At 48.8% G+C, this 57,671-nt stretch carries 57 protein-coding genes (2 of these 57 cut by a window edge); 3 read left to right on the forward strand and 54 right to left on the reverse strand.

Annotated elements, in window-relative coordinates; translation table 11 throughout:
* On the reverse strand, nucleotides 1-944 hold the 5' portion of the coding sequence (glmS, locus tag ACN083_RS00260; RefSeq protein WP_419100835.1) for a glutamine--fructose-6-phosphate transaminase (isomerizing). The gene continues 940 nt to the left of window position 1, outside the view; only the first 944 of its 1,884 coding nucleotides appear in the window; the start codon lies at nucleotides 942-944; its stop codon lies beyond the left edge, outside the window.
* A 148-nt stretch (nucleotides 945-1,092) separates the two neighbouring features.
* Here glmS and coaA point away from each other — a divergent pair, with 148 nt between their 5' ends.
* The 3 genes from coaA to mscL all read left to right on the forward strand — a co-directional run bounded on the left by coaA (nucleotide 1,093) and on the right by mscL (nucleotide 3,357).
* Nucleotides 1,093-2,049, forward strand: a complete 957-nt coding sequence (gene coaA, locus ACN083_RS00265) for a type I pantothenate kinase (RefSeq protein ID WP_419100836.1) — start codon at nucleotides 1,093-1,095, stop codon at nucleotides 2,047-2,049.
* A 5-nt stretch (nucleotides 2,050-2,054) separates the two neighbouring features.
* Nucleotides 2,055-2,837: a M15 family metallopeptidase gene (locus ACN083_RS00270; protein ID WP_419100837.1), complete on the forward strand. Its 783-nt coding sequence runs from the start codon at nucleotides 2,055-2,057 to the stop codon at nucleotides 2,835-2,837.
* Nucleotides 2,838-2,979: 142 nt separating this feature from the next.
* On the forward strand, nucleotides 2,980-3,357 hold the full coding sequence (gene mscL / locus ACN083_RS00275; RefSeq protein WP_419100838.1) for a large conductance mechanosensitive channel protein MscL: 378 nt from the start codon (nucleotides 2,980-2,982) through the stop codon (nucleotides 3,355-3,357).
* 171 nt (nucleotides 3,358-3,528) lie between these two features.
* On the opposite strand, the gene glmM is transcribed toward mscL, so the two are convergent.
* The 53 genes from glmM to rpoB all read right to left on the reverse strand — a co-directional run.
* Nucleotides 3,529-4,887, reverse strand: coding sequence for a phosphoglucosamine mutase (gene glmM, locus ACN083_RS00280; RefSeq protein WP_419100839.1), 1,359 nt, complete (start codon nucleotides 4,885-4,887; stop codon nucleotides 3,529-3,531).
* Between the two features lie 25 nt (nucleotides 4,888-4,912).
* Nucleotides 4,913-5,950, reverse strand: a complete 1,038-nt coding sequence (gene ppk2 / locus ACN083_RS00285) for a polyphosphate kinase 2 (protein WP_419100840.1) — start codon at nucleotides 5,948-5,950, stop codon at nucleotides 4,913-4,915.
* 303 nt (nucleotides 5,951-6,253) lie between these two features.
* Complete coding sequence (gene rpsI, locus ACN083_RS00290) at nucleotides 6,254-6,751, reverse strand: 30S ribosomal protein S9 (RefSeq protein WP_419100841.1); 498 nt, start codon at nucleotides 6,749-6,751, stop codon at nucleotides 6,254-6,256.
* Between the two features lie 32 nt (nucleotides 6,752-6,783).
* On the reverse strand, nucleotides 6,784-7,227 hold the full coding sequence (gene rplM / locus ACN083_RS00295) for a 50S ribosomal protein L13 (protein WP_419100842.1): 444 nt from the start codon (nucleotides 7,225-7,227) through the stop codon (nucleotides 6,784-6,786).
* A 264-nt stretch (nucleotides 7,228-7,491) separates the two neighbouring features.
* Nucleotides 7,492-8,418 carry a tRNA pseudouridine(38-40) synthase TruA gene (gene truA / locus ACN083_RS00300; RefSeq protein WP_419100843.1) on the reverse strand — a complete coding sequence of 309 codons (927 nt, stop codon included), beginning with the start codon at nucleotides 8,416-8,418 and terminating at the stop codon, nucleotides 7,492-7,494.
* A gap of 83 nt (nucleotides 8,419-8,501) precedes the next feature.
* A complete protein-coding gene (gene rplQ, locus ACN083_RS00305) occupies nucleotides 8,502-9,200 on the reverse strand; it encodes a 50S ribosomal protein L17 (RefSeq protein WP_419100844.1) in 699 nt (232 codons plus the stop codon).
* Nucleotides 9,201-9,309: 109 nt separating this feature from the next.
* Nucleotides 9,310-10,302, reverse strand: coding sequence for a DNA-directed RNA polymerase subunit alpha (locus ACN083_RS00310; RefSeq protein WP_419100845.1), 993 nt, complete (start codon nucleotides 10,300-10,302; stop codon nucleotides 9,310-9,312).
* 165 nt (nucleotides 10,303-10,467) lie between these two features.
* Nucleotides 10,468-10,872, reverse strand: a complete 405-nt coding sequence (gene rpsK / locus ACN083_RS00315; RefSeq protein WP_419100846.1) for a 30S ribosomal protein S11 — start codon at nucleotides 10,870-10,872, stop codon at nucleotides 10,468-10,470.
* Nucleotides 10,873-10,944: 72 nt separating this feature from the next.
* Nucleotides 10,945-11,313, reverse strand: coding sequence for a 30S ribosomal protein S13 (gene rpsM / locus ACN083_RS00320; protein WP_419100847.1), 369 nt, complete (start codon nucleotides 11,311-11,313; stop codon nucleotides 10,945-10,947).
* 181 nt (nucleotides 11,314-11,494) lie between these two features.
* Entirely contained in the window at nucleotides 11,495-11,608 is a 114-nt protein-coding gene (gene rpmJ / locus ACN083_RS00325) for a 50S ribosomal protein L36 (protein ID WP_419100848.1), read from the reverse strand.
* A gap of 136 nt (nucleotides 11,609-11,744) precedes the next feature.
* Nucleotides 11,745-11,966 carry a translation initiation factor IF-1 gene (gene infA, locus ACN083_RS00330; protein ID WP_419100849.1) on the reverse strand — a complete coding sequence of 74 codons (222 nt, stop codon included), beginning with the start codon at nucleotides 11,964-11,966 and terminating at the stop codon, nucleotides 11,745-11,747.
* Nucleotides 11,967-12,160: 194 nt separating this feature from the next.
* Nucleotides 12,161-13,342 (reverse strand): 23S rRNA (adenine(2503)-C(2))-methyltransferase RlmN, encoded by a 1,182-nt coding sequence (gene rlmN, locus ACN083_RS00335; protein WP_419100850.1) that lies wholly within the window; start codon nucleotides 13,340-13,342, stop codon nucleotides 12,161-12,163.
* A 73-nt stretch (nucleotides 13,343-13,415) separates the two neighbouring features.
* The gene (gene map, locus ACN083_RS00340; RefSeq protein WP_419100851.1) at nucleotides 13,416-14,249 is read right to left on the reverse strand and encodes a type I methionyl aminopeptidase; all 834 of its coding nucleotides are present in this window, start codon (nucleotides 14,247-14,249) and stop codon (nucleotides 13,416-13,418) included.
* A gap of 110 nt (nucleotides 14,250-14,359) precedes the next feature.
* Entirely contained in the window at nucleotides 14,360-14,926 is a 567-nt protein-coding gene (locus tag ACN083_RS00345) for an adenylate kinase (RefSeq protein ID WP_419100852.1), read from the reverse strand.
* The gene (gene secY, locus ACN083_RS00350; protein ID WP_419100853.1) at nucleotides 14,923-16,233 is read right to left on the reverse strand and encodes a preprotein translocase subunit SecY; all 1,311 of its coding nucleotides are present in this window, start codon (nucleotides 16,231-16,233) and stop codon (nucleotides 14,923-14,925) included. Before secY ends, ACN083_RS00345 begins: the two co-directional genes overlap by 4 nt.
* Before the next feature lie 252 nt (nucleotides 16,234-16,485).
* The gene (gene rplO / locus ACN083_RS00355; RefSeq protein ID WP_419100854.1) at nucleotides 16,486-16,935 is read right to left on the reverse strand and encodes a 50S ribosomal protein L15; all 450 of its coding nucleotides are present in this window, start codon (nucleotides 16,933-16,935) and stop codon (nucleotides 16,486-16,488) included.
* A 2-nt stretch (nucleotides 16,936-16,937) separates the two neighbouring features.
* Complete coding sequence (gene rpmD / locus ACN083_RS00360) at nucleotides 16,938-17,147, reverse strand: 50S ribosomal protein L30 (RefSeq protein ID WP_419100855.1); 210 nt, start codon at nucleotides 17,145-17,147, stop codon at nucleotides 16,938-16,940.
* The gene (gene rpsE / locus ACN083_RS00365) at nucleotides 17,147-17,836 is read right to left on the reverse strand and encodes a 30S ribosomal protein S5 (RefSeq protein WP_419100856.1); all 690 of its coding nucleotides are present in this window, start codon (nucleotides 17,834-17,836) and stop codon (nucleotides 17,147-17,149) included. The genes rpmD and rpsE overlap by 1 nt, the downstream gene beginning before the upstream one ends.
* Nucleotides 17,836-18,195: a 50S ribosomal protein L18 gene (gene rplR, locus ACN083_RS00370; protein ID WP_419100857.1), complete on the reverse strand. Its 360-nt coding sequence runs from the start codon at nucleotides 18,193-18,195 to the stop codon at nucleotides 17,836-17,838. Before rplR ends, rpsE begins: the two co-directional genes overlap by 1 nt.
* Before the next feature lie 2 nt (nucleotides 18,196-18,197).
* On the reverse strand, nucleotides 18,198-18,734 hold the full coding sequence (gene rplF, locus ACN083_RS00375; protein WP_419100858.1) for a 50S ribosomal protein L6: 537 nt from the start codon (nucleotides 18,732-18,734) through the stop codon (nucleotides 18,198-18,200).
* 25 nt (nucleotides 18,735-18,759) lie between these two features.
* The gene (gene rpsH, locus ACN083_RS00380; RefSeq protein ID WP_419100859.1) at nucleotides 18,760-19,158 is read right to left on the reverse strand and encodes a 30S ribosomal protein S8; all 399 of its coding nucleotides are present in this window, start codon (nucleotides 19,156-19,158) and stop codon (nucleotides 18,760-18,762) included.
* A gap of 80 nt (nucleotides 19,159-19,238) precedes the next feature.
* Nucleotides 19,239-19,799 carry a 50S ribosomal protein L5 gene (gene rplE / locus ACN083_RS00385; protein WP_419100860.1) on the reverse strand — a complete coding sequence of 187 codons (561 nt, stop codon included), beginning with the start codon at nucleotides 19,797-19,799 and terminating at the stop codon, nucleotides 19,239-19,241.
* Nucleotides 19,799-20,134 (reverse strand): 50S ribosomal protein L24, encoded by a 336-nt coding sequence (gene rplX / locus ACN083_RS00390; protein ID WP_419100861.1) that lies wholly within the window; start codon nucleotides 20,132-20,134, stop codon nucleotides 19,799-19,801. The genes rplE and rplX overlap by 1 nt, the downstream gene beginning before the upstream one ends.
* A gap of 3 nt (nucleotides 20,135-20,137) precedes the next feature.
* Entirely contained in the window at nucleotides 20,138-20,509 is a 372-nt protein-coding gene (rplN, locus tag ACN083_RS00395; RefSeq protein WP_419100862.1) for a 50S ribosomal protein L14, read from the reverse strand.
* Nucleotides 20,510-20,950: 441 nt separating this feature from the next.
* Nucleotides 20,951-23,278 carry an S-layer homology domain-containing protein gene (locus tag ACN083_RS00400; RefSeq protein WP_419100863.1) on the reverse strand — a complete coding sequence of 776 codons (2,328 nt, stop codon included), beginning with the start codon at nucleotides 23,276-23,278 and terminating at the stop codon, nucleotides 20,951-20,953.
* A 342-nt stretch (nucleotides 23,279-23,620) separates the two neighbouring features.
* Entirely contained in the window at nucleotides 23,621-27,718 is a 4,098-nt protein-coding gene (locus ACN083_RS00405; protein WP_419100864.1) for an amino acid adenylation domain-containing protein, read from the reverse strand.
* An 84-nt stretch (nucleotides 27,719-27,802) separates the two neighbouring features.
* Nucleotides 27,803-28,024, reverse strand: coding sequence for a phosphopantetheine-binding protein (locus ACN083_RS00410; protein WP_419100865.1), 222 nt, complete (start codon nucleotides 28,022-28,024; stop codon nucleotides 27,803-27,805).
* 23 nt (nucleotides 28,025-28,047) lie between these two features.
* Nucleotides 28,048-29,748: a (2,3-dihydroxybenzoyl)adenylate synthase gene (locus tag ACN083_RS00415; protein WP_419100866.1), complete on the reverse strand. Its 1,701-nt coding sequence runs from the start codon at nucleotides 29,746-29,748 to the stop codon at nucleotides 28,048-28,050.
* Nucleotides 29,738-31,066, reverse strand: coding sequence for an alpha/beta hydrolase-fold protein (locus ACN083_RS00420; RefSeq protein WP_419100867.1), 1,329 nt, complete (start codon nucleotides 31,064-31,066; stop codon nucleotides 29,738-29,740). The genes ACN083_RS00415 and ACN083_RS00420 overlap by 11 nt, the downstream gene beginning before the upstream one ends.
* 14 nt (nucleotides 31,067-31,080) lie before the next feature.
* Nucleotides 31,081-31,887, reverse strand: coding sequence for an ABC transporter ATP-binding protein (locus ACN083_RS00425; RefSeq protein ID WP_419100868.1), 807 nt, complete (start codon nucleotides 31,885-31,887; stop codon nucleotides 31,081-31,083).
* 6 nt (nucleotides 31,888-31,893) lie between these two features.
* Nucleotides 31,894-32,955 carry a FecCD family ABC transporter permease gene (locus ACN083_RS00430; protein ID WP_419100869.1) on the reverse strand — a complete coding sequence of 354 codons (1,062 nt, stop codon included), beginning with the start codon at nucleotides 32,953-32,955 and terminating at the stop codon, nucleotides 31,894-31,896.
* On the reverse strand, nucleotides 32,952-33,965 hold the full coding sequence (locus ACN083_RS00435) for a FecCD family ABC transporter permease (protein ID WP_419100870.1): 1,014 nt from the start codon (nucleotides 33,963-33,965) through the stop codon (nucleotides 32,952-32,954). Before ACN083_RS00435 ends, ACN083_RS00430 begins: the two co-directional genes overlap by 4 nt.
* Nucleotides 33,966-33,991: 26 nt before the next feature.
* Nucleotides 33,992-35,032, reverse strand: coding sequence for a plasmid partitioning protein (locus ACN083_RS00440; protein ID WP_419100871.1), 1,041 nt, complete (start codon nucleotides 35,030-35,032; stop codon nucleotides 33,992-33,994).
* Between the two features lie 34 nt (nucleotides 35,033-35,066).
* Nucleotides 35,067-37,397 (reverse strand): hypothetical protein, encoded by a 2,331-nt coding sequence (locus ACN083_RS00445; RefSeq protein WP_419100872.1) that lies wholly within the window; start codon nucleotides 37,395-37,397, stop codon nucleotides 35,067-35,069.
* Nucleotides 37,398-37,460: 63 nt separating this feature from the next.
* Nucleotides 37,461-38,468, reverse strand: a complete 1,008-nt coding sequence (locus ACN083_RS00450; protein ID WP_419100873.1) for an ABC transporter substrate-binding protein — start codon at nucleotides 38,466-38,468, stop codon at nucleotides 37,461-37,463.
* Nucleotides 38,469-38,761: 293 nt separating this feature from the next.
* Complete coding sequence (rpsQ, locus tag ACN083_RS00455) at nucleotides 38,762-39,034, reverse strand: 30S ribosomal protein S17 (RefSeq protein WP_419100874.1); 273 nt, start codon at nucleotides 39,032-39,034, stop codon at nucleotides 38,762-38,764.
* Nucleotides 39,031-39,273, reverse strand: coding sequence for a 50S ribosomal protein L29 (rpmC, locus tag ACN083_RS00460; protein ID WP_419100875.1), 243 nt, complete (start codon nucleotides 39,271-39,273; stop codon nucleotides 39,031-39,033). The genes rpsQ and rpmC overlap by 4 nt, the downstream gene beginning before the upstream one ends.
* A gap of 5 nt (nucleotides 39,274-39,278) precedes the next feature.
* A complete protein-coding gene (rplP, locus tag ACN083_RS00465; protein WP_204877182.1) occupies nucleotides 39,279-39,695 on the reverse strand; it encodes a 50S ribosomal protein L16 in 417 nt (138 codons plus the stop codon).
* Entirely contained in the window at nucleotides 39,696-40,496 is an 801-nt protein-coding gene (rpsC, locus tag ACN083_RS00470) for a 30S ribosomal protein S3 (protein WP_419100876.1), read from the reverse strand.
* Nucleotides 40,497-40,862, reverse strand: coding sequence for a 50S ribosomal protein L22 (rplV, locus tag ACN083_RS00475; protein ID WP_419100877.1), 366 nt, complete (start codon nucleotides 40,860-40,862; stop codon nucleotides 40,497-40,499). It lies immediately after the preceding gene.
* Nucleotides 40,863-40,923: 61 nt separating this feature from the next.
* Nucleotides 40,924-41,205: a 30S ribosomal protein S19 gene (rpsS, locus tag ACN083_RS00480; RefSeq protein ID WP_419100878.1), complete on the reverse strand. Its 282-nt coding sequence runs from the start codon at nucleotides 41,203-41,205 to the stop codon at nucleotides 40,924-40,926.
* A 12-nt stretch (nucleotides 41,206-41,217) separates the two neighbouring features.
* Nucleotides 41,218-42,054, reverse strand: coding sequence for a 50S ribosomal protein L2 (rplB, locus tag ACN083_RS00485; RefSeq protein ID WP_419100879.1), 837 nt, complete (start codon nucleotides 42,052-42,054; stop codon nucleotides 41,218-41,220).
* Between the two features lie 39 nt (nucleotides 42,055-42,093).
* Nucleotides 42,094-42,399 carry a 50S ribosomal protein L23 gene (gene rplW, locus ACN083_RS00490; RefSeq protein ID WP_419100880.1) on the reverse strand — a complete coding sequence of 102 codons (306 nt, stop codon included), beginning with the start codon at nucleotides 42,397-42,399 and terminating at the stop codon, nucleotides 42,094-42,096.
* Nucleotides 42,399-43,022: a 50S ribosomal protein L4 gene (rplD, locus tag ACN083_RS00495; RefSeq protein ID WP_419100881.1), complete on the reverse strand. Its 624-nt coding sequence runs from the start codon at nucleotides 43,020-43,022 to the stop codon at nucleotides 42,399-42,401. Before rplD ends, rplW begins: the two co-directional genes overlap by 1 nt.
* Before the next feature lie 5 nt (nucleotides 43,023-43,027).
* Nucleotides 43,028-43,684, reverse strand: a complete 657-nt coding sequence (gene rplC / locus ACN083_RS00500; protein WP_419100882.1) for a 50S ribosomal protein L3 — start codon at nucleotides 43,682-43,684, stop codon at nucleotides 43,028-43,030.
* Nucleotides 43,685-43,700: 16 nt separating this feature from the next.
* Entirely contained in the window at nucleotides 43,701-44,009 is a 309-nt protein-coding gene (rpsJ, locus tag ACN083_RS00505; RefSeq protein WP_068169589.1) for a 30S ribosomal protein S10, read from the reverse strand.
* A gap of 511 nt (nucleotides 44,010-44,520) precedes the next feature.
* A complete protein-coding gene (tuf, locus tag ACN083_RS00510; RefSeq protein ID WP_419100883.1) occupies nucleotides 44,521-45,711 on the reverse strand; it encodes an elongation factor Tu in 1,191 nt (396 codons plus the stop codon).
* 189 nt (nucleotides 45,712-45,900) lie between these two features.
* Nucleotides 45,901-48,015: an elongation factor G gene (fusA, locus tag ACN083_RS00515; RefSeq protein WP_419100884.1), complete on the reverse strand. Its 2,115-nt coding sequence runs from the start codon at nucleotides 48,013-48,015 to the stop codon at nucleotides 45,901-45,903.
* A 75-nt stretch (nucleotides 48,016-48,090) separates the two neighbouring features.
* Nucleotides 48,091-48,561, reverse strand: a complete 471-nt coding sequence (rpsG, locus tag ACN083_RS00520; RefSeq protein ID WP_419100885.1) for a 30S ribosomal protein S7 — start codon at nucleotides 48,559-48,561, stop codon at nucleotides 48,091-48,093.
* Nucleotides 48,561-48,935, reverse strand: coding sequence for a 30S ribosomal protein S12 (rpsL, locus tag ACN083_RS00525; protein WP_005504939.1), 375 nt, complete (start codon nucleotides 48,933-48,935; stop codon nucleotides 48,561-48,563). Before rpsL ends, rpsG begins: the two co-directional genes overlap by 1 nt.
* Before the next feature lie 511 nt (nucleotides 48,936-49,446).
* Nucleotides 49,447-51,528 carry a neutral/alkaline non-lysosomal ceramidase N-terminal domain-containing protein gene (locus ACN083_RS00530; RefSeq protein ID WP_419100886.1) on the reverse strand — a complete coding sequence of 694 codons (2,082 nt, stop codon included), beginning with the start codon at nucleotides 51,526-51,528 and terminating at the stop codon, nucleotides 49,447-49,449.
* A gap of 292 nt (nucleotides 51,529-51,820) precedes the next feature.
* A complete protein-coding gene (locus ACN083_RS00535; RefSeq protein ID WP_419100887.1) occupies nucleotides 51,821-55,702 on the reverse strand; it encodes a DNA-directed RNA polymerase subunit beta' in 3,882 nt (1,293 codons plus the stop codon).
* An 81-nt stretch (nucleotides 55,703-55,783) separates the two neighbouring features.
* Nucleotides 55,784-57,671, reverse strand: the 3' portion of a protein-coding gene (gene rpoB / locus ACN083_RS00540) for a DNA-directed RNA polymerase subunit beta (RefSeq protein ID WP_419100888.1). 1,634 nt of this gene lie beyond the right edge of the window; 1,888 of the gene's 3,522 nt are visible here — the last part of the coding sequence; the start codon falls outside the window, past its right edge — the gene reads right to left on this strand; its stop codon occupies nucleotides 55,784-55,786.

Genomic DNA, 57,671 nt, shown 5'->3' on the forward strand with positions numbered 1-57,671 from the left:
CATGCTACAACGATAATTTTATCGATAGAGCGAAGGATACTGTCATCAATCTTTAGTTCGTCGAGAGTAAGGTTTCCGTTTTCGTCAAAACGCCCCATAAGGGTGTCTCGTACAGCAGCTGGCTGTTCATGGATTTCTTTTTCCATGAAGGATTCGTATCCGCCTTTTTCTGCTGCGGCAGCATCCCACTCAATATCGAAAGGTTTACCTTCTGCGGGGTTTCCTTCGAAGTCGATAATAGAGTAATCATTTCCCGTGATGGTTACGATTTGATCCTGTCCCATTTCGACGGCACGCTTGGTGTAGTCGATAAAACCAGAGACGTCAGAGCCGAGGAAGTTTTCGTTTTCGCCGAGTCCAATGACCAATGGTGAGTTACGACGAGTCGCTACTACGCGGTCAGGGAAGTCCGCGTGGATAGCAAGAATGGTGAAGGCACCTTCAAGCCTATTAGAGGCTTGGCGAATAGCTTCGGTGAGATCTTTTTCTTCGAGGTTGTTATAGATATCAGCAATGAGGTTTGCTGCGATTTCGGTGTCTGTTTCAGATAGGAACTGAACGCCTTTAGCGCTGAGTTCTCCACGAAGTTCTGCGAAGTTTTCGATAATGCCGTTGTGAACGATGGCTAAACGGTTGTTATCAACGACATGAGGGTGAGCGTTAGAGTCATTGGGTCCGCCGTGGGTTGCCCAACGAGTGTGTCCAATGCCGATATGAGAATCTGCAATGGGGTTTTCTTCGACCTCTTGGATGAGGTTAACTAGTTTTCCTGCTTTTTTACGGAACTCGATGCCTGCATCGCCGATGACAGCAATACCGGCGGAGTCGTATCCGCGGTATTCTTGGCGACGGAGCCCTTCAAGGACAACATCATATGAGTTGTGATCAAATTTTTTACCGTCTGGGGTAGAACCCAGACCAACATATCCTACAATTCCACACATACAGCTAATACTACCTGAGAACCGTGAAAATTTTAGGTGTGTGCCACGCGCAGTGTTGGACACTCATTGTTCTTTTATCTTCTGACACGTTCTTGCTAAAGCCCTTATATTGGAGTTTTTCTAGGTGAAGAGAACTAAAATATGTTCAATGAGCTCAGCCCCTTTATTATCGCGACACTCACCGTTTATGGAATTAGATCGTGCCACGTGGTCGCGTCTTTCCTCAGAAATTGAGGTTCCACTTAGCGAATCTGAAATTGAACAATTACGCGGGTTGGGAGAAACTCTCGATGTCGAAGAAGTGCGTAATGTGTATCTTCCGTTGTCTCGCTTATTGAATCTGTATGCCAATTCCACCGCATCTATTAATCGTATGACCAATGATTTTCTTGGGTTATCACAGCGTCGTGTTCCTTTTATTATCGGGGTTGCAGGTTCTGTAGCAGCTGGTAAGTCAACCACCGCACGCCTACTTCAAGCATTGCTTAGCCGTTGGCCTTCTACACCAGATGTTCAGCTTATTACAACAGATGGATTCCTCTATCCCAATGCTGAACTTGAACGCCGTGGAATTATGGCGCGTAAAGGTTTTCCAGAATCTTATGACCGTCGGGCACTTTTGCGTTTTATTGCTGATGTAAAGTCTGGTGTTCCTCAAGTGAGTGCACCAAAGTATTCACATCTGTTCTACGACATCATTCCTGATGAAAAAATTGAGGTAACCTCACCTGACGTTTTAATCGTGGAGGGGCTTAACGTCTTGGCTCCACCTAAATTACGAGGTCAAAGCCAAGCAGCATTGTCATTGAGCGATTTCTTTGATTTTTCTATTTATGTTGATGCTCGAACAAGCGACATTGAACGCTGGTATATTGATCGTTTTTTATCGTTGCGTGATCATGCTTTTCAAAATCCAGATTCATATTTTAATCGTTATGCAGACCTTTCAGATGATGAAGCAATAAAAATTGCAACATCAATTTGGAGGAGCATTAATGAACCTAACCTCTTAGAAAATGTTCGTCCGACAAGGGCACGTGCAAAGCTGATTCTTTCTAAAGGAGCAGATCATAGTATTTCTCGTGTGCTCTTGAGAAAGAATTAATGTTGATGACAGGCTCTCGTTCTTTTGACCGTCGATGGTTTTTATCGGCTGCGGCAGCTCTTCCTTTATGCTCATGTACCTCTCATATTGAACAGGCTCAAGAGTATAAAGAATCATCTCAACGGGGTCAATTGAGGCAAAAACCCACGGTAGGTTCAGACCCGGTAGAGTCGCCACAGGTGGAGGAGCCTTCGTTGAAGGCAGAGTCTTCAGACGATCATTTTCAGTCCGATTCTTTATCTGTTCTCGTGAACAAGCACCACCCGCTTGAACCGATTCACTATCATCCACAGGATTTGGTATCTTTTGGGCCAGTACTACTACGTGCAGAAGCTGCTGAACACGCTCAGGCGCTGTTTCTCGAGGCAACACGGCAGGGGCTATCCCCTACAGCGTTGAGTGGCTACCGATCATATGAAGACCAAGTTAACACCTACAAGCATTGGGTCAACACATACGGTAAGGAACAAGCTGATACTGCCTCTGCTCGTCCTGGGTATTCAGAACATCAAACAGGTTTGGCTCTTGATATTGGTTCAGCCTCAGGAGGCTGCAATCTTGCAGTGTGTTTTTCTCAAACTCCCGAAGCTCAATGGTTTGCTCGTCAAGCTCACCGTTTTGGCTTTATTCTGCGTTTTCCGTATTGGAAGCATGAGCTTACTGGCTATTTCTATGAGTCATGGCATTTTCGATATATCGGGGCTGCTGAGGCTCAACGATACTATCAATCTCACGCTGATTGTTTAGAAACATTTTGGGGTTTTGGTCCGGCTCCTACATACCTCTAAATGAACAAAACTAATATTTTTTTCAAAAAGTAGGATAGGTCAATATCCCATGTCACACCATGTGATGAAATACACCATTTTCAAGAGAAAATATCTTTTCTAAACGTTCAAATTAGTTCAGGACAAAGATACTCTTATATACATGCTTAATGGATTTAAAGATTTTATTACCCGTGGCAATGTCGTCGACCTCGCAGTAGGTCTTATCATCGGCACCGCCTTCACCGCAGTTATCACCGCACTAGTTGAATCTGTCATCATGCCTGCAATCGCAATGCTTGTTGGCTCCCCCAGCTTCGACGATTTCCTCGTATTCGGCGAAATCAAGATTGGTGTATTCCTCACCGCAGTCGTGAACTTCCTCCTCATCGCAGCAGCTGTTTACTTCGCAATCGTTACCCCCATCAACAAGATGAACGAACGTCGCGCAGCTAAAATTGCAGCTGGTGAAGAAGAAGCAGAAGAAGTTGATCCTCAGATCGTTCTTCTCAAGGAAATCCGCGACGCTCTTTCCAAGTAACCTTTATTGAACTAACACAATAAAATACTTAAAAGTTACTCCCCATATCTTGTACAAGATATGGGGAGTAACTTTTTCCCTTTTTCCTTTTGTGCATCAGAACCGTCTGAGGTTCTAATGCATATAGGGGATTCTTATCTATGATGTGTTAGAGAAGAATCCCCTTGCCACTTACAAACCCAGTTCTCGTTTGACGATATCAGCTAAATAGGCTGCTAAACGATCAGCAGTCTCTTGCTCCGAGGCTTCTACCATGACACGAACCAAAGGTTCCGTTCCCGATGCGCGGAGCAAGACACGGCCAGTTTCACCGAGCTCCGCTTCAACCTCTGCAATAGCTTGTTGAAGCTTCTCACAGGTTGCAACACCATCACGGTCGACTCCCGGAACATTAATCAGGCATTGAGGAGTTGCCTTCATGCGGCTAGCCAGTTCTGAGAGAGGAAGGCCTGTACGAACAATTTCTGCGGCAAGTTGCAGACCGGTGAGCACACCGTCACCGGTAGTTGCATAATCACTCATAATGACATGCCCAGATTGTTCGCCGCCAAGGTTGTATCCTTGAGCGTTCATCGTCTCAAGAACATATCGGTCACCTACAGAAGTACGCTCCAATTTGATACCTTGTTCTCGGAGATATAGTTCAAGTCCCAAAGAACTCATCACTGTTGCAACGAGGGTGCTATCTTTAAGCTTTCCAGCCTCATTCATCGCTACCGCAATGATTGACATGATTTTATCGCCGTCAACAAGGTTGCCTTGTTCGTCTACTGCGATGCAACGATCAGCGTCACCATCATGGGCAACACCAAGATCCGCTCCATGTTTAACGACCATCTCCTGAAGCTTTTCTGGGTGAGTAGAACCAACACCATTGTTGATGTTAGTTCCGTCAGGAGCGGCAGCAACAACCTCGATATCAGCACCTAATATGCGGAAAGCATCTGGCGAAACACCTGAGGCTGCACCGTTTGCGCAGTCGAGGACAACTTTCAGACCGTTGAGGCGTTGATGGCCAGGAATGGTCGAAAGCAAGTGCGTCACGTACCGGTCTTCACCATCAGTGAGAGGACGAATACGCCCCACTTCCCCACCGGTGGGGTACCTGAACTCTTTGGAGCGGTATAGCGCTTCAATCTCATCTTCGATGGCATCATCGAGCTTCTTACCGCCTCGAGCAAGGAATTTAATCCCATTATCTTCAGCAGGATTATGTGAAGCTGAAATCATCACACCAAAGTCTGAACCTGTAGCCCCAACCAAATATGCTGCTGCTGGCGTGGGAACTAAACCAGCATCCCACACATCAACACCAGAAGCAGCAAAACCAGCCATCATCGCAGATCCGATGAACTCACCGCTAATACGGGAATCATGGGCGATAAGTGCCTTGGGTCGGGTACCTTTTTCTACCGTATTGAACCCTAATACGATGGAGGCAGCCTGCGCGAGCTCTAGAGCCATACTTGGCGTAATGAGCTCATTCGCTAGACCGCGTACACCGTCGGTTCCAAATAATCTTTTCGACATCACTGGCTATTCTACGCCTTTTAGTCTAATTATCCTCGTCTTTGAGAATTGGAAATCCTTCTGGATTTTCAGGGTCTTCATCGTCAAAGACTGCAGAAGCAGGACCAATAATCAAAGAATCAACGTTACCAACAACATCTTTATCTTTATTGGGGTAATCAAATTGGCTCAAGACATGACGCATTGCCTCAAGTCGGGCACGTTTTTTATCATTAGATTTAATAACGGTCCATGGAGCATCACCAGTGTCTGTATAGAAGAACATTGCTTCTTTTGCTTCAGTGTAGGCATCCCATTTGTCCAAAGAGGCTAAATCTGTAGGTGAGAGTTTCCACTGACGGACCGGATCGGTACGACGAGAGTTGAAGCGAGCTAGCTGTTCTGCACGAGTCACTGAGAACCAGAATTTGATGAGTTTAATACCAGAGTTCACAAGCATACGCTCTAAATCTGGTACTTCACGCATAAATTCGTAGTACTGCTGCGAGCTACAGTAGCCCATAACACGCTCAACTCCTGCACGGTTGTACCAGGAGCGGTCCATCATCACGATTTCTCCACCGGCAGGAAGGTGGGCAATATAGCGTTGGAAATACCATTGGGTTTGTTCTATTTCGGTGGGTTTCTCTAGCGCCACAACCCGTGACCCGCGAGGGTTAAGATGTTCGGTAAAACGCTTAATGGATCCACCTTTACCGGCAGCATCTCGGCCTTCAAAGATGATGAGGATTTTTTGTCCGGTTTCTTTAACCCACAATTGTAATTTCAAAAGCTCAATTTGCAGGGCTCTCTTCTCACGCTCGTATTCTTTACGTGAAAGTTTTTTATCGTAAGGGTAACCCTTTTTCCATGCATCAGAGTCACTACTTTGACCTGAAAGTTTCTTCGTCAATGAAGCAATTTCATCTAGCTCAGCTGAATAGTCTTCAACGACAGAAACGCGACGTACCTCTTTTTTCAAAGCAGCTTTAATAGCTTCTTTCTGGTGAGTATCGCCTCCTGAAACTGAAGGTTTTTCAACCTTAGCTTCGGTATTCTCGTTGTTTCCATTGGTAGCTACCATAGCTGCCCTCTCCGTTGAGTTTCTTTTGGTTCCATTCATATTCTAAAGAGCTTTAGAACTGAGACACAGTGTTACTGGCACATACACCCTAATTAGCGGGTGTGTTGGATGAACCAGCACACCCTTTCCATCCTACTCTGCTATCTTGAGGCAGAGGATTTTTTGCTCATAGAATGAAATCAATGGTGAAGAACAATTCCGATACCAGAAAATATATGCTTTGAATACGCCAAAGGCAGGATCTCCTCTTTGGGAAATCCTGCCTTTGAACAGTGTAGAGCTCGAATGCTCTCGTTGCGAAGATTAACGCTTGGAGAACTGTGAAGCTTTACGTGCCTTCTTAAGACCTGCCTTCTTACGTTCGATAACGCGTGCGTCACGGGTAAGGAAGCCAGCCTTCTTCAAGGTAGGACGGTTGTTCTCAACATCGATTTCGTTCAATGCGCGTGAGATACCTAGGCGCAAAGCACCTGCCTGACCGGAAGGTCCACCACCGTGGATACGTGCGATGACGTCGTATGCGCCTTCAAGTTCAAGAATCTTGAAAGGTTCGTTAACCTCTTGCTGGTGCAATTTGTTAGGGAAGTAGTTCTCGAGTGCGCGACCGTTAATGGTCCACTGGCCAGTGCCAGGTACAACGCGAACACGAGCAACTGCTGCCTTACGGCGACCAACTGCTGCACCTGCAACGGTGAGCGCTGGGCGGGATGCTTTTGCCTCTTCTGCTACGGGAGCGGAAGATTCAGAAGTGTAGCTGGTTAGCTCTTCTTCTACTACGATCTGCTCTTCATTCTGAGCCACGATTTCTCCTAATGTTCTTTCGTTGGCCCGAATTACTGGGCGACCTGAGTGATTTCGAAGGTCTTAGGCTGCTGTGCAGCATGCGAGTGCTCTGCACCTGCATAAACCTTAAGATTTTTCAGCTGCTGTGCTGCAAGCTTATTTTTAGGAAGCATGCCTTTAACAGCTTTCTCTACAGCACGAACTGGATTTGATTCCAAAAGTTCTGCGTAAGAAACTGACTTCAGTCCACCCGGGTAACCGGAGTGACGGTAAGCACGCTTTTGTTCTAGTTTTGCACCGGTTAGTGCAACTTTGCTTGCGTTAACGATGATGACAGAATCGCCAGTATCAACGTGAGGAGCAAAAGTCGGCTTGTGCTTTCCGCGCAGCAGTGTTGCGGTCTGGCTGGCAAGACGACCCAGGATTACGTCAGTAGCGTCAATGACGTGCCACTGGCGTTCTACTTCACCGGGTTTCGGAGTGTAAGTGCGCAAAATTTCGCCTTTGTCTCGTTTGAACAGTTGGCGCTTAGTTGGGTATCGCGCCTAATTACTTATATGCGGTCAACAGGGTTTGGGTGAGGACCAAACGCATCTGCTGTTCTTATATCCTGTACGCTTCACAAATACTTGCTCTGCAACTGAGCTATTTCTGAAGGTATTTCAACCAGGACAGAACACGCACAATATATAAGACTATACATGAGCACAGCCAGTTAATCCACAGGAATCTCTTTTAATTTCGAGTTCCCCATCACATCAAAGCTCTCGACGAGCTCTAGCCTGACGAGCTTGCGTTTCAAAAGCTGCTTCTTCAGGATAGGTAATCTCAGATAAGGCCAGCCCCCATGGTGGCGCAAGACGTATCTGAGAGTCTCGCAACGGGTTTTTGACTCTATCCCCTAGCCACTCACCATCGTGAGCACCAGAACCGACCAAAACTGCTGCAGCAATCAAGGAACGAACCATATGATGACAAAAAGCATCAGCTCTAATATCAGCACGAATCAGGCCTTGTTCTGTGCGATGAAAGCTCAACTCACGTAGTTGCCGAATAGTTGTTGCCCCCTCACGAGGCTTACAAAATGACAAAAAATCATGAAGCCCCAATAACCTCTCACACGATTCATTCATCAAGGCAACGTCCAACGGAGTATCTACCTGCCACGCTAAACGACGATACAAAGCAGAATCCCCAAAACAACTACTCCCATCGTCAATTAGGTAACGATAAGAGCGCCCAGTAGCAGAAAAACGAGCATCAAACGTGTGGCAGATAGCAGAAACCGCAAGAATGCGGATACTTCCGTGCAAAAAACCGTTAAAACGAGTAGGCAGTCCCAGCTCTTTTTCAGCCTCAGTGAGTACCCTTGCCAGCACTCCCCTAAGACGACGATTCAACGCCTCAGCCGGCAAGCTTTGGCTCCGCCCAGGAAGACTCTCCCAGCGATTACGCTCAATATCACAATGAACAACCTGATGCGTAGCGTGAACGCCAGCATCTGTCCTACCGCCGACAACCAGACGAACAGGAGTGCGAATAATCATCTCAAGAGCTTGCTCAAGACAGCCCTCAACCGTCACAAGCCCAGGCTGCTTTGCCCAGCCTGCGAAGGGAGTGCCATCATATGCTAAATCGATACGAACACGCTGGTAGTTATCTTCTGCAATATCCACGTATGTCATGATTCTCCTGCACATAGAAAAACTCTGCCGTCCATAGTCTAGCTACGGACGGCAGAGTTTAGCTAAAAGCTATTTGAGGTGAATTATTCAGAAACCTTCTGAGCTGCTTCGCCACCTGCAGGTGCGTAACCTGCAGCTTTAGCGGACTCAGGGGAATCGAACCAGATTTCAGCCTTAGTGCTGGTGTACCAGCGTGAGCCAGGAACGTGATACTTCATGGAATCAGCGTTTCCTTTAACTTCAAAGCCTTCAGGAGCTTCGCCGTTTTCCAAAGGAGCATGTGCGCCAGCAGGAAGAGCGCCGTTATCTGTTGCCGCTTCAGGTGCAGCAGTTTCGGTCTCAACCGGTGCAGGTGCTTCTTCAGCAACAGCAGCAGAGTTCTTTGCAACTGTGGTTGCTTCGGCTACAGCAGAAGCAGCGGCTACGGGCTCCATTACCAATTCGATAACAGCCATAGGAGCGTTGTCGCCCTTACGGTTACCGATTTTGGTGATACGAGTGTATCCACCAGGACGCTCTGCCATAGCAGGAGCGATTACGGTGAATAGTTCGTGAACCACGGATTTGTCGCTGAGGGAACGTAGAACACGACGGCGTGCAGCCAAATCGCCTTTCTTCGCGAAAGTAATCAAACGTTCTGCAACAGGACGCATACGCTTTGCTTTAGTAACAGTGGTGGTAATGCGCTTGTGCTCAAAAAGCTGCTGAGACAGGTTGTTGAGCATGAGGCGCTCGTGTGTAGGGCTTCCGCCGAGGCGAGGACCCTTAGTGGGAGTAGGCATAATTATTTCTCCATGGAATTACTGTTCCATCGCTCCTTTGCGAAGAGTGTGGAACCAAGTTTGTGACCTGAGGTTCGTCTCACCGTAGTGAGGGGTATCCGAACCGGGATTAGAAATCGCCGTAAGCGTCGTCGTCGTGCAAACGTGAAGCGAGCTCGAAACCGGGAGGTGAGTCTTTCAACGCAAGACCAAGCTCAGTGAGCTTCGCCTTGACTTCATCGATAGACTTTGCACCGAAGTTACGAATGTCCATAAGGTCAGCTTCACTGCGAGCAACAAGTTCACCCACGGTGTGGATGCCCTCACGCTTGAGGCAGTTATATGAACGAACAGACATTTCCAAATCTTCAATCGGAAGAGCAAGATCAGCTGCCATTGATTCGTCTGCAGGAGACGGACCAACCTCAATACCTTCTGCAGCAGTATTAAGTTCGCGGGCTAGGCCGAAGAGCTCTACCAAAGTGCTACCTGCCGATGCCACAGCATCACGAGGAACGATAGCTTCCTTGGTTTCGACGTCCAAAATTAGGGAGTCGAAGTCGGTACGCTGCTCAACACGAGTTGCGTTAACGCGGAAAGTAACCTTCAACACAGGAGAGTAGATGGAATCGACCGGAATACGACCGATTTCGCCATCACCGGTTTTGTTCTGAGCTGCAGAAACATAGCCACGGCCACGTTCAATAATGAGCTCAGCATCAAAGTTTGCGCTGGAGTTTAAGGTTGCAATGTGCAACTGTGGGTTGTGAATTTCCACGCCGGCTGGAACCTCAATATCGCCTGCAGTGAGTTCGCCTTCACCTTGCTTACGCAAATAAGCGACGACAGGCTCGTCATTCTCAGAAGAGATTGAAAGCTTTTTGATGTTGAGGATAATCTCGGTGACATCTTCGGTAACACCAGGCACGGTGCTGAATTCATGCAAAACACCATCGATGCGGATGCTGGTTACAGCTGCACCTGGAATTGATGAAAGCAACGTCCGGCGAAGGGAGTTACCAAGGGTGTATCCGAAACCCGGTTCAAGGGGTTCGATGGTGAAGCGTGAGCGATTTTCCGCTACGACCTCTTCACTCAGAGTGGGGCGCTGTGCAATGAGCACGATGTTTCCTTTCAGTGAGCATCCGCTATATGAGCTCACAGGTTGGGGAAAACAGGGAATAAGGAAGCAGACGAAGCAGTCTGTCCGGTGATCGGTCTATATCTTTTAGGATGAGAAACCGACCGCCCGAGCACTAGAACTCGGGAGAACCGCATCTTCTAAAAATTAGACGCGACGACGCTTCGGCGGACGGCAGCCGTTGTGAGCGACAGGGGTAACGTCCTGAATCGAACCAACTTCAAGACCAGTTGCCTGAAGTGAACGAATTGCAGTTTCGCGACCGGATCCTGGACCCTTAACGAAAACGTCTACCTTACGAACGCCATGCTCTTGAGCTCGCTTTGCAGCAGTTTCAGCAGCCATCTGAGCTGCGTATGGGGTGGACTTACGTGAGCCCTTGAATCCCATTTCGCCAGCAGACGACCATGAAATGACTGCACCAGAGGGATCAGTAATAGAAACAATGGTGTTGTTAAAAGTGGATTTAATATGTGCCTGACCGGCAACAATATTCTTGCTTACCTTGCGGCGGCTAGTTTTACGTGCCGCTGCACGAGTCTTGGGAGGCATTTTTGATTCTCCTACAAAGGTTTGGTGAATACGTTGGTCCAACAAGATGTGATGGACTGAAACAACGTGTTATTACTTCTTCTTACCAGCAACGGTACGCTTAGGACCCTTACGGGTACGAGCGTTAGTTTTGGTGCGCTGACCATGTACGGGCAGACCGCGGCGGTGACGCAGACCCTGGTAGCTACCAATCTCAACCTTGCGGCGAATATCTGCAGCAACCTCACGGCGGAGGTCACCTTCAACCTTGTAGTTACCTTCGATGAAGTCACGAAGCGAAACGAGCTGAGCGTCGCTCAGGTCCTTAACGCGCACGTCAGGGCTAATTCCAGTAGCCTCGAGTGTTTCGTGTGCACGGGTTTTACCCACGCCGTAAATGTATGTAAGAGCTACTTCCACGCGCTTTTCGCGGGGAAGATCGACTCCAGCGAGACGTGCCATATTGGCTGTTCTCCTTATTGATATCAGAGGTCTATGGCATCACTGCCTGGAGGTTATCTCCAGTCCCCGGCCTCTGTGTCCGGAGGTATTCTAAAAACCGATATCTTCAGTTTTCAGAAGCGGTGCCTATTTCATGAACCCGTTTTGAAACGGATGAGCATTCCTCAGAGCTATTAAGTGATTAGCCCTGACGCTGCTTGTGGCGCGGATTTTCGCAGATCACCATGACTTTGCCATTACGGCGAATCACTTTGCACTTATCGCAGATCGGCTTAACGCTCGGCTTGACCTTCATCGCATTCCTTTGCGTTGATTGCAATTATTTGCAGTTACAGTTGGGCGGAATAAGAGGTTTCCCTACATACGTAGAGAACGTTATCCCCTATTTAACGCACGTTAAACGCCGCACGAAGCGACGTTTACTATGCTGTTTATTTATAGCGGTAGACAATACGACCGCGTGAGAGGTCGTAAGGGGACAATTCCACAATAACTCGATCCTCAGGCAGGATTCGAATGTAGTGCTGACGCATCTTGCCTGAGATGTGAGCTAGTACTTTGTGTCCGTTGTCCAACTCAACACGAAACATCGCGTTGGGTAGAGCTTCGACCACAGAACCTTCAATCTCAATGACGCCGTCTTTCTTGGCCATATCCTCCGCTAACGTCGGTGTCTGATGAATCCACATCAGACATTGAACTTATCTTGTGATTTATCTCCACACAGAACACGAGGAACGGTAGAGACAACCAACAATCCAGTGTACGGGATATCTGCTCAAAAGTTAACCCATTTGAGCAATCTTCACGTGATATTGCACTCATTGAGTATATTGCATGGCACAAACTATTCCTGAGCAGCTAGCTGTCCGCATGCTCCGTCAATATCCGACCCGCGAGTATCACGAATCGTCGTTGGAATACCATGAGCACGTAAACGCTCCACAAAATTCTGCTCCACACCTTTACGAGAGGCTGTCCACTTTGAGCCCGGAGTCGGATTCAGCGGAATAGGATTCACATGAACCCAGCCACGTCCTCGCTGGGCGAGCTTCTTCCCCAATAAATCAGCACGCCATCCTTGATCATTAATATCTCGAATTAACGCATACTCAATAGAGATTCGGCGCCCGGTAGTCCGATAATAGCTGTACGCGGCGTCCAACGCCTCATCAACCTTCCAATGAGTGTTAATAGGAATCAGCTCATCGCGTAGTTCATCATCAGGAGCGTGCAAAGATAATGCAAGAGTAATCGGAAGCTTCTCCATCTCAAATTTACGCATACCTGGCACAAGCCCCACGGTAGACATTGTAATACCGCGAGCAGAAATACCAAGACCTTCTGGAGGAGGATCGATTAAACGATGCACCGCACCCATCGTACGTTTATAGTTTGCAAGAGCTTCGCCCATACCCATAAACACGATATTCGACACTCGTAAGGGGCGAGTATCCTCAGCACCATCACCAGCTTGTTCAAGGCCTTTCATCTCTTTGAGGTAACGAGCACCAGCAACCACCTGTTCAACAATTTCTGCAGTTGAAAGATTGCGAGTTAGCCCTTGCTGCCCTGTAGCACAGAATGGACAGTTCATACCGCAACCAGCCTGCGAAGAAATACACATCGTCACACGATTCTCGTATCGCATAATGACAGATTCGACCATCGCCCCGTCGAAAAGACGATGAACCACTTTAAGCGTATTACCCCGATCGGCTTCAAGAGTGCGTACCGGAGTTAGAAGCTGTGGCATTGCTTCCGAAACCATTTTTTCACGATTAGCAGCAGGTAAATCCGTCATCAAAGCAGGATCGCTCACCAAACGTTCAAAATAATGTTTTGACAATTGTGCTGCACGAAATGGTTGATAACCAAGTTCCTCTAAAAAAGCGCGACGGCCTTTCATATCAAAATCAGCAATATGACGAGGAGGTTGCTCACGACGTGGGGCACGTAAAGCAATGGTTCCAGGAGCAGGGCGGACATTTGAAATCTCCACCAGAGTTTTTGTGTGAGTTGTACTCATAATATCTTTCTTCATATCTCACCGTATATGGCAGATGAGATTCAATGTGTGATGCGTTCTTCTCTCAAGCAAGCTAAGCGGGGATAGGTTTGACGGTAACACCAAGTTTGGAAAGTTCTTCAGCACCGCCGTCTTCTGCAGTCAAAACCCAAATGCCTTCAGAGTGAAGAGCTACGCTGTGCTCCCATTGACAAGCATCGCCGCCATCAGCGGTAACAATGGTCCACTCATCAGCAAGAGTTCGGGTACCAATTCCACCGGTGACAAGCATCGGTTCAATAGCCAATGCCATCCCCTTCTTCAAGCGGGGGCCTAAATCTCGTGCAGCATAGTTCAGTACTTCGGGAGCCATATGCATTTGGGTTCCGATGCCATGTCCAACAAAGTCTTCAATAATTCCGTATTTGTCGCCTGTCTCTGAACGAACAAAATTTTCGATGGCTAAACCGATTTCTCCCACTTTGCGTGCTGTTGCCATCGCAGCGATACCGTGCCACATTGCGGTACGAGTTACTTCAGATAGTTCCCGACGTTCTTGGCTAACTTCTCCGATTAGAGAAGTTCGAGCAGAATCACCATTCCATTTTTTACCGTACGGATCAACGACGATAGCGCCGCCGTCAATAGAAATCATGTCACCAGAAGCTAAGACCCTATCTCCTGGGATACCGTGAACAACCTCATCGTTGACTGAAGTACAAATAGTTGCAGGGTAATCGTAATACCCTAAAAAGTTTGACGTAGCGTTATGTTCTTTCAACACATTCCGAAAAACGACGTCAAGTTCAGCAGTACTTACTCCAGCTTTTGCAGCCTGAACAGCAGCATCTAGTGCACGAGAGGTAACCACTCCAGCTTGCGCCATCCAATGAAGTTGTTGGTCTGTTTTATATTCAATGCGTCCCATCAGAACATCCTTTCCTCAACACTGTGTCAGCACACAACACAGGTACTTATGATTCTTTTAAGCTGTTGTGCCCCCGGAACATGTCGGGGGCACAACAACGTATCAGAATGTTATTTCTTCAAGGCCTCAAGAATACGAGTCGTTACATCGTCAATTTCGCCAAGACCATCTACTTCTTGAATCAAGGAACGCTCACGGTAGACAGAAAGCAAGGGTGCAGTCTGTTCCTCATATACCTTAAGACGGTGACGAATGACTTCTTCCGTATCGTCGGTGCGTCCTTGTTCAGCAGCGCGCCCAAGAAGACGTTCTACGAGTTCATCGTTATCAGCAATGAGCAAAAGTACCTGGTCAATTTCTTGCCCAAGTTCTTTGAGAATCTCATCGAGTTCAGTCACCTGAGCAGTATTGCGAGGGTATCCGTCGAGAAGGAAACCATCTCGAGCATCTTCTTCAGCTAGACGAGCACGCACCATGTTGTTGGTGACGGAGTCTGGTACGAGGTTTCCAGCGTCGATATAGCTTTTTGCTTCTTTTCCAAGAGGAGTTTCTTCCTTAATGTTTTTACGGAAGATGTCACCGGTTGAGATAGCAGGAATATTGAGCTTTTCTGCAATGCGAGCAGCTTGGGTTCCTTTACCTGCACCGGGAGGTCCAATGATGAGCAAACGATTCATCGTAGCAATCCTTTGTAATTGTGTTGTTGTAGCTGAGCGTCAATCTGTTTCACGGTATCCAAACCAACGCCAATAACGATGAGCAATGAGGTACCGCCAAATGGGAAGTTCTGGTTTGCGTTAAACAGTACCAACGCAATAAGCGGAATCATCGCGATAGTTGCCAAGTACAAGGCACCTGGCAAAGTAATACGGTTTAGAACATATGAAAGATATTCTTGGGTGTCTCGTCCTGCACGAACTCCGGGGATAAAGCCACCGTATTTCTTCATATTTCCGGCAACTTCTTCGGTGTTGAAGGTGATAGAAACATAGAAATATGCGAAGCCTAGAATCATGAAGAAGTAGAGAATCATGTAAAGAGGGTGATCTCCTCGAACAAGATAGGTGTTAATCCAGTTGACCCATTCTGGAGGAGCAGTACCGTCACGAGGAGTGTTGAAATTCGCAATCAAACCAGGAACAAGAAGCATAGACGAAGCGAAAATCAGCGGGATAACGCCGGCCATATTCACTTTCAAGGGGATATACGTTGAACGAGTTTGTACCGTCCGACGACCAACCATGCGCTTTGCATATTGGACGGGGATACGGCGCTGTGATTGTTCAACGAAAACAACGGCGATAATGACGACGAATCCTATAGCACAGATGGCGGCAAAGACCCCCCACCCTTGAGATTTAGCGATGCTACCCAAGGAAGTCGGAAATTGCGCTGCAATAGAGGTGAAAATCAGCAAGGACATGCCGTTACCGACGCCTTTTTCGGTGATTTGCTCACCCAGCCACATGATAACGCCTGTTCCTGCGGTAAGAACGATGATAATCAGAAGGATATGCGCCAGGCTCTCATCAGGAATAATAGGAAGTGGGCACTCCCCTAGCAAAGTTCCAGTACGAGCCAAAGTAACAATTGTGGTTGCGTTCAATAGGGCAAGACCAATTGTCAGATAACGGGTGTACTGGGTCAGTTTGGTTTGTCCCTGTGGCCCTTCTTGATGGAGTTGTTCAAAGCGTGGAATAACGACCCTCAACAACTGCACAATAATAGAAGCAGTAATATAAGGCATCACGCCAAGAGCAAAAATTGACAGCTGTAGCAATGCGCCACCGCTAAAGAGGTTCACCACATCATAAACGCCTCCGGTAGTATTACCGAGCGCTAGACATTGCTGAACGTTGCCGTAAGAGATACCTGGTGCTGGAATGAAAACACCAAAACGGTACACTACGATAATGCCCAGGGTGAACAGCAGCTTACGCCGCAAATCGCGGGTTTTAAAAGCCCGACCGAACGCGCTAAGCACATGTCCTCCTGTAAATATAAGTTGGGTCAATGCACCGTTTTATTCTGAGCTTTAAACTCAGCATGGCACGATGCTGTACACAGTCTCATTTAGTCTAGCTTGTTTAGAGGGTGAACGACATAATCTCAAGACTTAACTTGCCCTAATATCAGCGAAAATGTGGCGAAGAATAACTTTAAAGAGCGAACGGCCTCGCATGCTGTAGCGCGTGCTACATCATGCGAGGCCGTTCGTGTTTTGAGCTAAGCTATATTACTTAACAGTAACGGTGCCGCCAGCTGCTTCAATCTTTTCGATAGCAGACTTGGAAGCTTTATCAACGGTGATGTTGATTTTAACGTTAAGTTCGCCGTCGCCGAGAACCTTAACCAATTCGTTTTTACGAACTGCTCCCTTAGCTACGAGTGCGTCAACGGTAACGTCGCCACCCTCGGGGAAGAGTTCCGCAAGACGATCCAAGTTAACAACCTGGTATTCAGTGCGGAAAGGGTTCTTGAAGCCACGAAGCTTTGGAAGGCGCATATGCAATGGAAGCTGTCCACCTTCAAAGCCAGGACGAACCTGGTAACGTGCCTTAGTACCTTTGGTACCGCGACCTGCAGTTTTACCCTTTGAGCCTTCACCGCGGCCTACGCGGGTCTTTGCTTTGTGGGCACCCGGTGCGGGGCGCAGATCGTGAATTTTAATAGCGTCTTGTGCCATCTTTATTTGACCTCCTGAACCTTCACCAAGTGAGCAACGGTGTTAACCATGCCGCAGGTGACGGGGTCTGCAGTGCGAACAACTTTGTTGCCTGGGCGCTTAAGACCTAGGGAACGAAGGGTATCGCGCATGTTCTGCTTCTGTCCGACGTAAGACTTAATCTGAGTAATCTCAAGTTTAGCGTCGCTGGGCTGAATTCGCTTACCGGCCATTACGCACCTGCCTTATCAGACTTGGACTTGAGCAAGAAGTTAGGAATAACTTCATCCTGAGCAAGACCACGGCGTGCAGCAACAGCTGCAGGCTCTTCAAGCTGCTTGAGCGCTGCGACAGTTGCGTGAACAATGTTAATCTGGTTTGAGGAGCCCAAAGACTTGGAAAGCACATCGTGAACGCCAGCTGCTTCAAGAACGAGGCGTACAGGACCACCAGCGATGATACCGGTACCTGCTGTTGCAGGGCGAAGCATAACAACGCCAGCTGCTGCCTCACCTTGAACACGGTGAGGGATGGTGCGACCATCAACGCGAGGAATGCGGAAGAAATTCTTCTTTGCTTCCTCAACGGCTTTAATAATCGCTGCAGGAACTTCTTTAGCCTTACCGTAACCGATACCGACCATGCCGTTACCGTCACCGACGACCATCAAAGCGGTGAAGCTAAAGCGACGACCACCCTTGACGACCTTAGAAACACGGTTAAGGGTTACGAGACGCTCGATGTATTTCTCGCGTTCCTCTTCACGACCACGGTTTCCGCGGCGTTCGCCACGGTTGCCACGACGCTCGCCACGGTTACCGCGGCGCTCTTCACGTGCAGAGGAGTTCTCGGTGGTTTCAACTGCTTCAGCGGTTGTTTCAGTCACCTGAGTTTCCTTTTCATTTACTGTCTGTTCGCTCATTAGAGTGCCAGACCTCCTTCGCGTGCGCCTTCAGCCACTGCTGCTACACGACCGTGGTATTTGTTACCACCGCGGTCGAAGACAACGGCTTCGATGCCAGCTGCTTTCGCACGTTCGGCAACGAGTTCGCCAACGCGCTTAGCTTTTGCAGTTTTATCCATTTCAGCGTTACGCAATTCAGTTTCCATGGTGGAAGCTGATGCAAGAGTGTGACCCTTAACATCGTCAATGATCTGCACGAACATGTGACGGGTGGAACGGGTGACGCTCAGACGAGGACGTACAGCGGTGCCAGATACGTACTTGCGAACGCGTACGTGACGACGCTTGCGCGCAGCTGCCTTTGACTTGATAGCCATTATTACTTACCAGCCTTTCCGACCTTGCGGCGGATTTGCTCGCCTTCGTAGCGAACACCTTTGCCTTTGTAAGGATCAGGCTTACGGAGACCGCGGATGTTAGCGGCGACCTGACCAACCTGTTGCTTGTTAATACCAGAAACGGTCAGCTTGTTCGCGCCCTCAACGGTGAAAGTAATTCCTTCAGGAGCTTTCACAGAAATCGGGTGGGAGTATCCCAAAGCGAATTCTAGGTCGGAGCCCTTTGCCATTACGCGGTAACCGGTACCAACGATTTCGAGCTTCTTTGCATAGCCTTCAGTTACACCGACAATCATGTTATTGATGAGGGTGCGGGAAAGACCATGGAGAGCGCGAGAAGTGCGCTCGTCATTCGGACGGGAAACAGTGATTACACCGTCTTCCAAAGCAACAGTGATAGGTGCAGAGATCTCGCGGGACAATTCGCCCTTAGAGCCCTTTACGGTAACCAAGTTGCCATCAATCTTTACCTCAACGCCGGCAGGAACCGAGATGGGGAGACGTCCAATACGTGACATTCTTCTTCCTTTCTCTTCTTACCGACTACCAGATGTAAGCGACGACTTCGCCGCCAACACCCTTCTTCGCTGCCTGCTTGTCAGTAAGCAGACCTGAAGAGGTGGACAGGATTGCGATACCGAGTCCACCGTGAACCTGAGGAAGGTTGGTGGATTTTGCGTATACACGCAAACCCGGCTTGGAAATACGGCGAACGCCTACGATGGAACGTTCACGCGAGGGGCCAAATTTGAGGTTAAGAGTAAGGGTCTTACCGACCTTTGCATCTTCTACCTGAAATTCAGCGATGTAGCCTTCAGCTTTAAGAATTTCCGCAATGCGGCCTTTGAGCTTGGAGTAAGGCATAGATACGGTGTCGTGGTATGCCGAGTTTGCGTTACGCAAACGGGTCAGCATATCTGCGACAGGATCTGTCATAGTCATGGTGGGCTCTTGCCCTTCCTCGTTATGGTTTCCTCTCCCCTACAAGTTTGTAGTTTTAGGAGGGACCTACAACGTAGTCGTTACTTGGTCTTAAAAGGGAAGCCAAGCGCTTTAAGCAATGCGCGGCCTTCGTCGTCAGTTTTTGCGGAGGTCACAATGGTGATATCCATACCGCGGACGCGATCGATGGTGTCCTGATCAATTTCGTGGAACATGGACTGTTCGGTCAAACCGAAAGTGTAGTTACCATTACCGTCGAACTGCTGATCGGATAGACCGCGGAAGTCGCGGATACGAGGCAGTGCGAGAGTAATCAAACGATCGAGGAATTCCCACATACGGTCGCCACGTAGAGTGACGTGAGCGCCGATAGGCTGACCTTCACGCAGTTTGAACTGTGCGATGGATTTCTTCGCGCGGGTTACGAGAGGTTTCTGACCGGTAATTGCGGTGAGGTCGCGAATAGCGCCGTCCATGAGTTTTGCGTCGCGAGCAGCTTCGCCAACACCCATGTTTACAACAACCTTAAGAACCTTGGGAGCCTGCATCACGTTGGAGTAGTTGAACTGCTCCTGCAGAGCTGGGGTAACCTCTTCGTTGAACTTAGTCTTGAAGCGAGGGGTAATCTTGGTTTCGGTCATTAGATGTCCTTACCTGAGCTCTTGGCGTAACGTACGCGAACGGTACGAGTTTTGCCATTACGCTCTTCTGTCTCGAGGCGGAAACCAACGCGAGTCGGCTTTTTGGTCTCGGGATCAACGATTGCTACGTTAGATACGTGAATCGGTGCCTCGACCTTTTCGATTCCACCGGCTGCACCGGTCATCGGGTTTGCCTTGTTGTGCTTGGTGACGATTTTTACGCCCTCAACGAGCACACGGTTGGTCTTCGGGAAGACGCGCAGAACTTTACCCTGCTTACCGCGATCTGCACCTGAGATGACCTGTACGAGGTCACCGGACTTGATCTTAGCCATGAGTTAGAGCACCTCCGGAGCAAGCGAGATAATTTTCATGAACTTCTTATCGCGCAACTCACGCCCAACTGGCCCGAAGATACGGGTACCACGGGGGTCGCCATCAGTATTCTTGATGATGACTGCGGAGTTCTCATCGAATTTAATGTAGGAGCCGTCTGGGCGACGGGTTTCCTTCTTGGTACGGACGACAACTGCTTTAACAACGTCGCCCTTCTTAACGGTACCGCCAGGGATTGCGTCCTTAACGGTTGCGACAATGATGTCGCCAATGCCTGCGTAACGACGGGAAGAACCACCGAGAACACGGATGGTCAGGATTTCCTTCGCACCGGTGTTGTCAGCGACCTTCAGTCGTGACTCCTGCTGAATCATATTTCTCCTGTCGTCTCGCCGGTTCCAGCCGCACGGTATGTTGTGGACTAGCCTTGCGGAACATTTTTACGGGATGTTTGACGCACCGGTCCCTCATCGTTGCGATGTGGGTTGGCGGATACGCCTGGGATTAATCCATGCCAGGAACATTTGGGCCCGCTAGTAAAGCGGGCGAACCCCGCTAGTAAAGCGGCATTATGCTTTGGCACGAAAAAATCCGTGGTTAAACGTCTGGGTATAAAAACCCATACAAACGAATACTCTAGCACAGTTTTTCTCACCTAAGACAGCCCTTAACCAGAAGATATTCCTGTAATTAACGACACTTAGAATAAACCTTAAAAAGAAGTAGGGCACTCAAAATATTTTTTGAGTGCCCTACCCCTTCAGGATAAGAGTCTTAGCTACAACAAGACTCCTAGTTTCTCAACGAAACACTACTTACTTTTTTGCGCTAGCTTCAAAAGTAGCGTTCTGAGCAAAACGGTAAACGAATGCTGCCATAGCGTCACGCTTGTTGTTTTCATAAGGACGGTAGGTGTTATCTTCCCAGCCCTTGCTGATGCCGTTTTCTTTCATCCATGCGATTTCCTTGTGGAAGATGTCTGCATTAGAAACATCTTTGAAGGAGTGAGCAGGCTCAGTGAATTCAGGAGAACCAGCCGCACGGTAGAAGAATGCTGCCATAGCGTCACGCTTGATAGGCTCAGAGGGGCGGTAAGTACCATCAGCCCAACCGGTGGTGATACCGGCCTGGTGCAACCATGCAATTTCCTTATAGAACACGTGATCGGTAGGAACGTCCTTGAAAGGAGATTCTTCAGGAGCATGGTAGCGAGGTGAACCAGCTAGACGGTACATGTACGCAGCCATTGCACCACGATCAATGTTTTCGAAAGGACGGTAAGTTCCATCAGACCATCCCTTAGCAACACCGTGCTCGCCAACCCACTGAATTTCGTTGTGGAAGATGACGCTGTCATTGTTGTCCTTGAAGGAAACAACAGTGAAGTCTTTATCGGTAGTCTTGGTTAGCTCAGGGTATCCCTGGAAATCAACCTTAGTGGGCTCAACAACTTTAGCTTCGGAATCCATTGCAGCAGCTGGAGCACCAACGGTGAAATCAAAGGTCACTGAACGACCGTTATCGTTCTGAGCCAGAGAACCACTCAAGAAGGTTACAGAATGTTCAGTTCCAGCAGCCCACTCGTCAGCAGTAGCAGTGGAGTTCTCGGGGGTAGGGAACGGCAAGGTTGCAGTCCAAGAACCGTCAGCGCCAGCTTGAACGACACCGTAGACAGTCTTATTTGGAATAGCTTTTCCGTTGACAGGGTTGGTTACAGGTTCAAGAACGCTTACTCCACCCATGTCAAACTTCGCAGCGAGTACAGAACCTACGCCATCTTTAGTGGTCCAACCGGTACCACTAAAGACAAGATCCTTACCGTTTTCTGCGGTCTTAACTCCGGTTACAGTAGCACCATCAGAGTTGGTGACGGTGTCTTTCTCTGCATGAGAAGCATCAGCTGCGTCATCGGTTTTGACGTCAACAGTGAAACGAGTGAAGGAGTTAGCATCAATGCTGATGTCTTCACCTAGAATCATAGTCTTGTTGCCAGGAGCAGGCTTACCTGTCGCAAAATCAAGTGCGAACGGAACATTAACACCTTCAGCGTAAGTTCCTTTATCGACAGCGAAAACAGAACCGTCGTTTGCAAGAGCGAGGTCGTTTGTCTTCTCTTCACCGGTGTTGACATCAGCAACAAGTTTTCCTGCAGCTGCGTCAATAACACCTACAGAGCCTTGGCCGAAGTCTGCGACGTATACGAGGTCACGCTCTTCATCGTTGACAATACCCAATGCACGAGTACCGAAGGGAATGCTCTTCTTGAACGCGTGGCTATCAAGATCATAGACGGTAACGCCAGAGTTCTTACCATCTTTACCCTGCGAAGAAATGTAAATTTCACGCAAGGAATGATCGATAGCCACACCAGAGGGGTAAACATCTGCATCAGGATCATCAGCATGGACAGTAAATTCACCAGCAAGAGTGAAAGTATCCAAGTTAATCAGCTGAACAGTTCCGCTAGAACGCTCTGGAACGTAAAGTAAACCAGCGTTCTCGTCGATAGTGGGGTTCATGGTGAGAACACGGACATCGCTTTCAGGTTTGATAGCGAGGTTCTTAATCTCGTGGCTTGTAAGGTCTACAGACCAAACGTTGTAACGTCCGGTGATGTATGCCTTGTTGTGCTTGTTGTCAATAATGACAGAACGTGGGTGTTCGATGTCTGGCTCGCTGGCAAGAACGTCATAGTTCGTCCAGAGGAGTTCCATCGTGTCCTGATCATAGACAGAGATTGAATCGGTACGAGTATTAGTAACCCATACGGTGTTGTTAACGTCATCTACGGCGATACCAAAAGCACCCATGTATGAGAAACCAGCTTTAACTCCGGTGCCGGAGCGAGCAGCAGGAAGTTCTGCCACTGCTTCAATTTTCATGGTCTCAGGATTAACTCGAGCAATAGTAGATACGGTGTTGGTACGAAGGAACGAACCAGTAACCCACATCTTGTTATGAGTCTTGGAGTATGCGGCCTGATATTGACCAGGAATACCCTGGGTCTGTTGTGCATCAACACTGATGGAGCGTGCTGACTCATGCGCCTGAGCTGGAACGACAAAAGAAGATCCAAGCAAAGAGAGCGCGCTCATACCAACTAAAGCAGAAGTAGTGAAGCGATTGCGCTTGTTGAGATTCATAATATTCCCATCGGAGGACTAGGTGTAAAAACCTGAAGGTTTAATCGGTTTGTCCTTCTGAATAAGATCCCTCTACGGGGTTCATGAAGAACCGTAATTAAGGATGTCCTATTTAGCTGTTGAGTGCAAGCTAATTTAATAAATAGGTGATATTTTTTATTCCTAATTGACCATTGCTTCAAAAGCCCGTAAACTCAACAACTTTCACGAACTTCACCTCTCACCCTCGATGGCATCGCTGACAACTTTTCATGAAAAGCACTCTCACTACAAAATCTGAGAATATCCTCAATATTCAGCAATAAATACATGACGTTTTATGAACAAAAACCTGACAGATAGTTAAGAAAAATCACTCCTGCATAAGGTCAGAATCTCTTGAACCCGAGACGGTTGAACCAACGACGGATGAATACCCTTAATATGATGAACTCGCACGCGAGGAGCCTGCTTCACCCACGCAGAAGCATCCAAGAAAGGCTGATCATCATGAGCAACAGCAATCACAACGGTATCGCCCTCAAACACACGTTGAGTAGAAGAACGCATCAACCGAGTGTGATACCTCATCGTACGAATACACGTCTGAAGGTCTCGCTCCCCCAAATGCCCTAGCGCAGAGCCAGAGCCTTTCAAAAGCTCAACAGCCCGCCCCAAAGACAACGGAGACTCTTCCGTATCAACACCTCCCATACGTAATAACGCACGGTAGGTGTCCTCTTTACTCGGTTCATCCACAGAAGCCCATTGTTGGGCAGGATAACCATCAAGAATCACACACTGTTTAACCTTCATCCCACGAGCGCTTGCCAAAGATGCAACATCCACTGAAACAGTTCCGCCAACAGACCAGCCCACCAGATAAAACGTCGATAGCTCCAAGCTCTCAAGCAAACCAACATAATATAGGGCTAATTCTTCGATGCTCTGAGGCTCAGGATATTCGGGGTCCTCATAATGTGGAGTCTGCAAAAGAATAACTGAAGCATCTTCTGGTAAATGCGCCACATACGAAGAATAGCTCCATCCTAACCCGCCAGCAGGCGCTAAAAAGACCCACGGTATTTGCTCGCGAGCGCCTTCCCTGAGTATTAACACGTGAGAGAACTCTCGACGTTCATCATGGCCTATAGCAGCTAAAAGCTCTCGTGGCGTAGGAGCAGCAAAAATCATTCCTAACGTACAGCTCATACCCAAACGACGCTCTAATACAGCAACCAGCTCTAAAGCTTTCAGAGAATTACCCCCAGCAAGAAGGAAATTCTCTTGAGGTCCGTATTGTTCTACTCCAAGGACTTCTGCAAACAAATCACAGAGTTGCTCTTCTTGGAAAGATTCGGGGGCATCTGAAATTGTTCGAGACAAACCATAATCAACATTTATGAGAGATTTTCTATCAATTTTTCCACTGGCGCTAACCGGCAATTCAGGAAGCACCGCCCAAAGAGTAGGAACCATATATGGAGCAAGATGTTCAGCACAATCATGGCGAACTTGACCAATAGAATCCTCAACGAGGTTTTCGTCATATGGTTCAGACATCTCATAAATTGCAGCTAATACAGGTTCAGATCCACGATATTCAATACGAGCAATACCCGAACGAACCGCAGCAGAAGCGTTTAAAACACTCTCTACCTCACCTAGTTCAAGACGTTGCCCACCAATTTTGACTTGAGCGTCGTTACGACCGCGATAGGTAATCGTCCCATCTTTATTCCACTGTGCAATGTCTCCCGTCCGATAGCAACGTTCACCGGTAGAAGGCATCGTCAAAAAGCTACGTTTGTTGGCTTCATCGTTACCGCAATACCCTTGAGAGAGTTGAACTCCGGCAAGTACAAGTTCGCCGGTCACACCGGCAGGTACGATAGCGCCCGTAGGATCAACGATATAGCAATGAGTGTTCCACACCGGCTTGCCGATAGGAATAGGTTGACGTTGAGGTTCTTCTGCCGTATCAAAATAGGTCACATCCACGGCAGCTTCGGTAGGGCCATAAAGGTTAAGAGGATAAACACCTAATAGTTGATAAGTGCCCACCACATGTTCTGTTAACAGGGCTTCACCACTGCATACTACATACCGTAGTTTTTTAGAATCATACGTTTGAAGAACACGTGAAGCAGCCGGCGAGTTAAGGAAAAGAGTCAGCATAGCTGGCACAAAATGAACGCAGGTAACGTCTTGTTCACAGATAACCCGTGCAAGGTATACGGGGTCTTTATGCCCTTCCGGAGCAGCAATCAGCACGGTGGCACCTTCTTGTAACGGCCAGTACAGCTCCCACACATGAACATCAAAAGAAATAGGGGTCTTGTGTAGCACCACATCACCGTAAAAAAGCGGAATCTGATGTTGTTGCCAACGAAGACGGTTATCAATCGCACGATGAGAAATAGCAGCACCTTTAGGACGCCCTGTAGACCCAGACGTGAACAAAATATAGGCAGTATCTTCCAAAGATAAGTATTCACCAGGATAGCGCTCAGACAATATACTTTGTTCCGAAGCTATCTCCACCAAACAATCCCAGTGGACATCAGGGATTGGCGGTGTCAAGGAACTATCCCAAGAGGGTGTATGAGGCCCCTGGATGATTAAACGGATGTTAGCATCTTGCCCCATAGAGCTGACGCGTTCTGCTGGTAGCTCCGGTAAAAGAGGTACGTATACAGCACCAGCATAGAGCAAACCATATACCGCAATATACTGTTCAATACCACGGTGAAAACGAAGCCCTACAGCATCACCGGCTAAAACCCCATGGGCTTTGAGCGCACACGCAAAAAGCCGTGCCTGAGTATCTAGCTCCGCATAGGTCAGCTCTTTATCACAGTTTAAAGCTTCCGGTTCATCACAATGTATTGCCCCACTTGCTCGTACCGCAATAGCCTCCGGTGTTTTTCTCACCTGATGTTGAAAACGCTCTAAAAGGCTGCAGTACTTTATGGTATGATTCGTGCTATTAAACTTTTCCAGTTCAAGAAGTTCTTCTGCGGTGCATACGCTCAATATTTTTTCATCATCTTCAGCAACAATAGCCTGAGCCCATTCTTTGAGCCAAGACATAAGGCGCCTAAGGTGTTGTTGAACCTCATCTACGCTATAAAGAGCAGAGTTAGCATCAATTTCGCAGCTGATACCTTGCCCCCGTCCAGGCATACCGCGAAAACAGAACGTCATATCATCAACAGGTCCGGCGTTGAGGTTATGTAAGATAACACTTCCTTCTGGAACCCGAAAAGACGCATCAAAAGGAACAACATTAATTTGTGCACCAAAAAGACGCCCCTGATGACGTTGAGCTAAACGTTCAAGTTCTTCTTGACGAACGAACGCATAACGCTGGTTGCGTTGCTGTTGCTGCTGAACCTGACGTATTTGTTCTGTCCCCGATAAGCCGGCAGAGACAAGCACCGGTAACACGTTGACTGCGGTACAGCCTATTTGTGCACACGCAGCAGCTAATGGTTGTTGCTGGTCAGGAAGCATCCGGTTCATTTGAGGAACACCCACCGAAACATGCTGGTTATAGCTCACTCGTGTTAGGTATGCCCCAATACCAGCAATGACCACAGTAGGCCACGCAACACGACATTTCTGGCTCACCTCCAGCAAGAGTTTTTCGGTGCATTGTTCCAACTCAGCACGTGCCCTCCACGGATACGGTGAAGCAGACTCACGATAACCGGCAATCGTAGTATCAGGCTGGCAAAGGACTCCTTGCAACGCTTGAGCATTCTCGTCGTATGGTTCTTGGGTATTCCACGGAGGATTTGATGCCCAGAAGTTATATTGCAACTGCTGGATACTATGTGCCTGTTCATCAGCATCAAGGAGAGATTTTAAAGAACCTCGTCTTATCGTAGGTATCGGTTGCCCTTGCCTCAACGTACGATAAATGCTCAATACACGGCTTAAAGCGTTAAAAACAGCAAAACCATCAGCAACACTATGATGAAAGATATGAACCAACCATAAACGTCCCTGCCATAAGATTCCTTGGCTACGAACAGTCTGCCCAGCCGCGAGATCTAGAGGCAAACGCATCAGCTGAAGAGCCCAGCGAGCAACCGGAGCCGGCAAGGATGAATGCCCGTGAACGTATTCCTCGTCTAGGTCTTGACCAGATTCTTGAGAGAGCTCAACGATAGGAAATAGTGGGTTGATCTCAACAAAATCGTCAAGAGATATAAGACGTTGTTGAGGTTTCCCGTCAAAGACTCTTAGCTGTACACGAAAACTTTCATTTTCTTGATACACCTGTTGCAATCCTTGACGTAGCAACTGTATATCTATCTCTTCTGGGCATTCTAGAACCTCGGCAGTGTTATAGCAGGGGTTTTCGGGATCTAGTTCTTGGGCAAAGAAAATACCACGAGCAGAAGAAATCAGCGGTAGCCACTGGTCTTGTGGGGAGGAAGATACACAATCCATCGTTGAGGTGTCTTTTCTCTAAATCCTAATTTTTATGGTGAGCGTTCAGCTGACTGCTGAGAAAGCTATAGAAAAATATAGAAATTAACGGGAACTTAAAAAGGCTGTTGTGGGGTCTGCAACCAATTCGGTAAATTCCACATGAATACCAGCTTGAGCAAGGTCATCTAAGAGAGCAAAAGCACCCATCGAATCCAACCCTAAAGTAAATAAATCTGTTTGGGGTTCATCAAAAGCACGTGCTAGAGAGTCAGCATCGTGAAGGTATTTCTGAAGAATAGAACGTAACGTGTTCTCAGAAGTCATGAGATATTCCTTTCAAAGATTTTTTATGAGTATGACAATGTTTCGAGTAGCTGAGCTCGCACATCTTTTCGAGAAATTTTTCCAACTTTTGTTGTCGGTAAAGAGCGCATCACCTCTACACGTTCAGGAATCTTATATGAGGCAAGTCCCTGCTCTGTGAAAAAGTGTTGAAGCTCTTCACGTGCATTCGCCTCAAAATGTTCTCCGGGATAAGGAACAACTACCAAACAGACGCGTTCGCCAACAGTCTTATCCGGGATTCCTAACGCAATAGCGTCATAGATTTTAGGGTGAGATAACGCCAAATCTTCGATCTCATCAACCGCAATTTTTTCGCCGTTACGGTTAATTTGGTCTTTGGCACGTCCTGTCACTTCTAGGCTTCCATCGGGATGTAATTTCACAATATCCCCAGAACGGTAAAACCCATCTTCAGTGAAACTTTTCTCGTTAATGGCAGGCTCATCATAATAACCACGAATCGTATAAGGTCCTCGAGTCAGTAAATGCCCAGAGACCCCCACCGAAACAGGGTTATCGTGGTCATCCACGATTAGTATTTCGTCAAAGGCGCTGATGGGCTTGCCTTGAGTGTTATATCGTAGTTCATCGCTATCCTCTGCACGCGTGTAGTTAACAAGGCCTTCAGCCATACCGAAGACTTGTTGTAAGGTTGCCCCCAGCACAGGTTTAATATTTTGAGCAACAGACCGTGATAGCTTGGCTCCACCCACTTGAAGAAGCTCTAAAGAGCTCAAATCAGGGGTACGTCGTTGTGCAGAAGCAATCCACGCTTGCACTAACGGAGGGACTAAAGCCGCAACTTTAACATTCTCTTGAGCAATAAGAGAAAACGCAGTCTGCGGGCTCGGATCTGCAGCAAAGACGATGGTTGCGCCAACATACATTGCCCCAAGGATTCCCGCAGAACTCATCGTAAAATTATGTGAAGCAGGAAGCACCACCAAAAAAGTACTATCACTTCGTAGCTGACAAATCTTTGCAGATTCTCGTACCGAATATAAATAATCAGCATGAGTGCGCGGAATCAGTTTAGAAACACCAGTGGTTCCTCCAGACAGTTGTAAGAACGCAACTTGTTCGCTCTTCCTCTGCGCAGAAGTATTCATCACAGTTGTTAACTCTTGCAGATGTTCTTGCTCTTCAAGCTCCCACGGATGACAAACATCATATCCAAGTGGGGGAATTCTCCCCTCATCACGAAGTATCTGAGAGTAAGAAGAATAGACTGCTGATAGGTCCATTCCAGGTACACGAGAAGAAAAGATATGCGCTGCAGCATCAGTCTTACGAGCAAAATGAGATAGCTCTCGCTCCCGATGTGAAGGCATACAAAAGACGGGTAAAGCCCCCGCGTAAAAGATACCGAGCAACGCACTCATATATTCAGCGATATTCGGTAATTGTAAAAGCACCCTATCTCCGGGACGAACGCCTCCAGCACGCAAACGAGAGGCAATATCCCACCCGTGCTGAGAAAGTTCGGCATACGTCCATCGAATAGTCGGAGGAGTTTTCTCTTCCCATAAAGTATGTGAGTGCCCAACTACAGCAAGAGATTCAGCATGACGCTGGCATTGCTCCACGAAAAATTCGGGGAGTGTCTGATCAATCCATAGGCCTTCTTCTCGATAACGTTGAGCGTACTGCTCTGGTATAGCTGGAGGAGGAATTAAAGCAGAACGAAAAATATTATGAGTCATGATGGTCTTTCCTTCGCGCCATATATTTTTGAGCTCGAATTATTGCCGGAATGAGGTCTCCACGCCAACACGCGTAGTCATGTCCACCGTTAAAAATAGTGAAGTTCACGGTAGCTGGAGTTTTTTGAAGCTGACGAACAAAAACATGGTGAGGAGGCTCTAAAACCCATTCTTGGGCTCCTACCTGAATCTCAAAATACACGTGAGATAAACGTTCTTGGTTGTTTTCAGCCAGAATACGTTGCAAGGAATCAGCAACAACTGGTTGCCATAAAGAAGCAGACTGGGAAATCACAGCACCAACTTCTTGAGGATAATCTAGGGCAAGTAACAAGGAAGAAAGCCCTCCCAAAGACTGTCCCATCACCATCAAAGAGCCACGAGATATACCGATACCATATTGTTCTTCAAGCCACGGAATCAAAGACGATATCAGATACTGTCCCATAGGTGCTGTACCGTCTAACTCAGCCCAACGCCGTTCTCTACCTCCCGAATGCACAAACACTACGTGCATAGGGTCTAATGCGCCTTCAGCAAAAGCACTTTCAAGCATCAGTTGAAGACCCATCGACAGCCATACCTCACCGTCGAAGACAAGAGCTATCGGCGAATCTTTTGTCGCGTGAGGTAAAGAGTGTACGAGTATCTGGCGGTCTTCGGGAGCCTGCACCCACTTGGGTTTAGCTAAAGAACGGAGCTGTTCCATCTCCGGTAAATACCGTTGTTCGGGGGCTTCAGATAAAGATACGACGCTTAGTTCTTTACCTGCACGGTTGAGACACCGGTGCTGATTGTATATATCAGCATAACCAGAGTCTAAGGCTGCGCGTAAACGAACCTGCTGTCCTTGTGTAACCCAAGCCGGAGTCTGACCTGCATAAGCGGGAATATAACAATAGGATGCCCGCCAGTTGGTCTTCATCAAGAAGCTTTTACTAAACCAACCGGTCTTTCCGATAGGTTTCATTAAAGAATCGTCAATATTTTTCTCATCCGTTAGACGATTCACAAAAATCAGCACCTGTTCAGCTTGCCGATCATGGTAGAGGAAGGTCACGATACGCTCATCGTCAGACGAAGCTGATTCTATGAGAGGACTCCCCTGCTGAGCAATAGCTAAAAGGCTCTCTGCTGCTTCATCAGTTGTTATTTTTGCGTGGTGAAGATTCTTATGTATCGTATCGATAACAGCAGAAGAAACTTGCGCTAGAGGTGTTGGGCGCGCAATTTTAGGGGGCGTTCGGCGAGCGCTTGCTAAGGCTTGCTCTGATGTATCTGCGGCATTGTTTTGGGTAGTCTTCGAGATATTCTTCACGGGTATTTTTGCTTCTATACGTGGTCTTCTTGTTCTGCGGCAGGAACAACCATGGGTGTACCGGTGTAGGGGTCTTGCATAATCATGCAATCTAGGTCAAAGACTTTGCGGATGAGCTCTGAAGTAACAATCTTTTGTGGTTGCCCTTGAGCAATAATTGCTCCGTCTTTCATGAGTACAACATGCGTTGCATAGCGGAAGGCGAGGTTTAAATCATGTAGGACAACAGCGATAGTTCGTCCGCTCCGGTGCAGGCGTTGGGTAAGGTTAAGAACCTCGATTTGATGAGTAATATCTAAGTATGTGGTTGGTTCGTCGAGTAGGATGAGCGGTGTTTGCTGAGCTAAAGTCATCGCAATCCAGACGCGTTGTCGTTGTCCTCCTGAAAGTGCTTCGATAGGGCGATCAGCAAGTTCAAAAACATTTGCAGCTTTCATCGCATCAATGACGATTTGTTCGTCTTCTTCACTCCATGAGCTGAGCAGACTCTGGTGGGGGTATCGTCCTCGAGAAACGACGTCAAAAACACTCACCCCAGAAGGTGCTTGAGGTGTTTGAGGAAGCATGGCAAGAATCTGTGCAATGTTCTTTGATTTCAGACCCGACATCTTTTGTCCGTCAAGATATACTTCACCTTTTTGGTGAGGAATAACCCGCGCAAGAGTTTTGAGGAGCGTGGACTTTCCACAGGCGTTAGGGCCGAGAATAACGGTAAGTTCACCTTCTAAAACCTTGAAGTCTACCCCCTCAATGACGCGATGTTCACCGTAACCGACGGATACATCATGGGCTTCAAGACGTGATGCTACGTGCTGTTCCATAGATTCTTATTTCTTCCGTTCCGTTGCAATGAGGTAGATGAGGTAGAGTCCGCCAAGAGCTCCTGTCACAACGCCTACTTGTAGCGTCATATTGAAGGCGTATTGTCCGATAAGGTCAGAGCCAAGAACTAGAGTAGAACCGGTCAGTCCTGCCGCGAAGAGCGTTCGCTTCTTAGCAATTTTTTGTGCAATATGCGGTGCACTTAGAGCCACAAAAGCTAGCGGACCGGTCACAGAGGTAGCTAAGGATACGAGAATCACTCCAACGAAAAGGGCAAGAACTCGAATGGTAGAAACGTTCACCCCTAATCCGGATGCCACGTTATCACCGTAGTTCAAAATATCTAAAGGGCGAGCAAGTAGGAGCAAGAATGGTACGAGTACGGTAAAGAACACTGCAAGAAAAATGATTTTATTCCAGTTCATAGTGTTCAATGATCCGGCAAGCCATGATGCTGCAGTTTGAGCTTGAGTGAGAGAGGCTCGTACCACCAGCAAAGAATTCACCGCCGAAAGAGTTGCCCCAAGGCCCAAACCGATAAGCACGAGGCGGAACCCTCTTAAACCCGTATGGCGTGTTAAGAACCAGACAGCCAGTGATGTTCCAAAACCTCCTAGAACAGCGCCCACCGCAATTTCTAGTGGTGTGGCGTTACCTAGGATAATGGTGATAAGGGCACCCGTAGCTGCCCCGTTGGTGAAACCGATGATGTCTGGAGAGCCGAGAGAATTTCCTGATATGCCTTGAAAGATTGCTCCAGAAATTCCTAGTGCAGCGCCGACGATGAGGGCAGCGATAATACGTGGAGCACGTACTTCAGTCACAAAATATATGCCGAGCCTGTTACCTTCACCGTAAAAAGCTTGAAGAACTTGTAACGGGCTCAGATGATAATCTCCTTGAAGCATGGCCCAAAAGCTCATGGCAATGATCAGTAATGACAGTGTTAGACAGTAGACCAATACGCGACAGGTTATTTGCCAAGAAACTAAACCAACAGAAACACTGAGAACTTTTTGACCAGCAAGGTTGTCGTGAATTCGCAAGGGTTTTGACACATTTTTCATAGTGCGTCGACCTTCCTGCGTGACATCAACACAATAAATAGTGGGGCGCCCACAAGTGTGGCGATAATTCCTACTTGGGTTTCTTGAGGAGCAATAATGATGCGTGCAATAACATCTGCTAGTAAGAGCCAGAGTGGGCCAACAAGAGCTGAACCGCTAGTCACCCATCGGACGTCATTACCTAACACATAACGAACGATAAAGGGAACGGCTAAACCGACAAAAGAAATCGGCCCGATAGCGGCTGTTGCAGATCCAGCCAGTAAGGTTACCGCCAGAAGCGATAAAAACTGTGTTCTTCTCACATGAACACCCAATGCTATAGCGGCTTCTTCTCCAAGTGATAGAGCATGTATGGCGGGAGTAACGACGAAGGCAAGTATGAGGCCTACCCCAATAACGGGGGCAACAGCATACACAATAGACATATCTCTAGCTTCTAAAGATCCGGCTACCCAGAAACGAAACTCGTTAAATGCGTCTTGATTGCTAAGAATAAGTGCTTGGTTTAAGGCGCTTAATGCAGCAGAGATAGCAACACCGGCTAAAGCTAAACGCACAATAGAACGGCTCGTCCCTTGACCTAGAAAGTACACGGCTACAGCTGCGATGCTAGCACCGATAAAAGAGGCAATGAGGTAGTGACCGATACTGAGCACTCCCCAAAAAATCACCGATAATACAACGGTTACCGACGCACCAGCATTGATTCCCAATAGGCCAGGCTCGGCAAGGGGGTTACGGGTGAGAGATTGCATGAGTGACCCCGAGACCGCTAAAGCTGCGCCACAAAGAATTGCTAGAAGAGTGCGAGGGATACGCTGTTCCCAAATAATTTTTTCTTCAATGCCAGAAGAGTGGCCGGTCAAGGCTGACCAGATGTCGTGCAAGGTGAGTGAATGCGAGCCGAAGAGAATAGAGAGCACTATTCCGATACAGCTTAATACTACGAATAGTATGATCCAACGGATACGTTGCGTATACCGTACGGTCTGGGCAGGAGAACTCACCGGCCACCCTTTCAGCAAGAGATATTTTATGCTTCGTTACGACGTTTGAAGACAATAACTCCAGCAGCAATCAACGCTGCAAGGAATGCTCCAATACCAATCCAAGGGACACTATTTCCAGATTCTTCAGTTACTTTAGAAGAGTTCTCTTGTGCTACCGCATCAGTAGTTGCAGAAGGTGTTGCCGAAGATGCTGAGGGCTTTGCTGAAGAAGAAGCAGATGAACTAGCAGAAGGACTAGATGATGCAGGTTTCTTGTCCTTGTTTTCAGAAGCAGCCATGAGTTTGTCATATTCTTCGCGAGAAATAACGTTTCCGTCTGCGTCGGTGTAGACAATTTCTTCTTCAACATTTTCGTTGCTATCAGAGGAGGCATTATTGTGCTGATGGCCAGAATGTTCTCCAGAAGAGTTCTTCTCGTCAGAATGGTGCTCGGAACTTCCGTTATTGGATGAATCAGAAGTATTGTTACCAGAGTTTTTCTGTTGAGTATTCTGGTCATTCTGGTTCTGTGTGGAGTGATCTCCAGAGCTGTTGTTCTGGTGGTCACGCTGGTTTACTTGGTCAGGAGTCAAGCTGATGACGGTGCCTCCTGCAGAGTTTTCATTCACCCCAACAACGGTGAAGACCGGAGACTGATTAGAGTATCCTTTGGTTCCTTGCTGTTCTCCTGAGGCATTACGAATTACTTCGGTTGCCAAGAAGCGTAAGGTGTGTTCTCCTTCTTCGAGGTCACGAGGAAGTAAGAAGGAACCACGAACATTTCCGTTTCCGTCGCTCTTTTGCTGATGAACAACACACGCACCTTGAGCGGCGTCACGAGGGCAAGCCGCGCCGTCATCAACTTTTACACGTACTTGCTCATGTGCGGGGAATCCGCTCACGGTAAAAGATACGGTGTCGCCAGCTCGTACTGTTGTAGGAGATACGGTAGAGCTTGTTCCCGGTGTGTTTGGTGATGCTCCACCGGGAGGAAGAGCATACGCCACACTCATACCCGTCATGAGGGCGAGAACGCTTAGCAGTGCTAAGAAGAATGTTTTTAATGGGGAGAAAAGTTTCATCATTAGATGCCATCTACTTTCACAGTATTATGCGGAGTTAGCGTAAGGGCTTTTTACGAGGAATAGCGACTGCGCCAAGAAGCACAATGCCAGCACCAATTAGGAGCAAGTTATTGACAGAAGCCGTGTTATCCCAGAAGGATTTTTCTACCCCAGTGGCTTCAGTTGAGGCGATAGCAGGTGACGAGTGAGGAGCTGGTGAGGCCGAAGCAGATGCTTTTTTCGTGGGTGAGGGAGCTGCCACGGTCTTCTTGTGAGCCTCTTCCCGCTGATTTTTTTGCGCTTGTGCAGTTTTTTCTGATTGTGCAGCTTGTGCCAGTGAAGCGGCACGAACAATACGCGTCACTTTCTTCGGTGGTGCCACAGCAATTGTTTCGTAGGAATTCGGTACGGGAGAATAAACAGGCGCTGATGCGTTATTGTACGTAGCTCGAGATAAAGAGGACGTTGTGGCACCAGTATTATGCTGGGTGGAAGAACCTTCGGTAGCTGGCGCAGTACCGTTTTTAGTGTTCTCGCCGCCAATAGCAGAATCATGATGTTCTGGGTTCATCGGCGTGTGTGGTTGTTCTGTGACAGGCGTTTGAACAGAATTCTTTTGCTCGTTTGTGGTGTGCTCCAGTTCTGCCCAGCCAAGAAGCTGACCAAAGGTAGCTTGTTCGCCGTCTTGAACCACCATTTTGTAGTGTCCCGCAGGTAGGCCTTCTTCTAAGGTGTATTCCATGGTTCGGTTGTCGTCTAGTTGAACCCATCCACTAGACCATGTTGCGCGAGAAGAACCGTCAATATAGGGGGTAATGTGCACCCACTGTCGTGGTTGTGCATGAGGAACATGAACGGTCACTTTCCTTTGAGATTCTTTGACGGTAACCTCATTCTGCGTTTGAGCGGTTAGCTCACTATCAGAGAGCACATCTGGCATGGTCGTTGGTGAATATGCACCAACAATGAAGTCAAGGACGCCAGGACCACCGTAGGAAACATGGATGTCTCCTGCTTTAAGAGAGCCTGACAGTAGACGCAATGAGTGTGCGCCTTCAGTAAGTGCCGGTGAGCTATCTGAACCGTCTGCTTGCGGAAGTTGAATGTGCGCGTCAATCTCTCCGGTTGTGGGGTTTGCATCCACGATAGTCCAAATAGTTTTGTTGGAATGTACGGAGGTATCTAGACGTGAGATAGCGGCATCGTCAATTTTGATAGCTAGTCGTGCTGCTCCTGCACCATTTTCGTTACACCATCCTTTTCCTAGGAGGTGTAATGTTCCTCCTGGTGCGACAGTGTCCTTTTCAAAATGTGCGCTTGGCTTAGTTTCGGAAGAAACACATTTTTCGGTAGGTTCTTCTTTTTGGGGTGGTTGTGCAGCTACACCGTTGACAGGAATTGGTTGAGATTTTGCTGAACGACGAGTATCGCCAGGGGCAAAACGACCTGAGAGCGCTTGAACGGCGAGGTATTGACCGGTAGAACCATTTTTTAAGGCTTCAGGTACGTCAAAGGTAATGTCGAAAGAGCCGTCTGGTTTGACAAGAGAGATACCTTTTTCTTCGTTGACCTGTTGTGCATCTGGCATTACTAGCATCCATGCGGTGTGGTCATTACCGAGGTCAAATAACCCTAAGGATCCTAAGTATTGTGCTTGTGCAGAGTTATCGGGGCGTTCGTAGAAAGTTCCGTCGCTGCTGGACTCCAGTTTTAGAACGACGACGGACCCTTCAGTTCCATTTTCTTTAAGCCAGCCTGTTCCTGTGATGCGCATTTTTTCGCCAGTTGTATAGGGGCGAATATTAAGTTGAGCGTCCCCGACCTGAAGGTGTGTCCATGAGGACTGGTCTTCGGTGTCTTGAGGCGCATAAGCAACAGTGAAATCTACCATCGCGTTGCCTGGGACGTCTTGCGGTCCGAGAGAGCCGACGAGTGCGGTGAGATTATGTGTAGTTCCTTCTGCCCAGTCGGCTTCTTTTACTGTGCTATTTGAGGGTGATGGGAGAGGAACTTTAGCTTCAAAGCTTCCATCTTCTTGAGCTACTACGACAAAGTTAACTGTTTTGTTAGGGATTTTTTTGCCGGTGAGGGGGTGTTCAATAGATTCAAGATTAGTGACACCTCCAGCATCGAATTTTAGGGCGACAACAGCGCCGCGGCCTTCTGCTGCTGAGGTGAATCCACGACCAATAACGGTAATTTTACCCTCAGCGTCTGCAGTGGAACTCACGGAGAGTGTTTTTGTTGCTGGTGTTTCTTGGGCGATAGCGGTATTTCCGGAGAGGGAGTATGTTGGGGCAATCGCGGGAGCGCCAACTAACGCAGCGGCCAAGGCGGCTACTGCTGTATAACGAGTGACCTTAGTCAATGAAGAGTTAGTTTGCATGGGGTACGTCCATCAAGGTAGTGGGTTTGAAAATTGTTGCTAGAGGATGGTGTTGTGGGAGTTTTATAAGAGAGATTTTTTGACGTCTTCGACGATGCCTCGCATCAGTAGCGGGCCTCCAGTAGATGTCCATTGTGATCCGTCAACCAGAATGATGTGGTTTTCTCGGTAAGCTCGTAAATCGGTAAAGCCTGAGGTTTGTTCTGCTCTTTTGAGGGCTTCTTGTGCGCCTTCAAGGTCTGCGGTGGAGTCTGAGTGTGGGTTCTCTTGGCTAGCTCCACCGAGAGTTCCAAGGAACATGTAGTCAGCATCGATGCGTGCCATGTTCTCTAGGGAGACTGGTTCTGAGTGCCCGCGTCCTAGCATGTCTTGGTCGTGAGGGCGTTTGAGCCCTAAAGATTCGAGGGCTTGTCCTGCCGGAAGTTCTTTGAGGATGAGGGAGGGCCCGCTCCCCTGCCATCGGACGATAGAGAAAGTTTTATCAGCGTAACGGTCTTTAAGTTCTGCGGCAGTCTGCGCTACGTAAGTATCGTAGTCTTCGATATATTTCTTTCCTTCGGGAACTTTGTTGACAGCGTTGCAGACATTTTCAAAGTTAGTTTTCCAGGGGCCTCCGGCATAACCGCAGAAGACTACCGGTGCGATTTGTCGCAGAATCTCGAGAATGTCTGGTCTGTTGTTGATGCTGGTTCCGTCGGCAAGGATGAGGTCGGGTGATGTTTTGCCGATGGCCTCATAGTTGAGTTCGGAGACTGAACCTAGTAGCTCAATGTCGGAGGCTTTTTCGTAGAGGTAATGAGGGACGGTGGATTGTCCGCGGCCGGCGACGGTTCCGATAGGTTTTAGTCCAAGCGCTAAGGTTGCGTCTAATGTAGGTTCTGAAAGGGTGATGATGCGTTGTGGGTTGATAGGGACCTCAACTTCGAGCCCTTCAACGTCGGTGACAGTGCGTGTTTCTGAGGAGTTGTGGGTTGTGGTGGGGTCTTCTTTAGAGGAAGATCCGCAGGCGCTCAACAATAGTGCTGAGACTCCTGCTGTTCCTAAGAAAAAACGCCGGTTAATTGAAGTCATTGTTCCGCCCCATAGTTGACCATAACCAATATATAAACAAAGCCTAACCTTATCTTTAAATAAGGCTAAGACACAAAGGTTTTTAACCTATTTCGTAATATTTTTCTGGCCTTATTGGGTAATTCTGCGGGTGCGGGCTATTCTCCTCAGCGTTCCTTATATATACGTTCAGATATATCTCAGCTCAATGTGGTGTAGAGCTTTTTGCAGGTGCTTAAACGAAAGAGTCCTCTCTTCCGGTTTCCCGGAAGAGAGGACTCTTTCGTATGTTCGCAGAGAACTATCTGAAAAGACTATTTAGCTTTTTCGATAATCTCGACAACGCGCCAACGCTTGGTAGCGGAGAGCGGACGAGTCTCTGCCAAAAGAACGAGGTCACCAATACCAGCAGAGTTCTGCTCGTCGTGTGCCTTGATCTTTGAGTTACGGCTCATAACTTTGCCATATAGCGCGTGCTTTACACGATCCTGGACTTCTACAACTACGGTCTTGTCCATTTTGTCGGACACTACGTAGCCGCGGCGAGTCTTGCGGTAGCCGCGCTCTTCGTTCATTACTTCACTCACTTGGCTTCACCTTCGGTTGCGGGACGAATACCGAGTTCACGCTCACGCAACACGGTGTAAATACGTGCAATATCGCGTTTTACGGAACGGATACGACCGGGATTTTCAAGCTGACCGGTGGCTGCCTGGAAACGGAGGTTGAACAGTTCCTCCTTCGACTTGCGTAGCTCTTCTACGAGAGCCTCATCTGAGAGCTCAACGAGCTTGTCGATGCTGAGATCTTTTGATCCAACTGCCATTTCGCTTACTCACCACCTTCACGACGCACGACACGTGCCTTCATCGGGAGCTTGTGGATTGCGAGGCGCATAGCTTCGCGAGCCACTTCTTCGGACACACCGGAGAGTTCAAACATGACTCGACCGGGTTTTACGTTTGCGACCCACCACTCGGGTGAACCTTTACCGGAACCCATACGGGTTTCAGCAGGTTTCTTGGTCAAGGGACGGTCAGGATAGATGTTAATCCATACTTTACCGCCACGCTTGATGTGACGAGTCATTGCGATACGTGCAGCTTCAATCTGACGGTTGGTTACGTATGCAGGAGTTAGTGCCTGAATACCCCACTCACCAAAAGTAACTTCGGTACCGCCTTTGGCCATACCAGTACGCTTGGGATGGTGCTGCTTACGATATTTTACTCGACGGGGAATAAGCATTTATGCCTCACCGTTTTCTGCAGTCTTGGCTTCGGTGTTCGCCGAAGCGTTGTCGTTGCGACGTTCGCGACGAGGTCCGCGGTTGCCACCACGACGACGGTCGTTACCACGACGGTCGCCACGGCCACGCTGTGCGGAAGCCTGCTGAGCAGCAAGTTCCTTGTCGGTAAGATCGCCCTTGTAGATCCAAACCTTCACGCCGATACGGCCGAAGGTGGTCTTTGCTTCGAAGAAGCCGTAGTCGATGTTCGCACGAAGGGTGTGCAATGGCACGCGACCTTCACGGTAGAACTCGGAACGGGACATTTCAGCACCGCCAAGACGGCCGGAGCACTGGATACGGATACCCTTTGCGCCTGCACGCTGTGCGGACTGAATTGCTTTCTTCATTGCACGGCGGAATGCCACGCGAGAGGTGAGCTGTTCTGCGATGCTCTGAGAAACAAGCTGAGCAGAAAGTTCAGGCTGAGCAACCTCAAGGATGTTGAGCTGAATCTGCTTGTTCGTTAGTTTCTCAAGCTCACCGCGAATACGGTCAGCTTCTGCACCACGGCGACCAATCAAGATACCTGGACGTGCAGTGTGGATGTCCACACGAACACGATCACGGGTGCGCTCGATTTCTACCTTTGCGATACCTGCGCGCTCCAAATCTTTAGCGAGGAGCTCGCGAATTTTGACGTCTTCACGGACGAAGTCCTTGTAGCGTTCGCCTTCCTTGTTGGAGTCTGCGAACCACTTGGAGACGTGTCCGGTGGTGATGCCAAGTCGGAAACCGTTGGGGTTAATTTTCTGACCCATTTATCGGTCCTCCTCCTTCTCCGGGGTTGCTACAACCACGGTGATGTGGCTGGTGCGCTTGTTGATGCGGAATGCACGGCCCTGTGCTCGCGGCTGGAACCGCTTCATCGTAGGACCTTCGTCAACAAATGCTTCGCTGATGAAAAGCTCTTCTTCCTTGAAAGGAAGTCCCGCAGCAGTTGCTTTGGAACGAGCATTTGCCATAGCAGATGCAACAATCTTGTAAACCGGTTCTGAAGCGCCCTGAGGAGCGAACTTCAGAATTGCCAGAGCCTCTTCCGCTTGCTTACCACGGATCAGGTTGACGACTCGGCGTGCCTTCATAGGCGTGACGCGTACATAGCGCGCTGATGCCTTAGATTCCATTGCCTATCTTTCTTTCGTCTATTGCCGAAAGGAAAACGTATCTAATATCGGATATCCGATATTAGCGACGCTTACCCTTACGGTCGTCCTTCACGTGGCCACGGAAAGTGCGGGTCGGTGCAAACTCGCCGAGTTTGTGTCCGACCATTGACTCAGTGATGAACACGGGTACGTGCTTGCGTCCGTCGTGCACTGCGATGGTATGTCCGAGCATGTCGGGAATAATCATCGAGCGGCGGGACCAAGTCTTAATAATATTCTTGGTGCCCTTCTCGTTCTGAGCTGCAACCTTTACATAAAGGTGCTGATCAACGAAAGGGCCCTTCTTCAAACTACGAGGCATGTGTCAGGCTCCTTAGCGCTTCTTGCCAGTACGACGGCGACGAACAATGAGCTTGTCGCTTTCCTTGTTAGGTCGACGGGTACGACCTTCGGGTTTACCGTTCGGGTTAACCGGGTGACGACCACCTGAGGTTTTACCTTCACCACCACCATGTGGGTGATCAACAGGGTTCATAACAACACCACGAACGGTTGGGCGGATGCCCTTCCAACGGTTGCGGCCTGCTTTACCCCAGTTGATGTTGGACTGTTCAGCGTTGCCGACAGAACCAACAGTTGCACGGCAGCGAACGTCTACGTTGCGAATTTCGCCGGAAGGAAGACGCAACTGAGCGTAGCGACCTTCTTTAGCAACGAGCTGGATGGAAGCGCCAGCAGAGCGACCCATCTTTGCTCCGCCGCCGGGGCGAAGTTCAACAGCGTGAATAACGGTACCCACAGGAATGTTGCGTAGTGGCAAGTTGTTACCGGGCTTGATGTCCGCAGACGGACCGGATTCAACGATGTCGCCCTGCTGCAAACGGTTAGGAGCAACGATGTAACGCTTTGTACCATCAACATAGTGAAGCAATGCGATGCGTGCGGTACGGTTTGGATCGTATTCGATGTGTGCAACGCGTGCGTTAACACCATCTTTGTCGTGACGACGGAAGTCGATCAAACGGTACTGACGCTTGTGTCCACCGCCCTTGTGGCGAGTGGTGATACGACCGGTGTTGTTACGGCCGCCTTTTTTAGGAAGCGGACGAACCAGGGATTTTTCCGGGGTTGAGCGGGTGATTTCGGAGAAATCGGAAACGCTCGAGCCACGGCGACCAGGTGTCGTCGGCTTGTGTTTACGAATACCCATTTAGTATTTCTTTCCTTCGCTAAAGTGGTCTCCGCAGGACTATGCCTGCGGACCGCCGAAGAGGTCGATTGAGCCTTCTTTGAGGGTTACAATCGCACGCTTGGTGTTCTTACGAGTACCCCAGCCAAAGCGAGTGCGCTTGCGCTTGCCTTGACGGTTAGCGGTGTTTACGGAAGCAACCTTGACACCGAAGATTTCTTCGATAGCCTGCTTGATTTCCAGTTTGTTGGAGCTAGGAGCAACAACGAAGGTGTATTTACCTTCATCGAGCTGGCCGTAGCTTTTTTCCGACACGACGGGAGCGATAATCACGTCGCGAGGATCTTTGAAAGTAGAGACGCTCATTATTTAGCGGCCTCCTTCTTAGCCTTAGAAGCAACTGCGACGAAAATGTCGAACGCATCCTTGGTGAAAACTACGTCATCAGAGATGAGAACATCGTAGGTGTTCAGCTGGTCTGCATAGAGGACGTGAGTGTTCTGAAGGTTACGTGCTGACAGTGCTACAAGATCTTCTTTGCGGTCAATCACCAAAAGAACGTTCTTACGGCTGGTGATGCTTGCAAGAGATGCCTTGATTGCCTGAGTTGAAGGCTTGGTGCCTTCAACGAGGTTCTCTACAACGTGTACGCGGTCGTGACGAGCGCGATCGGAGAGAGCACCGCGCAAAGCAGCTGCAATCATTTTCTTGGGGGTACGCTGCGCATAGTTGCGAGGGGTTGGGCCGTGTACGACACCACCACCGGTCATATGCGGTGCACGGATGGAGCCCTGACGTGCTCGGCCGGTACCTTTTTGTTTGAAAGGTTTACGACCTGCGCCGGAAACTTCGCCGCGGTTCTTAGTTTTGTGAGTACCTTGGCGTGCTGCAGCAAGCTGAGCTACAACGACCTGGTGAAGCAAAGGAACAGATGCCTGTGCGTCGAAGAGGTCTGCCGGTAGGTCTACCTTGACAGTTTTGACAGCCATTGTAATTAGGCTCCCTTCACAGCGGTGCGAACCAAAACAACGCCGCCCTTAGGACCAGGGATTGCACCCTTAATCAAAAGTACGTTGTTTTCGACGTCTACACCCTGGATAGTCAGGTTCAAAGTGGTGTGGCGTGCTGCGCCCATACGGCCAGCCATGCGCATACCTTTGAACACGCGTGCGGGGTATGATGCACCACCGATAGAACCGGGCTTACGGTGGTTCTTGTGCTGACCGTGAGACGCGCCAACACCCTTGAAGCCGTGACGCTTCATAACACCTGCGAAGCCCTTGCCTTTGGTCTTGCCAACGACATCGACTTTCTGACCTTCTGCGAAGAGGTCCACGGTCAGTTCTTGACCTAGGGAGTACTCTGCAGCATCAGAAGTGCGGATTTCAACTAGGTGGCGGCGAGGGGTTACGCCTGCTTTCTCAAAGTGACCAGCTAGAGGCTTGGTAACTTTACGAGAATCAATTGCACCGAAACCAATCTGAATAGCCTGGTAGCCATCAGTTTCTTGATTACGTAACTGGGTGACAACGTTGGAGTCAGCCTTAACTACGGTAACGGGCACAAATTTGCCGTTTTCGTCCCAGATCTGAGTCATGCCGAGTTTGGTACCCAGCAAGCCTTTCACCTGGCGCTCGAATGTGTTAGTCATGATTAGATGCGATCCTCTACAGCTTGATTTCGATGTTCACGTCTGCCGGAAGGTCAAGACGCATGAGGGCATCAACAGCCTTAGGGGTCGGATCAACAACGTCGATCAGACGCTTGTGCGTGCGCATTTCGAAATGCTCGCGGCTGTCCTTATACTTGTGAGGCGAACGAATAACGCAGTAAACGTTCTTTTCGGTCGGAAGTGGTACTGGACCTACTACCGTCGCGCCTGCACGCGTAACTGTCTCAACGATTTTCCGTGCTGAAGAATCAATGACCTCGTGGTCGTAAGACTTCAGACGGATGCGGATTTTCTGTCCCGCCATCTGTCGGACTCTCTTTCTTGAAGTACTTCCCTGTAACGGGGCGGTCGCCCCTTTTTCTGGCACTTGAGGTAAAGAAAAATATTTTTCTTTCGTGCCGCCTGAATCGAGCTGAATCCTAAAGGGTGTTAGGGTTCCTCAACTCGACCAAGCACCGACCCCCGAACTCGGGCGTGTCGCCTAAATGAGGACAGACAACGGCCTAAGCCTTCGGAACCGGGTCATATTTGGTCTTATCTTCGTTTGTTCCTCCACAAAAGAATCACCCCATTAAGGCATATTTTGCAAAGAAACGACAGATAAGCGCTTGAACAACGTTTACTATTCTCGCAGAGAATAAAAGCATAAGCAACCCCAATACCTAAAAGTGCCGAGTTTCACATGCAAGTTCTATGAGCAGAATAAAGAGGCATAAAACAGGGCCCCTCAGTAAAACTACTGAGGGGCCCTGCCGAGCCATCATCGACAGCTCAAAGTTGAAGTTCTAAAACTTCTAATTGACGCTCAAAGATTATTACTTGAGAATCTTGGTAACACGACCGGAACCAACGGTACGTCCACCTTCACGGATAGCGAAGCCGAGGCCTTCTTCCATCGCGATTTCCTGGATGAGCTCAACGGTCATCTCGGTGTTGTCGCCTGGCATAACCATTTCGGTACCCTCAGGAAGAGTGATAACGCCGGTTACGTCAGTGGTACGGAAGTAGAACTGAGGACGGTAGTTGGAGTAGAACGGGTTGTGACGTCCACCCTCATCCTTGGAAAGGATGTAGACGTTTGCCTCGAACTGAGTGTGAGGGGTGATGGAGCCGGGAGCTACAACAACCTGACCACGCTCTACGTCGTCGCGCTTGAGACCGCGAAGAAGTAGACCACAGTTCTCGCCTGCCCATGCTTCGTCGAGCTGCTTGTGGAACATCTCGATACCGGTAACGGTGGTCTTCTGGATGGGGCGGATACCAACGATCTCAACCTCAGAGTTGATGTTGAGGGTACCACGCTCTGCACGGCCGGTTACAACGGTACCGCGACCGGTAATGGTGAAGACGTCCTCAATAGGCATGAGGAAGGGCTTGTCGGTTTCACGAACGGGGTCCGGAATGTAGTTGTCAACTGCATCCATGAGTTCTTCGATCTTCGCAACCCATTCAGCGTCGCCTTCAAGAGCCTTGAGAGCAGAAACGCGGATAACAGGAGCGTCGTCGCCGTCGAATTCCTGGGAAGAAAGCAAATCGCGAACTTCCATTTCGACGAGGTCAAGAAGCTCTTCGTCTTCAACCATGTCGGACTTGTTCAATGCAACAAGAAGGGTAGGTACGCCAACCTGGCGAGCAAGAAGAACGTGCTCGCGGGTCTGAGCCATAGGACCATCGGTAGCAGCAACCACGAGGATTGCGCCGTCCATCTGAGCAGCACCGGTAATCATGTTCTTGACATAGTCAGCGTGGCCGGGAGCGTCAACGTGTGCGTAGTGACGCTTCTCGGTCTGGTACTCGATGTGAGCAATGTTAATGGTAATACCGCGCTGACGCTCTTCAGGAGCGGAGTCGATCATACCGAAGTCGCGCTGCTCGTTAATGTCCGGGTACTTGTCTGCAAGAACCTTGGAGATAGCAGCGGTAAGAGTGGTCTTACCGTGGTCAACGTGACCAATGGTACCAACGTTTACGTGAGGCTTGGAGCGCTCGAACTTAGCCTTAGCCAAGGGTGTTCCTCCTAGAACGATTTTGAAAACATGCACTCGGATATCTCACCGGCGCAATCCGTTAAGAAACGGTCTAGCGTCTACATTAGCGGATTACACCGGTCAGATGAAACCCAGAAGCTGTTTTCAGGGGTATTTTTAGTGAATTTTTCGACTCAATAGTTTAAAGAGCCGGAACTGAGGCAAAAATTATTCGCCGCGGCTCTTCTGAATGATTTCGTCGGCAACAGCCTTCGGAACCTCAGAATAGCTATCGAATGCCATAGAGAATACAGCGCGTCCCTGAGTCTTGGAACGTAGGTCGCCGATGTAACCAAACATTTCGGATAGCGGAACCAATGCATTGACGAGTTTAACGCCAGCTGCATCTTCCATGGACTGAATCTGTCCACGGCGAGAGTTCAAGTCGCCGATAACATCGCCCATGTATTCCTCTGGGGTACGAACTTCAACTGCCATAAGCGGTTCAAGAAGAACAGGGTTAGCGCGCTTAGCGCCTTCCTTGAACACCATAGAACCGGCAATCTTGAAGGCCATTTCAGAGGAGTCAACATCGTGGTATGCACCGTCGATGAGGGTTGCTTTAACACCAACAACAGGGTAACCAGCAAGGATACCAAGCTGCATAGCGTCCTGGATACCAGCGTCAACAGATGGAATGTATTCGCGAGGAACACGACCACCGGTGACGACGTTATCAAACTCGTAAAGCTCTTCAGCGTCAAGAGGAATAGGTTCGAAGGAAACCTGAACCTTAGCGAACTGACCAGAACCACCAGTCTGCTTCTTGTGGGTGTAGTCGACCTTCTCCACAGCTTTCTTGATGGTTTCGCGGTAAGCAACCTGAGGCTTACCGATGTTTGCCTCAACCTTGAATTCACGCTTCATGCGGTCAACCAAGATGTCGAGGTGCAATTCGCCCATACCGCCGATTTCAGTCTGACCGGTTTCATCGTTGAGATTAACGCTGAAGGTGGGGTCTTCTGCTGAAAGCTTCTGAATAGCGGTGGAGAGTTTCTCCTGGTCGCCCTTAGTCTTTGGCTCAATAGCAACAAAGATCACAGGATCAGGGAAGCTCATTGATTCAAGAACGATGGGGTTAGCAGCATCGCAAAGGGTGTCACCAGTGGTGGTGTCCTTCAAACCGATAGCAGCGTAAATGTGTCCTGCCTGAATCTGCTCAACAGGGTTTTCCTTGTTGGAGTGCATCTGGAAGAGCTTACCAATACGCTCTTTACGGCCCTTAGTGGAGTTAAGAACCTGTTCACCCTGAGACGCAGTACCGGAGTACACACGAATATAGGTGAGCTGACCGTAGAACGGGTGTGCTGCAACCTTGAACGCCAATGCAGAGAAAGGCTCAGAAGAAGATGCTTCACGAGTCATTTCAACTTCTTCATCGTTGAGCTTGTGACCGCGAACAGCAGGCACGTCAAGCGGTGAAGGCAAGTAATCAATGACAGCGTCAAGCATAGGCTGAACGCCACGGTTCTTGAATGCAGAACCACAAAGAACAGGGTATGCTTCGTTATTCACGGTGAGCTGACGGATACCAGCTTTGAGTTCTTCAAGGGAAAGTTCGCCTTCTTCAAGGTACTTTTCCATCAGTTCTTCGCTGGACTCTGCAACAGCTTCGATGAGCTCTGCACGGTACTGCTCAGCCTTTTCTTGCAAGTCTGCAGGAATTTCCTGAGTTTCGTAAGAAGCGCCCATGGTCACATCGCCCTTAGCGTCACCAGGCCAGACATATGCCTTCATGGTGAGGAGGTCGATAACACCGAGGAAGTCGTTCTCAGCGCCGATAGGTAGCTGAAGAACCAAAGGACGAGCACCCAAACGCTTGATGATGGTATCTACGGTGAAGTAGAAGTCAGCGCCGAGCTTATCCATCTTGTTCACGAAGCAGATACGGGGAACTTCGTATTTGTCAGCCTGACGCCAAACGGTTTCAGACTGAGGCTCAACACCCTCTTTACCGTCGAACACTGCAACTGCGCCGTCGAGGACGCGCAATGAACGCTCAACCTCAACGGTGAAGTCAACGTGGCCGGGGGTATCGATGATGTTTACCTGATTGTTCTTCCAGAAGCAGGTAGTAGCTGCGGAAGTAATGGTAATACCGCGCTCTTGTTCCTGAGCCATCCAGTCCATGGTGGATGCACCATCGTGGGTTTCACCAATTTTGTGGTTAATACCGGTGTAGAACAAGATACGTTCGGTTGTGGTGGTCTTACCGGCGTCAATATGCGCCATAATACCAATGTTGCGGACCTTCTTGAGGTCTGTAAGCACGTCTAGTGCCACTTGAGTCTCCTCTTATGAGATACTCCGAAAGCCTGCCGGAATACACGAAGTATTCTCGACAGGCATTTCAAAGAATTACCAGCGGTAGTGTGCGAAGGCCTTGTTGGATTCGGCCATCTTGTGAGTGTCTTCGCGACGCTTCACAGCGGCACCGAGACCGTTGGATGCGTCCAAGATCTCATTCATTAGACGCTCAGTCATAGTCTTTTCGCGGCGTAGCTTGGAGAAGCCAACCAACCAGCGAAGAGCAAGAGCAGTTGCACGTCCGGAGCGAACCTCAACAGGAACCTGGTAGGTTGCGCCACCAACACGGCGGGAGCGAACTTCCAAGGAGGGCTTGACGTTGTCCATAGCCTTTTTCAAGGTTGCTACGGGGTCTGCGCCGGTCTTCTGACCTACGCCTTCGAGTGCACCGTAAACGATACGCTCTGCAACAGACTTTTTGCCGTCCTGAAGAACTTTGTTAATAAGCTGGGTAACCAGCGGGGAACCGTAAACAGGATCGTTTACGAGGGGACGCTTTGGAGCGGGACCCTTACGAGGCATTACTTCTTCTCCTTCTTAGCGCCGTAGCGGGAGCGAGCCTGGCCGCGACCCTTAACACCCTGAGTATCCAGAGCACCACGAACGATCTTGTAACGAACACCGGGGAGGTCCTTCACACGACCACCGCGAACAAGCACGATGGAGTGTTCCTGAAGGTTGTGACCTTCACCGGGAATGTAAGCGGTAACTTCAACGCCACCGTTGAGCTTCACACGAGCTACCTTACGGAGTGCAGAGTTAGGCTTCTTCGGGGTGGTGGTGTACACACGAGTGCACACGCCACGCTTCATAGGGTTGCCCTTCAGTGCGGGCGCCTTGGTCTTTACGACCTTGGGAGTCCGGCCCTTACGGACCAGCTGCTGAATTGTAGGCACAATATCTCCTGATTATCGGGTTGGTCTTTCACAACCCTTTCGTCTTTTCACCTCAGTGCAGAGTTCTGCATGATGCATGAGTTATTGAAGCAGATGTATTGGGTATCCTGCGATACGCAATAACGGTAACTTAGTTCAGCGCGTGCAACAAAATTTTATCTGGGCATGCGTAAAAATGGCATTTAGGTATCAGATTAAAAAAACTTAAATCAATACCAAAGGACTGTATCCATACTGCCATTAATTCGAAGCCCACATTAGCTCTGCCGTTCAACGCTGGAATGCGCCGATATAAATGCTTCAAAGGAGCATTAGAGGCACTGAGGCTAAGTACTTCGTATCAAACTATATCGGCTCTAGAGCCCTTAATCTACCTAGATTCAGCTTAATTCCCTATTGTTTATCTCAAACCCCAGAGATTTATCTCACTTAACCCTCGATTAACTTAAAACGAAGAGTGCCACTGCACAAAAGCAGTGGCACTCCCCTGCATCAATCATTTATCGAAAGATTAATACACTCTAAATTCAGAGCTAGTTCCCGTAAAGGGTGAAATCTGCCCCCAACCATTCTTCGAATGACCGTAATACACAATCCGATAGTGTCCAGAAGGAGCCGTTGATGGAACCTCCCAACTAATCGTCACGCGTGACTGAGCAGCCCACTGGCGTTTCCACTCAAAACGAGTGTTCGGATCATTATCGTTTGTAACGTATTCCCAATCATGCCCGTTCCATCGTTGTATCTCAAGATAGCTCCCCTGCTTACGAACACTGTTATTGGGGTGTGCGCCAACAAAATCTGCCGAAACAGTGCCGCCACGCCAAGTATTACGAGGCGCGCGTATTTGCTGACCATAGTATTTTCCAGCACCAGGGGTATCATAAAGAACCTTGCCTTTAGAGCTCTTTGCAGCATAAGGAGTCTGAGGCTTATCCCCCAAGTCTAAGGATACTCCACGCTGCAAAGCAGAACCTACCTCATGCAAACTCTGACGGAAAGCTGGCGCCTCGTAACGACCAAAAATTGTTGCTCCACCCTCATACTGTTGCAGATCATATTCATCGGGAGTTGTCACATAATGGTTATAAGCATTGGTGTAACCTTGCAAAATAATATGAGACTCATCAACGCCAAAGAGTTTTGCCATGTCCTGACGATACTGCACGCCAACAGCACCCGTATATTCACCTGGCAAGCCTAAGATATAGTAGTCGCCAAAACGCATCACCTGGACAGGAAGCTTCTCCTGAACAGCTCCTACCACGCCCACCGCAAGAAGGTGATCTTTAGGATACTGACAAGACTTCAAATCTGGAGAAACAGCATAAACAGCGCGACTCATTGTGTAAAAGAACTTGTTAGCGCCAACGCCTTCACCAAAAATGGGGAGACCTCCGCCACCATCTTCTTCAGAGCCAGAGCCAAAGGACTCCCCCAAAGAAGCACGACACGTACGCTCCGCCTGCCCCGTTCCGGTATATTGAGCGTCCACCGTCATATTACTAAAGTCAAAATACTTCACCGCTGAGCTAAGTCCCTGACCAACAGGTTGCCCTTGACTACGAAGCTGATCACGAACGGCATCGGCCTGTTTTGTTCCTTGAATCTTCATATTCTCAAAAGGAATATCCGTAGGGCCTTTACCTGGCTCAAGCCAAGTATTCGGAGTAACATCACCAGCGTTACTATTAGCAAAAGCAGCGATAAATCCATCGCCTGCACCAGAGTAATGGTCTACACCATGATCTTGGTGTTCTAAAAGCCACTCAGCATACCCTTTATTGTCAGAAGAAATCAGTGTATTGGTTGTAGGTAATGAGGTAGCGTGCACAGCAAACCAGTTAATGACCGCACGTGTTTTGCCACTACGTTCTAGACGCAAAGTTACTGTTGTCGGGTCTACTCCATTCACCAACTTGTTCTTAAGCTCTTGAGGGTCACGTTCAAAAGCAACAGCAGAACGATTAGCGCCAACACCGGTCAGCTGCGAATGAGACACAGTAAGCTGCCCCGGCGCTAAATCTCGGTGAGCAGCATCAATAGCATCCATGATGCCCTCGATAGTCGCATTAAAAGTATCTTCGTGCCATCCGCTTGTCGTGACGTTGTACAGACTATATTTGGTAATACCGCCAGGGGTAGAGTGAGTATGGCTAGCGGTAATCATAATATTTGATTCTCCATACGCATTGCCATACTGCTGTTGCACACGACGGATCACCTCATCACGGACACTCTGAAAAGCAGACAACTGATCCAACACAACAATGAGGTTACGTTCTCCAGTATTCCTATCTTGAATTTCAAACGCACGCGCGTAGGAACGGCTCATTACGCCAGACCCAAGCTGTTTCCCATCTCCATACCCCATGAAACCAACCTCAGCTGGTTCACCGGTGACATCTCCGATACCAGCACCCACAAGATACGGGCTAGAAGAAACATTCTGAGAATGCGAAGACGAAGAATACCAATAATTAGGATGAGCCTGAGCAGGCTCTAGAACAGATAAGGATGCACAAGCTAAAGCCGCACCTACAACCAGCGAACCCGTACGACGAAGCCGTGAAACGGCATGCGAAGATAACACAATAACCCCTAAAAGAAAATTAACGTTAGCGATGTGAGTGATGAATGCTGACCTACACCTAGAGGTAGCAAGCAATAGTTTAGAGCATCCCTTAGGAAAATACCCTGAGCAATCTTCAAAAAATTAATACGTGATACACGAGAACCAGCTATCAGCGCATATCAAACCTATAAACGCCCTACTTATGATTTATCTCTCGAAGAGCATTAAAAACCGGAGGGGTTTCTTCTCTCACTAATGAAAGAAGAAACCCCTCCGGCTGTATCAGGCTAACAAGCCCCCTTTGAAAGGATTATTTACCGAAGTCGTAATCATCCAAAGGAATAGCCTGGAACTCTGCAGAAATAGAACCCTCGTTCTCAGCTGCATAGCTGAAATCGTTGAATCCGCTTGCAGAGACCTGGAAAAGCTGTTCACGTGCTTCGTCAGTAGGCTCAACTTCAATATCGTTGTAGCGAGCCAAACCTGTACCAGCAGGAATGAGCTTACCAATGATGACGTTCTCTTTAAGACCGACCAATGGATCTTCTTTACGTTCCATAGCAGCCTGAGTAAGAACTCGAGTCGTCTCCTGGAAGGACGCAGCAGAAAGCCACGACTCAGTCGCCAAGGACGCCTTCGTAATACCCATCATCTCAGGACGAGCAGAAGCAGGACGCTTACCCTCAGCTACGGCCTTACGGTTCGCAGCTTGGAAGGCAAGGTTCTCTACGAGCTCACCGGGGAGAAGATCAGTTTCACCAGAGTCAATAACGGTCACACGACGAAGCATCTGGCGAACAATCACCTCAACATGCTTATCGTGAATACCTACACCCTGAGAACGGTATACGTCCTGAACCTCATCGACAAGATGCTTACGAGCATGACGAGGACCACGAATACGTAGTACTTCCTTAGGATCAACGGCACCTGCAACCAGCTGATCACCAATCTCGACGTGTTCACCCTCAGTTACGAGCAGACGGGAACGACGAAGAACGGGATAAGCTACAGGTTCGTCACCGTTATCAGGAGTAATCACAACCTTCAAAGCTTTATCAGTATCTTCCATAGAGACACGACCGCTGACCTCAGAAATAGGTGCAACGCCCTTAGGAGTACGTGCTTCAAAGAGCTCCTGAATACGAGGTAGACCCTGAGTAATATCGTCTGCGGTTGCGACACCACCGGTGTGGAAGGTACGCATGGTGAGCTGAGTACCAGGTTCACCAATAGACTGTGCCGCAATAATACCAACAGCTTCACCGATATCTACCAAGTTACCAGAAGCCATAGAACGGCCGTAGCACAAGGCACAGACACCAACAGCAGAGTGGCAGGTCAATACAGAACGAACCTTAACTTGTTCAACGCCAGCCTTGAAAAGCTTGTTGATGACAATATCAGATACGTCAGTACCAGCAGCAGCAAGAATCTCTCCCGAAGCATCTTTGACATCTACTGCCAAAGAACGTCCGTGGATAGCAGTCTCGACCTGTGGGTGCAATTCGTCCCCTGCAGGGGTAACAAGTGGTAGGTCTAGACCTTGGCGTGTACCACAGTCATCTTCACGAACGATAACGTCCTGAGAAACGTCCACCAAACGACGAGTCAAGTAACCAGAGTTTGCAGTACGCAACGCAGTATCAGCAAGGCCCTTACGAGCACCGTGAGTCGCGATGAAGTATTCCAAAACGGACAGGCCTTCACGATATGAAGACTTAATCGGGCGAGGCATAATCTCACCCTTTGGGTTCGACACGAGACCACGGATACCCGCAATCTGACGAACCTGCATCCAGTTACCACGAGCACCAGAAGTCACCATACGGTTAATGGTGGTGTTCAGGTTTGCAAGGTTCTGTTTCATGACTTTAGCAACTTCATCTGTTGCCTGAGTCCAGATCTTAATCAGCTCGGTACGACGCTCGTTATCGCCGATAAGACCCAGATCGAAGTCCTGCTGAATCTTTTCAGCTTTCTGCTCGTAGCCTTCCATAATGGCAGGTTTATCTTTAGGCGCCGCGATATCAGAGATAGCAACGGTCACGCCAGAGCGAGAAGCATAGTAGAAACCAGTGTTCTTGAGCTGATCAAGAGTCTGAGCTACCACGTTCATCGGGTATTTCTCGGCAAGGTCATTAATCAAAGAACCAAGCTGCTTCTTATCTGCGACTTCCCCATACCAAGGGTAATCAGCAGGAAGAGTCTGGTTAAAGATTACTTGACCGACGGTGCATTCAAGAAGAATGCTTCCACCTTGTTCAAAGCCTTCAGGAGTTTCAAAACCTTCTGGAGCAATGAAAGAGTCAAAGTGGATTTTGACCTTAGCGTTGATAGCAATCTGACCCAAGTCCATCGCCATAATAGCTTCTGCCAAGGAAGAGAAGATACGACCTTCGCCGGTTGCGTCTTCTTGAGGTGTGGTCAAATGGAATAGACCAATCACCATATCCTGGTCAGGAACAGCTACTGGACGACCGTCTGAAGGCTTCAAAATGTTATTGGATGAAAGCATCAAAATACGTGCTTCAGCCTGAGCCTCAGGAGATAGTGGCAGGTGAACTGCCATCTGGTCGCCGTCGAAGTCAGCGTTGAACGCGGAGCATACAAGAGGGTGAAGCTGAATAGCTTTACCTTCAACAAGCTGAGGTTCGAACGCCTGAATACCCAAACGGTGCAGGGTAGGTGCACGGTTCAAAAGCACAGGATGCTCAGCAATAACTTCTTCAAGAACGTCCCAGACCTGAGAACGAGAACGCTCAACCATACGCTTAGCAGACTTGATGTTCTGCGCATGGTTGAGGTCTACCAGACGCTTCATCACGAAAGGCTTGAACAGCTCCAACGCCATCTGCTTTGGAAGACCACACTGATGCATTGAAAGCTGGGGGCCACCGACAATAACAGAACGACCAGAGTAATCAACACGCTTACCCAAGAGGTTCTGGCGGAAACGACCCTGCTTACCCTTAAGCATGTCAGAAAGGGACTTCAGAGGACGGTTACCAGGACCAGTAACCGGGCGACCACGACGACCGTTATCGAAGAGCGAATCAACTGCTTCTTGAAGCATGCGCTTTTCGTTATTAACGATAATTTCGGGTGCCCCCAACTCAAGTAGACGCTTGAGACGGTTGTTACGGTTAATCACACGACGGTAGAGGTCGTTGAGGTCAGAGGTTGCAAAACGTCCACCGTCAAGCTGCACCATCGGACGCAATTCTGGAGGAATCACAGGAACAACTTCAAGAACCATACCCAAAGGTGAGTTTGTGGTGCTCAAGAAGGAGTTAACAACCTTCAGACGCTTCAGCGCACGAGTCTTACGCTGACCCTTACCAGTCTGAATAATCTCTTTGAGAGCTTCAGCTTCTGCTTCAAGGTCGAAAGATTCTAGGCGGGAACGAATAGCCTCAGCACCCATGGAACCTTCAAAGTACATGCCGTACTTATCAACCATGGCACGGTAGAGAGCTTCATCGCCTTCAAGGTCAGCAACCTTCAAAGACTTGAAACGATCCCAAACTTTTTGCTCAAACTCGATTTCGCGATCAGCATTTTTACGAACAGATGCCATCTGACGTTCTGCTTGGTCACGGAGTTTACGCTTCTCTGCTGCTTTTCCGCCTTCAGCTTCAATGCGTGCAAGTTCTTCTTCCGTCTCACGAGCAATGAGATTAATATCTGCATCACGTTGAGCTTCCAAAGCTTTCTTGTCACGTTCGAAAGCTGCCTCAAGGTTTGGAAGATCGTCGTGACGGCCTTCCTCATCCACAGAGGTAATCATGTACGCGGCAAAGTAGATAATCTTTTCAAGATCTTTAGGAGCAAGATCAAGCAGGTAACCAAGGCGTGAAGGAACACCCTTGAAGTACCAGATGTGAGTCACAGGAGCAGCAAGCTGAATGTGCCCCATACGTTCACGGCGAACTTTAGCGCGGGTTACCTCAACGCCACAGCGTTCACAGATAATTCCCTTAAAGCGTACGCGCTTGTATTTGCCACAGTAGCATTCCCAGTCCCTGGTAGGACCGAAAATACGCTCGTCGAAAAGACCCTCTTTTTCGGGCTTTAGGGTTCGGTAGTTAATGGTTTCGGGCTTCTTGACCTCACCATAAGACCAGCTGCGGATATCATCAGCGGTGGCCAGGCCAATACGCATCAAACCGAGTGAAGATTCGTTGGACATTTGGTCCTTATCTCTTTTCAGTAGTTGTGAAGACTAATTTTCGTAGAAATGATGAACAGGTATATCTACCTCGTGAAAGGGCTAGACCTCTTCCACAGAGTTAGGCTCTGCGTGAGATAGGTCGATACCTAGATCATCTGCTGCACGGAAGCCTTCGTCTTCAGCATCGCGCATTTCAATGGTCTTACCGTCAGTTGAAAGGACTTCAACGTTCAGGCAGAGGGACTGCATTTCTTTGATGAGCACCTTGAAGGATTCAGGAACACCAGGTTCTGGAATGTTCTCGCCCTTGACGATTGCCTCATAGACCTTCACACGACCGTGAACATCGTCAGACTTGATGGTCAAGATTTCCTGAAGGGTGTATGCGGCGCCGTATGCTTCAAGCGCCCACACTTCCATCTCACCAAAACGCTGACCACCGAACTGTGCTTTACCACCGAGCGGCTGCTGAGTAATCATGGAGTACGGACCAGTCGAACGTGCGTGAATCTTGTCATCCACTAGGTGGTGAAGTTTCAAGATGTACTGGTAACCCACCGAAACGGGTTCGGGGAAGCGTTCACCAGAACGACCATCATAGAGGTTTGCTTTACCGCTACGGTTGATCAGACGTTCACCGTCACGGTTCGGGTTGGAGTGATCCAACAAGTCAAAGAGCTCAACTTCGTCTGCACCATCGAATACGGGGGTGGAGACCTTAGTGGGGCCACTTTCCTTCGGGAAGTTCGGAAGGTTCTTCAACCATGATGGGTTGCCTTCAATCTTCCAACCTTGTTTCGCCAACCAACCGGTGTGAACCTCAAGAACCTGACCGATGTTCATACGACCAGGAACGCCCAAGGGGTTCAAGATGACGTCGATAGGGGTACCGTCTTCCATGAAGGGCATATCTTCAACGGGAAGAATCTTTGTAATAACACCCTTGTTACCGTGACGACCTGCAAGCTTATCGCCCACAGTAATCTTGCGCTTTTGAGCCACGTAAACGCGTACCAGCTGGTTAACACCTGAAGGTAGTGCGTCATCGTCATCGGTGTTGCTGTCTCGGTCAAAGGTACGAACAGCGATAACGGTACCTGATTCGCCGTGAGGAACCTTCAAAGAGGTGTCACGAACTTCACGAGATTTCTCGCCGAAGATTGCACGAAGGAGTCGCTCTTCGGGGGTTAGTTCAGTTTCGCCCTTAGGGGTCACTTTACCAACGAGAATATCGCCGGATTCAACTTCAGCACCGATATGGATGATACCGCGCTCGTCGAGAGCAGAGAGAACTTCTTCAGAGACGTTGGGGATGTCGCGAGTAATTTCTTCTGCACCGAGCTTGGTGTCGCGTGCGTCAATTTCGTGTTCTTCGATGTGAATTGACGTCAGCACGTCATCAGAAATCATGCGCTGGGACAGGATGATACCGTCCTCAAAGTTGAAGCCTTCCCAAGACATGTATGCCACGAGGAGGTTCTTACCCAATGCCAATTCGCCGTTGTCGGTTGAAGGACCGTCAGCGATAAGTCCCTGAGCTTCAACGCGGTCTCCGGCACGAACGATAACACGGTGGTTATAGCAGTTACCGGGGTTTGAACGCTTGAACTTAGAAATGGGGTATGAGGAGGTTGTACCATCGTCGTTGCGAACGATGACGAGGTCTGCAGAGACCTCAGATACGACACCGGCTTTACGCGCTAGAACAGAATCTCCAGAGTCGATTGCTGCATAGCGTTCCATACCGGTACCAACGACGGGCGCTTCGGAGACGAGCAACGGAACAGCCTGACGCTGCATGTTTGCACCCATCAACGCGCGGTTTGCGTCGTCGTGTTCGAGGTAAGGAATCAATGCGGTTGCAACAGAAACCATCTGGCGTGGTGAAACGTCCATGTATTCAACGTCTGTTGCGTCTACCAGCACAGCTTCACCGGAGCCATCGCCAGCACGGCACAGGACGGTAGCTTCAGCAAAGTGTAGGTCT

The sequence above is a fragment of the Rothia sp. CCM 9418 genome (genome assembly GCF_048512825.1).
GTDB lineage: Bacteria > Actinomycetota > Actinomycetes > Actinomycetales > Micrococcaceae > Rothia.

What these genes read in the sequence shown, in the direction of transcription:
- truA (WP_419100843.1), bottom strand. Translation starts at nt 8,418, where the DNA reads ATGACATACGTGGATATTGCAGAAGATAACTACCAGCGTGTTCGTATC.
- mscL (WP_419100838.1), top strand. Translation starts at nt 2,980, where the DNA reads ATGCTTAATGGATTTAAAGATTTTATTACCCGTGGCAATGTCGTCGAC.
- ACN083_RS00410 (WP_419100865.1), bottom strand. Translation starts at nt 28,024, where the DNA reads ATGACTTCTGAGAACACGTTACGTTCTATTCTTCAGAAATACCTTCAC.
- rplC (WP_419100882.1), bottom strand. Translation starts at nt 43,684, where the DNA reads ATGACTAACACATTCGAGCGCCAGGTGAAAGGCTTGCTGGGTACCAAA.
- rplW (WP_419100880.1), bottom strand. Translation starts at nt 42,399, where the DNA reads ATGAGCGTCTCTACTTTCAAAGATCCTCGCGACGTGATTATCGCTCCC.
- ACN083_RS00535 (WP_419100887.1), bottom strand. Translation starts at nt 55,702, where the DNA reads ATGTCCAACGAATCTTCACTCGGTTTGATGCGTATTGGCCTGGCCACC.
- rpsK (WP_419100846.1), bottom strand. Translation starts at nt 10,872, where the DNA reads ATGCCTCCCAAGACTCGTGCAGCGGCACGTAAAACTAGCCGCCGCAAG.
- rpsM (WP_419100847.1), bottom strand. Translation starts at nt 11,313, where the DNA reads ATGGCACGTCTCGCTGGAGTCGATCTTCCCCGCGAAAAGCGCGTGGAA.
- rplV (WP_419100877.1), bottom strand. Translation starts at nt 40,862, where the DNA reads ATGGAATCTAAGGCATCAGCGCGCTATGTACGCGTCACGCCTATGAAG.
- rpsJ (WP_068169589.1), bottom strand. Translation starts at nt 44,009, where the DNA reads ATGGCGGGACAGAAAATCCGCATCCGTCTGAAGTCTTACGACCACGAG.
- map (WP_419100851.1), bottom strand. Translation starts at nt 14,249, where the DNA reads ATGGGACGCATTGAATATAAAACAGACCAACAACTTCATTGGATGGCG.
- rpsE (WP_419100856.1), bottom strand. Translation starts at nt 17,836, where the DNA reads ATGAGCGAACAGACAGTAAATGAAAAGGAAACTCAGGTGACTGAAACA.
- rpmD (WP_419100855.1), bottom strand. Translation starts at nt 17,147, where the DNA reads ATGGCCGGTAAGCGAATTCAGCCCAGCGACGCTAAACTTGAGATTACT.
- rplF (WP_419100858.1), bottom strand. Translation starts at nt 18,734, where the DNA reads ATGTCACGTATTGGACGTCTCCCCATCTCGGTTCCTGCCGGCGTTGAG.
- rplQ (WP_419100844.1), bottom strand. Translation starts at nt 9,200, where the DNA reads ATGCCTACTCCCACTAAGGGTCCTCGCCTCGGCGGAAGCCCTACACAC.
- rpsS (WP_419100878.1), bottom strand. Translation starts at nt 41,205, where the DNA reads ATGCCTCGTAGTTTGAAGAAGGGCCCTTTCGTTGATCAGCACCTTTAT.
- rpmJ (WP_419100848.1), bottom strand. Translation starts at nt 11,608, where the DNA reads ATGAAGGTCAAGCCGAGCGTTAAGCCGATCTGCGATAAGTGCAAAGTG.
- ACN083_RS00445 (WP_419100872.1), bottom strand. Translation starts at nt 37,397, where the DNA reads ATGCAAACTAACTCTTCATTGACTAAGGTCACTCGTTATACAGCAGTA.
- rpsG (WP_419100885.1), bottom strand. Translation starts at nt 48,561, where the DNA reads ATGCCTCGTAAGGGTCCCGCTCCAAAGCGTCCCCTCGTAAACGATCCT.
- rplO (WP_419100854.1), bottom strand. Translation starts at nt 16,935, where the DNA reads ATGGCACAAGACGCTATTAAAATTCACGATCTGCGCCCCGCACCGGGT.
- ppk2 (WP_419100840.1), bottom strand. Translation starts at nt 5,950, where the DNA reads ATGGTAGCTACCAATGGAAACAACGAGAATACCGAAGCTAAGGTTGAA.
- ACN083_RS00415 (WP_419100866.1), bottom strand. Translation starts at nt 29,748, where the DNA reads ATGACTCATAATATTTTTCGTTCTGCTTTAATTCCTCCTCCAGCTATA.
- ACN083_RS00430 (WP_419100869.1), bottom strand. Translation starts at nt 32,955, where the DNA reads ATGAAAAATGTGTCAAAACCCTTGCGAATTCACGACAACCTTGCTGGT.
- rplX (WP_419100861.1), bottom strand. Translation starts at nt 20,134, where the DNA reads ATGGCTAAGATCAAGTCCGGTGACCTCGTACAGGTCATCTCAGGTGCA.
- rplE (WP_419100860.1), bottom strand. Translation starts at nt 19,799, where the DNA reads ATGACCGAAACCAAGATTACCCCTCGCTTCAAGACTAAGTTCAACGAA.
- rplN (WP_419100862.1), bottom strand. Translation starts at nt 20,509, where the DNA reads ATGATTCAGCAGGAGTCACGACTGAAGGTCGCTGACAACACCGGTGCG.
- rplR (WP_419100857.1), bottom strand. Translation starts at nt 18,195, where the DNA reads ATGGCTATCAAGTCAAAGGCAGCTGCGCGCAAGCGTCGTCACGTACGC.
- ACN083_RS00400 (WP_419100863.1), bottom strand. Translation starts at nt 23,278, where the DNA reads ATGAATCTCAACAAGCGCAATCGCTTCACTACTTCTGCTTTAGTTGGT.
- rpsC (WP_419100876.1), bottom strand. Translation starts at nt 40,496, where the DNA reads ATGGGTCAGAAAATTAACCCCAACGGTTTCCGACTTGGCATCACCACC.
- rlmN (WP_419100850.1), bottom strand. Translation starts at nt 13,342, where the DNA reads ATGAGTACAACTCACACAAAAACTCTGGTGGAGATTTCAAATGTCCGC.
- rplB (WP_419100879.1), bottom strand. Translation starts at nt 42,054, where the DNA reads ATGGGTATTCGTAAACACAAGCCGACGACACCTGGTCGCCGTGGCTCG.
- ACN083_RS00425 (WP_419100868.1), bottom strand. Translation starts at nt 31,887, where the DNA reads ATGGAACAGCACGTAGCATCACGTCTTGAAGCCCATGATGTATCCGTC.
- ACN083_RS00440 (WP_419100871.1), bottom strand. Translation starts at nt 35,032, where the DNA reads ATGATGAAACTTTTCTCCCCATTAAAAACATTCTTCTTAGCACTGCTA.
- glmM (WP_419100839.1), bottom strand. Translation starts at nt 4,887, where the DNA reads ATGTCGAAAAGATTATTTGGAACCGACGGTGTACGCGGTCTAGCGAAT.
- infA (WP_419100849.1), bottom strand. Translation starts at nt 11,966, where the DNA reads ATGGCCAAGAAAGACGGCGTCATTGAGATTGAAGGTTCTGTGGTCGAA.
- coaA (WP_419100836.1), top strand. Translation starts at nt 1,093, where the DNA reads ATGAGCTCAGCCCCTTTATTATCGCGACACTCACCGTTTATGGAATTA.
- ACN083_RS00450 (WP_419100873.1), bottom strand. Translation starts at nt 38,468, where the DNA reads ATGACTTCAATTAACCGGCGTTTTTTCTTAGGAACAGCAGGAGTCTCA.
- rplP (WP_204877182.1), bottom strand. Translation starts at nt 39,695, where the DNA reads ATGCTTATTCCCCGTCGAGTAAAATATCGTAAGCAGCACCATCCCAAG.
- ACN083_RS00270 (WP_419100837.1), top strand. Translation starts at nt 2,055, where the DNA reads ATGACAGGCTCTCGTTCTTTTGACCGTCGATGGTTTTTATCGGCTGCG.
- rpsH (WP_419100859.1), bottom strand. Translation starts at nt 19,158, where the DNA reads ATGACTATGACAGATCCTGTCGCAGATATGCTGACCCGTTTGCGTAAC.
- ACN083_RS00405 (WP_419100864.1), bottom strand. Translation starts at nt 27,718, where the DNA reads ATGGATTGTGTATCTTCCTCCCCACAAGACCAGTGGCTACCGCTGATT.
- rpmC (WP_419100875.1), bottom strand. Translation starts at nt 39,273, where the DNA reads ATGGCAGTTGGATCAAAAGATCTCAGCATCGACAAGCTCGTTGAGCTC.
- rplD (WP_419100881.1), bottom strand. Translation starts at nt 43,022, where the DNA reads ATGGCTGTCAAAACTGTCAAGGTAGACCTACCGGCAGACCTCTTCGAC.
- ACN083_RS00345 (WP_419100852.1), bottom strand. Translation starts at nt 14,926, where the DNA reads ATGAATCGTTTGCTCATCATTGGACCTCCCGGTGCAGGTAAAGGAACC.